Here is a 54,641-nt window from a genome sequence, read left to right as displayed (position 1 = left end):
GCCGTGGGTTCGGAGCCGGGGCCGTTGCTGCCGCGCCGCGCGCGTGCGCGGGCCAATGCCGCCTCCACCACGCTGCGCTTGCGCGCCAGCTCGGCTTCGTCGCTGATCTTGGTCAGCTCGGCCAGGTGCTCCAGCTTGTGGCGGGCCTTGGCGGCCAGGCGTTCGTCGTTGTCGTCGCGGGCACGTTCCACGCGGGCCTGTCGCAGCGCATAGCGGTGGCGGGCGGCATCGGCCTCGGCCTGTGGCCAGGCCGCCCAACCCGTGGGACGGGGCTCCTGCGCGTGCACGGGCACCAGGCTGATGCAATCCACCGGGCAGGCCGGGATGCAAAGCTCGCAGCCGGTGCATTGCGATTCGATCACCGTGTGCATGTGCTTGGGCGAGCCCACGATGCAGTCGACCGGGCAGGCCTTGATGCACAGCGTGCAGCCGATGCACCAGCTTTCGTCGATCACGGCCAGGTAACGCGGGCCTTCCACGCCATAGTGCGGGTTCAGCGGGATCACCGGGCGGCCCGTGAGGCGGGCCAGGCGCTCGATGCCCTCGGCACCGCCGGGCGCGCACTGGTTGATCTCGGCGCTGCCTTCGGCGATGGCCTGCGCATAGTGCGCGCAGTCGTCATAGCCGCAGCTGGTGCACTGCGTCTGGGGCAGCAGGTCGTTGATCTGGCGGGCGTCCGGCATGGTGGAGCGGGAGTCTAAGGCAAGTGCGGCATCAGCCCGTGCGCACAAAGCACGAAGGCCCGCCTGTTGGCGGGCCTTGCTTGGCTGGCGAATCCCTTGCTCGGAGACTCAGGCGGCGGCCTTGGCCTTGGCGGGCTTGCTGCTGGCCTGCTTGTTGTTGGCCAGGATGAAATCCCTGATCACCGGGTAGGCCATCTCGCGCCAGCGGCGGCCCGAGAAGATGCCGTAGTGGCCCGCGCCGATCACGTCGTAGTGCTTCTGGCGGGCATCGGGGATGCCCGTGCACAGTTCATGCGCGGCCTTGGTCTGCCCGGCGCCCGAGATGTCGTCCAGCTCGCCCTCGACCGTCAGCAGGGCCGTGGTCTTGATGTCCTGGGGGCGCACCAGTTCGGGCTGGCCTTGTGGGTTGCGAACCTCCCAGGTGCCATTGACCAGCGAGAAATCCTGGAACACCGTCTTGATCGTGTCGAGGTAGTACTCGGCTGGCATGTCCAGCACGGCGTTGTACTCGTCGTAGAACTTGCGGTGGGCCTCGGCGTTGTCGTCGTCGCCGCGGATCAGGTCCAGGAAGTAGTCGTAGTGCGAGGCGCGGTGGCGGTCCGGGTTCATGGCCACGAAGCCGGTGTGCTGCAGGAAGCCGGGGTACACGGGGCGCGAGGCACCCGGGTAGTTGGGTGGCACCCGGTAGATCACATTGTTCTCGAACCACTCGAAGCTCTTGTTCATGGCCAGGTTGTTCACGGCCGTGGGCGAGCGGCGCGCATCGATGGGGCCACCCATCATGGTCATGCTCAGGGGCGTGGTTTCGCCACGGCTGGCCATCAGCGAGATGGCGGCCAGCACCGGCACCGTGGGCTGGCACACGGAGATCACGTGCACATCGGGGCCGAGCAGGCGGATGAAGTCCTGCACGTAGTTGATGTAGTCATCGAGGTGGAAGGGGCCTTCCTCCATCGAGACCATGCGCGCGTCCACCCAATCGGTGATGTAGACCTTGTGGTCCTGCAGCAGGGTGCGCACGGTGTCGCGCAGCAGCGTGGAGTGGTGGCCCGACAGCGGGGCCACGACCAGCACCGAGGGCTGGTCACGCATGGTGTCCAGCAGCTTGCTGTCGTCCGTGAAGCGCTTGAAGCGCAGCAGGCGGCAGAAGGGCTTGGCTTCGACCACCTGTTCCTGGATCACGACCTCGGTCCCGCCCACGTCCACAGACTTGATGTCGAACTCGGGCTTCTCGTATTCCTTGGTCAGGCGGTGCACCAGCTCGAACCCGGCAGCCACGCGCTGGGCCTGCGGGATGTGCGCGAACATCGACAGCGGATTGCTGTAGAGCTTGGAGGCGGCACTGGCGAACTCCGAGAACGGGCTCAGCCAGGCGCGGTTGGTTTCGTAGATTTGATAGAGCATGTGAATGAACCTCTTCGATGACCCGTACCGAGCACACTGCACATCACAGGCTTGTTGCGGTGCAGCATAAATCGTTTTGGTGATCTTTGCATTTCACCGGGGCAAGCGAGAAGGGCATTAACACCGTCTGCAGGCGTCTTTTCAAATTCGACAGGCGAAAAAAAGCCCGCCTGCCGCCGGTCGGGCGGAGCGGGCTTTTTCCAAGCTGATTTTTGTTCAGCTTCTATTCATTTATTGCGACACCTTGGCGATGGCTTGCGACACGGCCTTGATGTTGCCGTCGTTCAGCGCGGCCACGCAGATGCGGCCCGAATCCACACCGTAGATGCCGAACTCGGAACGCAGACGCTGCATCTGGGCGGCGTTCAGGCCGGAGTAGCTGAACATGCCCTTCTGGCGGGTGATGAAACCCAGGTCCTGCGTGATGCCGGCGGCCTTGAGGTTGTCGACCAGCGCGGTGCGCATCAGCTTGATGCGGTCACGCATCTGGGCCAGTTCTTCTTCCCACAGCTGGCGCAGGGCGGGCGTGGTCAGCACCGTGGCCACCACCTGCGCGCCGTGCGTGGGCGGGTTGGAGTAGTTGGTGCGGATCACGCGCTTGAGCTGGCTCAGCACGCGGGCCGATTCGTCGGCGGTTTCGCTGACGATGCTCAGGGCGCCCACGCGCTCGCCGTAGAGCGAGAAGCTCTTGGAGAAGCTGGTGGACACGAAGAAGCTCAGGCCGGCGTCCAGGAACTTGATGACCACGGCGCCGTCTTCAGCGATGCCGTTGCCGAAGCCCTGGTAGGCCATGTCCAGGAAGGGCACCAGGCCACGTTCCTTGGTGATGGCGATCACCTCGTTCCACTGGGCTTCGGTCAGGTCGTAGCCGGTGGGGTTGTGGCAGCAGGCGTGCAGCAGCACGATGGTGCCGGCCGGGGCGGCCTTCAAGGTGGACAGCATGCCGTCCACGTTGATGCCCTTGGCGGCGGCGTCGTAGTAGGGGTAGGTGCCCACGGTGAAGCCGGCCGATTCGAACAGGGCGCGGTGGTTTTCCCAGCTGGGATCGGAGATCAGCACCTGGGCGTCGGGGTTCAGGCGCTTGAGGAAATCAGCGCCCAGCTTCAGCCCGCCGGTGCCGCCGATGGCCTGGGCCGTGGCGATGCGGCCGCCCTTGACGGCAGCGTGGTCGGCGCCGAACACGAGGCTCTGCACAGCCTTGTCGTAGGCGGCGATGCCGTCGATGGGCAGGTAGCCGCGGGCCTTGGGGGCCTCCAGCAATTGCTTTTCGGCGGCGGCCACGCACTTGAGCAGGGGCAGCTTGCCTTGTTCGTCGGTGTACACACCCACGCCCAGGTTGACCTTGTTGGGGTTGGTGTCGGCGTTGAACTGTTCGTTCAGACCCAGGATGGGGTCGCGGGGAGCCATTTCAACTTGTGCAAACAGCGAGGCCATGGTGCAAGCAATCTCCGGTCGGTAGGGGTGGCGGTCGGCTAAAAAAGGATGTCCCGGCTGGGGCCGCGCACGCTCGTGGCGCGCGGGTGTCCGGATCGGGCAAACCCTTTATTTTATCGGCCAACCGGGTGCCCGGTCACGCCAAGGCGTGCCGGAACCCCAAAAAATACACCCGCCAGGGTGGCGGGTGCAATGAAAGGGCTTTGCCGCCCCGCGGAGATCCCCGGAAGGATCAGAGCTTGTTCAGCTTGATGCTGGTGGACGTGGCGGTGAGATAGCCCACGGCGGCGGCGAACTTGTCGTTGTAGTTGGTCCTGATGGCGGTATCCAAAGCTGCCTGGGCCGAGGCCTTCACATACGCGCTGTCGCCTGCATGTTGGAAGTTGCTCATGATGTACGTCCAGCCGTTGATCTCGTCCACGGCGTGCAGGCCGGTGGATTCGCCGCCAGCGGGAATGGACATGATTCGGGCCAGCTTCTTTTCTTCATCCGTTTCGTCAAGGTGATAGGCCCACAAGAAGTTGTTGGTGTGCTGGCCGCTGTCTTCCCCAATGAACAGAACACGCAGCTTCTCTGAAAACTTCAGGTTGTCTGGATTTGCGATCTTTTTGGGATTCGCGGTGTTGCCCATGCCGGTGGGGTCTGTGGTGATGTCTTCACCGACAAGCAAGGCCTTGAGATCCACAGGCACCCAAGCACTGTCGATGGCTGCACTGGTTGTATCGGTTTGCGCTCCTCGCAGATTCAGTGCCATCACGGCACCGGCGAGCAATTGCGCGTCAAGCCGCACTTCGGGGCGGAGGTTGGTCGGTTGATTTTTCACCATGGACGCCTGCACGTTCTGCAGGGCTGAGTAGGCGACCTTGTCCTTAATGTTGACGGTAGTGCCTTCCATCTTGGTGAAGCAGGTGCTCGCGCCCACCAGGGCCGCGTAGCGGTGCGTCTCCAGGAAGGCGGCGGCCTTTTCCATGCCTGGTTGCAGCTTGATCCACTCCACCTTGCCGTTGGCTGCCACTTGGGTGTAGCCAGTGGCCGTAGGATCGGCGATGGTCGGGTCCACCGAACTGACCAGCATGATGTCGGTTGGCTGGATGGGCGTGTGCGTCAGATCGCCATCCACCAGGGTCTTGATCTCCTGGCTGCTGGCATGTCCCAGCTTGATCCACTTCATCGGGGTGGCGTGGGCCGCCGGATCCAGCGAGAAAGGGTAGGGGGTGCTCGGATCCGCCGCGGTGCCGACCTGGGCCACGTACAAGGTGCCTGCCGACAGATCACGTGCGGTGTCGGCCACGAACATGAAGTAGGCCGAGTTGGTGGCGTCATCGCCCATCAGCACCGTGCGCTCGTCGGGCATCACCTGCACCAGCTCGTGCGAGATACGGCCCAGGCAATAGTGCTTCTTGATCGAGCCGGTGCCATTGGTGTTGACGGTCACCTCGGGCAGGTGGCCGTAGTCGTAGGGCTTGGCCGTCGTGGCGCTGCCAAAGAGGTTGGTGCTGAAGGCCTCGAACTGGGTCCGTGTGGTGTTCGTGGTGGCGCTTTTGACCAGGAATGCGTCCGGTTCGTACTCTTCGCTGGACAGGTGGGTACCCCAGGGCGACAGGCTCGCGCCGCAGGTGATCCACAGGCCCTTGGCGGGCGAGGTGTCGACGTTGTGGTACTTTGCCAGGGTGAGCTTGCCCGTGGTGGGGTTCTGGTCCAGGGTCAGGATGGCGATGGGTGACGGCAGCTTGCCGTACATGTCGGTGGTGCCGTCGTGCGCCCAGGTGGTGTACTCGAACTGCACCACGGCAAACACGGGGTTGGCCACACCGGCAACGGCGGCGTTGGGCACCTTCAGCAAAGAGGTACCGTCCGGCGAGTCGCTGAAGAACTGGCGGGGCGAGGCCGGCAGGGTTCGGTCGATGATCTCGGTGCCGTAGAAATCGAAGTAGCTGCCCGCCAGGATCTTGCCGCCACCGAGCTTGTCCACTTCCTGTCCCGTCAGAAAGAAGGGCTCGTAGGCCAGATTGAATGTTTGCTCGGTGTTGTCGCTGAGCTTGACGGTCAGCGTGGAGGCCACATGGGTGGTGGCGCGGTTCGCCGTCGTAGTGGGCGCGGCCATGGCGCCGAAGCTGGCCGACACGAAGGTGGCCGTGGGCGTTGGCGTCACGGTCGTGGGGCTGTCTCCGTCGCCGCCGCCGCCGCAGGCAGTCAGCATGGACGAGGCGGCCAGCCCGCTCAGGGGCAGCATGGGCACACCGGACAGGAACTTCAGGGCTTGGCGACGGGAAGGGTTGGATGCTTGTGTCATGGGTACTACAGCAGGGGACGGTGAGGTCGTTTTGAGCGTCTGGGTGGACCCGGTCGGTCGTGAGCCGATCGGCCTACGGCGGGGTCTGGGCGGGACGATAGGCATGGCGCATGACAGCTGCGTGACGTATTGCGGCCTGCCTGCAACTTGACCTAATCACCCTGAACCGAAGTCCTATTCCCGTAGGTCTGCGCGGGCGGCAGGGCGAACGCCTTACAGTTGGAGGTTTGGTCTCTTGACCTTTCACCGCCTGCCCCCAGCTTGCCCTCCATGCCCGCATCGACCGAACTGAACCCTGCCGCATCCGCCCCCGTGCCTGGCCAGGACGCGCCCGAGGGGCAGTTCGTGCAGTACCCGGGTTCGCCCTTCGAGCTCTACCAGCCTTATCCACCGGCCGGTGACCAGCCCACCGCCATCGCCGGCTTGGTCGAAGGCATCCAGGACGGCCTGAGCTACCAGACCCTGCTGGGCGTGACCGGTTCGGGCAAGACCTTCACCATGGCCAACGTGATCGCCCAGATGGGGCGGCCGGCCATCGTGTTCGCGCCCAACAAGACCCTGGCCGCGCAGCTGTACGCCGAGTTCCGCGAGTTCTTCCCCAACAACGCGGTCGAGTACTTCGTCAGCTACTACGATTACTACCAGCCTGAGGCCTACGTGCCCCAGCGCGACCTGTTCATCGAGAAGGACAGCGCCATCAACGAGGCCATCGAACAGATGCGCCTGAGCGCCACCAAGAGCCTGCTCGAACGCCGCGATGTGGTCATCGTGGCCACCGTGTCGGCCATCTACGGCATTGGCAAGCCCGAGGACTACACGCAGATGCGNCCGGTTGAGTATTTCCACGACATGTTCTCCCCTGAGTCTCAAGCCTGCATCGACAGCCAGCGCTTGCCGGGTAAAGACGTCCACGACCGTCAAGATTCTGAATTTGCCACCATTGCAAAACTGGTCGGCCACGAAATCCATTGACAAGACCTCACCCGGTCGCGTGGCCACATGTCGCTGCCGCCGTTGAACCACCATCTTGCGACGCTTGGGCAACTTTGAGCGCAGTTGCAACCCTTCCTCACGGTAGATTCGATAGCACTGCTTGCGCCCCAATCGCCAACCTTCGCGTTTGAGTAGGACGTGAAGGCGCCTGTATCCGTATCGAATTCTGGTCTGCGCCAGCTCCTTCATGCGGCGACGTAACTCCGGTCTGGGGTCACGCGAAGGCACGTGATACAGCGTGCTGCGCGACAACTTGATGAGCGAACAGGCCNGCTTCATCGTGCGCAAGGGCGAGAAGATGAGCCAGCGCGACATCATTGCGCAGCTGATCCGCATGCAGTACAAGCGCAACGATGCGGATTTCAGCCGCGGCACCTTCCGTGTGCGCGGAGACACCATCGACATCTTCCCGGCCGAACATTCCGAGCTGGCGCTGCGCCTTGAGCTGTTCGACGACGAGGTCGAATCGCTGTCGCTGCTCGACCCGCTCACGGGCCGCATCCAGCAGAAGATCCCGCGTTTCGTGGTCTACCCCTCCAGCCACTACGTGACCCCGCGCGAGCAGGTGCTGCGCGCCATCGACGGCATCAAGCACGAGCTCAACGAGCGTGTGAAGCAACTGGTGGGCGATGGCAAGCTGGTCGAGGCGCAGCGCGTCGAGCAGCGCACCCGGTTCGACCTGGAGATGCTGCAGGAGATCGGCCACTGCAAGGGCATCGAGAACTACACCCGTCACCTCTCTGGCGCCAACCCAGGTGATCCCCCGCCCACGCTGGTGGACTACATGCCGCCCGATTCGCTGATGTTCCTGGACGAGAGCCACGTGATGATCGGCCAGCTGGGCGCGATGTACAACGGTGACCGCTCGCGCAAGACCACGCTGGTGGAGTATGGCTTTCGCCTGCCTTCGGCCCTGGACAACCGCCCGCTGAAGTTCGAGGAGTTCGAAGGCAAGATGCGGCAGGTGGTGTTCGTGTCGGCTACGCCGGCGGCCTATGAGCAGCAGCATGCCGGTCAGGTGGTCGAACAGGTGGTGCGCCCCACCGGCCTGATCGACCCGGTCGTGGAGGTGCGCCCGGCCACCCACCAGGTCGACGACGTGCTGCAGGAGATCCGCATCCGCGTCGAGAAGAACGAGCGCGTGCTGATCACCACGCTGACCAAGCGCATGGCCGAGCAGCTCACCGACTACCTCACCGACAACGGCGTGAAGGTGCGCTACCTGCACTCGGACATCGACACCGTCGAGCGCGTCGAGATCCTGCGTGATCTGCGCCTGGGCACCTTCGACGTGCTGGTGGGCATCAACCTGCTGCGCGAGGGTCTGGACATCCCCGAGGTGTCCTTGGTGGCCATCCTCGATGCCGACAAGGAAGGATTCCTGCGTTCAGAGCGCAGCCTGATCCAGACCATCGGCCGTGCGGCGCGCAACCAGAATGGCCACGCCATCCTCTATGCCGACAAGATCACCGAGTCCATGCGCAAGGCCATGGGCGAGACCGAGCGCCGGCGCAACAAGCAGATCACCCACAACGAGGCGCACGGCATCACGCCGCGCACCATCAACAAGAAGGTGAAGGAGCTGATCGACGGCGTGATGTCCAACGCCGCCAAGGACGATCTGCGCAATGCCGAGCAGCTGGCCGCTTCGGTGGCCGATGCGGGCGCCCTCAGCGAGAAGGACCTGGGCAAGCGCATCAAGCAGCTCGAGAAGGACATGCTCGAAGCCGCGCGCAACCTGGAGTTCGAGAAGGCCGCCCGCCTGCGCGACCAGTTGGGGCTGCTCAAGGAACAGGTCTTCGGGGCGGCGGGCGGCGACCACATCGTGCCCGTCGGAAAGAGCCGGCCCGCGCGCTGACCGGTGTCGTGCCAGTTCAGTCGGGGCTGTGCGAGCAAGTGCCGAGATTCAAGGCACTGTCATCGTCGCAAGGCAGCTTGTCCTTGAGCTGAGCCATTCGGCTTTGCAGCGCACCCGTGCAGCGCAGGCGCTGCTTTGAGGCCACGTCCAAGCCCGCTTCGCGTTGCCCGTTCTCCGTGTGGTCAAACAGGATGTAGTCAACGCCCCGGTTGTTGAAGCTCACTTGCATTCGATCTGCCTGGAACCGGGCATGGTGCGCCCATCGAAATGCCGTGTAGCCCGTGCTTGCCGTGGCGGGGTACATCAGTTCCAGGTGTTGAGGCGTGCCAAATCGGTATTGAAGCGTCTCGCGGGTGCCGCACAGGCTCACGGTCTTCGCCGGGCCCACCCGGCATGAGAACCAGACCGTCTCACCGGTCTGGCAGAGGCTGGGCTGCGAACCCTGGGCGCTGGCACACAGCATCAACGAAGCCAGCGCTGCGCTGGTGAGGGTGCGCCTTGCGCAGTCGAATGTCCGTGCCATGGGTGACGTTATCTTGCAATGCCAGAGAATCTAAACGATGAACTCTTCCCTTGATCGCAGCGCCTCCAGCCGACCTTTCCGGATCCTGATGGTCTGCATGGGCAACATTTGCCGTTCACCGACGGCCGAGGCGGTGCTGCGCCATCAGCTGCAGCGCGCGGGTCTGGACAAGCAGGTCAAGGTCGATTCGGCCGGCACCCATGGTTACCACGTCGGCAGCCCGCCCGATCCGCGCAGCCAGGAGCATGCAGCCTTGCGTGGCTACGACCTGGCCCCATTGCGCGCCCGCCAGGTCAGCACGCTGGATTTCCGGGATTTCGACCTGCTGCTGGCCATGGATGGCGACAACCTGGCCATGCTGGAGCACAACTGCCCCAGCCCAGAGTTGCGCGGCAGGCTGAGGCGTCTGCTCGATTTCCTGCCGCAGGGCTCCAGCCACGCCGGCACGGTGGCCGTGCCAGATCCCTACTACGGGGGGGAGCAGGGCTTCGGCCACGTGCTCGATCTGGTCGAGTCGGCTTGTGAGGGCCTGGTCAACGACCTGCGCCAGCGCCTTGCCTCGCCCGGCCACCGGGCGCAATCACACTTTGCTGAACGATAGCTGGCTGCTATCAAATACCTGGGGCATGGCTAAGGGAACTCCCGCACCTGAAGTTGACCAAAAAGGAGGGTTTCCCTATAATTGAGTTATTCAGTCGGGATTAGAGAGCCCCGCCGATCTGGTGATCCCGGATCGGTCACATTCAGGTAAACCCTTAAGCTGTACAGGGCTTCTCTCAGACCAGACAAGGAGATCACCATGCGTCTGACCACCAAAGGCCGCTTCGCGGTTACCGCCATGATCGACCTCGCCCTGCGCGAGCACACCGGTCCGGTTGCCCTGGCTGCCATCAGCCAACGACAGCAGATTTCGCTGTCCTACCTGGAACAGCTGTTTGGCAAGCTGCGCCGCCATGAACTCGTCGAGAGCACCCGTGGCCCTGGCGGCGGTTACTCGCTGGGCCGCAAGGCCGAAGACATCACCGTGGCCGACATCATCGTCGCGGTGGATGAGCCCATCGATGCCACCGGTTGTGGTGGCAAAGAGAACTGCATGGGCGATGACGGTGGCCGTTGCATGACCCACGATCTGTGGGCCAGCCTCAACAATAAGATGATCGAATACCTCGATTCGATCAGCCTGCGTAAGTTGGTGGAAGACCAGCTCGCCAAGGGCATCTCCATCGAGGCCCAGCCCATCAAGCGGGCCATTTCCACCCAGCCGGTGGTCAAGCCCATCAAGGTCACGGCCCCCAACTCGGTGTTCGCCCTGGGTTCCGCCCTCACCAAGTGAGGGGTTGTCCCTTCTTTGGGATGACGAGAGCCCTGATAATTGAAGGTTTTGTGAATCGCCGGTGTCTTTTGTAACCAGAACGGGTGAAAAAGGCACCGAGCCCGCAGTTTGAAGCAGTCCCCCCGCATCATGGACATGACCCCGCATTTCCCGATCTACATGGATTACGGCGCCACCACCCCGGTGGACCCTCGCGTCGTCGATGCCATGATCCCCTGGCTGCGTGAGCACTTCGGCAACCCCGCCTCTCGCACGCACGCCTACGGATGGGAAGCAGAAGAGGCTGTCGAGAAGGCGCGTGCCCAGGTGGCCGCGCTCATCAATGCCGATCCGCGCGAGATCGTCTGGACATCGGGCGCGACCGAGTCGAACAACCTGGCCATCAAGGGCGCGGCGCAGTTCTACAAGACACGCGGCAAGCACCTGATCACGGTCAAGACCGAGCACAAGGCCGTGCTGGACACCATGCGCGAGCTGGAGCGCCAGGGCTTCGAGGTCACCTACCTTGATGTGAAGGAAGACGGCCTGCTGGACCTGGAGGCCTTCAAGGCCGCCATCCGCCCGGACACCATCCTGGCCTCGGTGATGTTCGTCAACAACGAGATCGGCGTGGTGCAGGACATCACAGCCCTGGGCAATCTGTGCCGTGAAAAGGGTGTGATCTTCCACGTCGACGCGGCCCAGGCCACGGGCAAGGTGGCCATCGACATGGCCACGCTGCCGGTCGATCTGCTGAGCCTGGCTTCGCACAAGACCTACGGCCCCAAGGGCATCGGCGCGCTGTATGTGCGTCGCAAGCCGCGCGTGCGCCTCGAAGCGCAGATGCACGGTGGCGGCCATGAGCGCGGCATGCGCTCGGGCACCCTGCCCACGCACCAGATCGTCGGCATGGGCGAGGCCTTCCGCATCGCCAGGGAAGAAATGGCCGATGAGCTGCCCCGTATCCAGGCGCTGCAGCAGCGCCTGTACAAGGGCCTGCAAGACATCGAGCAGATCTTCGTCAATGGCGATCTGACGCAGCGCGTGCCGCACAACCTGAACATCTCCTTCAACTTCGTCGAAGGCGAATCGCTGATCATGGGCATCAAGGGCATCGCGGTGTCCTCGGGCTCGGCCTGTACCTCGGCCAGCCTCGAGCCCAGCTACGTGCTGCGCGCCCTGGGCCGCAGCGACGAACTGGCGCACAGTTCGCTGCGCATGACCATTGGCCGCTTCACCACCGAAGAAGAGGTGGATTACGTGATCACCACGCTGAAGGACCGCGTTGCCAAGCTGCGCGAGCTCTCACCCCTGTGGGACATGTACAAAGACGGCATCGACATCAGCACTATTCAATGGGCTGCGCACTGACATCCCGTCAACGCGTTACGCTCATCTCGTTCTTGGAGTTTCATCATGGCATACAGCGACAAGGTCATTGACCACTACGAAAACCCCCGCAACGTCGGTTCGTTCGAGAAGGGTGACGAGTCCGTGGGCACCGGCATGGTCGGCGCTCCCGCCTGCGGCGACGTGATGAAACTGCAGATCAAGGTCAACCCCAGCACCGGCGTCATCGAAGACGCCCGCTTCAAGACCTACGGCTGCGGCTCGGCCATCGCATCCAGCTCGCTGGTCACCGAGTGGGTGCGCGGCAAGACGCTGGACGAAGCGCTGGACATCAAGAACACGCAGATCGCTGAAGAGCTGGCCCTGCCGCCCGTCAAGATCCACTGTTCCATCCTGGCCGAAGACGCGATCAAGGCCGCCGTCAACGACTACAAGGCCAAGAATGTCGCCTGAGCAAGCTCAAGTTGGCGGGCAAGTTGGTGGATCCTGCACCAGCGGGCCCGGCACGGTACCGCTGCCTGAGTTGCCCGAGGGGCACCAGGGTCGCCCCGTCACGCTGACCGATTCGGCCGCGCGTCACGTCACCCGCTTCCTGGCCCGCCGCGGCAAGGGCGTGGGTGTGCGTCTGGGGGTCAAGACCACCGGCTGCTCCGGCCTGGCCTACAAGATCGAGTTCGCCGACGAGATCGCGCCTGAAGACGTGATCTTCGAAGACCAGGGTGTGAAGGTGCTGGTCGATCCCAAGAGCCTGCCCTACATCGACGGCACCGAGCTCGACTTCGTGCGTGAAGGGCTGAACGAGGGCTTCCGCTTCAACAACCCCAACGAGCGTGATCGTTGCGGCTGCGGAGAATCCTTCCGCGTCTGAGCGCGCACCGCCCGGTGGCCTGGCCTGCAGGCACCGGCTTTCGCACGAAGCCCCGCCCCTGGTGGGGTTTCGCATTTCTTGAGCCGACATGAACCTCGACGCCGACGACTTCACCCTGCTGGGCCTGCCCCGGGCTTTTGCGCTGGACCGCGCCAAGCTGGACGCAGCCTGGAAGGCGTTGCAGGCCCGCGTGCACCCCGATCGCTTCGCCGCCGAAGGCGCGGCCGCACAGCGGGTGGCCATGCAATGGGCCGTGCGCGTGAACGAGGCGCACCAGCGCCTGAAGGACCCGCTCAAGCGCGCCGCCTACCTCTGCCAACTGGCCGGTGTGGCCGTGAACGCCGAGAGCAACACCGCCATGCCGGGCGATTTTCTGATGCAGCAGATGACCTGGCGCGAGGCGCTCGACGAGGTCGGCAATGCCGCCGAGGCCCAGTCCCTGCTGGATGAAGTCAGTGCCGAGCGCCGCGAGCGCCTGGCGCGTGTCACCCGCCTGCTGGATGTCGACGGCAATGCCGCCGAAGCCTCGCAAGAGGTGCGCGCGCTGATGTTCATCGACCGCCTGAGCGACGAGATCGACACGCGGCTCGAGCGCTACGAAGACCAAGCCTGATCCAACCCGACCACAAGACGCCACCACCCCATGGCCCTGCTGCAGATCTCAGAACCCGGACAGACCCCCGACCCGCACCAGCGGCGCATCGCGGTGGGCATCGACCTGGGCACCACCCACTCGCTGGTGGCGTCCGTGCGCAACGGCATCGCCGAATGCCTGCCCGATGAGCAGGGCAGGGTGATCCTGCCCTCGGCCGTGCGCTACCTGCTGGACGATCGTGGCAACACCCGCCGCCAGATCGGCTTCGAGGCCCTGTCGGCTCAGGCCGAGGACCCGGTCAACACCGTGGTGTCCGTCAAGCGCTTCATGGGCCGCCGCCTGGCCGACCTGCCCGATGCCGGCAAGCTGCCCTACGATTTCGAAGACCAGCCGGGCATGGTGGCCGTGCGCACCGTGGCCGGCGCGAAGTCGCCCGTCGAGGTATCGGCCGAGATCCTGGCCAGCCTACGCCAGCGCGCCGAAGACACCTTCAACGACGACCTGTTCGGCGCCGTGATCACGGTGCCCGCCTATTTTGACGATGCCCAGCGCCAGGCCACCAAGGACGCGGCCCAGATGGCCGGCCTGAACGTGCTGCGCCTGCTCAACGAGCCCACGGCCGCTGCCATCGCCTACGGCCTGGACAACAGCGCCGAGGGCCTGTACGCCATCTACGACCTGGGGGGCGGCACCTTCGACATCTCGCTGCTGCGCCTGAGCCAGGGTGTGTTCGAAGTGGTGGCCACCGGCGGTGATTCCGCCCTGGGTGGTGACGACATCGACCACGCGCTGGCCGATGCCGCGTTGAGCGATGCCCGCATGCAGGCCGTCACGCCGCAGGACAAGCGCGCCGTGCTGGTGGCTGCCCGCCGCGTGAAAGAGAAACTCTCCACCGATGGCAGCGCGCACCTGTCTTGCGCCCTGTCGGGCGGCATGCTGTCCGTCAGCATCACTCGCGAGCGCCTGAACGAACTGGCCAAACCGCTGATCGACAAATCGCTGGCCTCGGTGCGCCGCGTGCTGCGCGACGCCAAGATCAAGCCCGATGAAGTGCAGGGCGTGGTGATGGTGGGCGGCTCCACGCGCATGCCCGCCGTGCGCGATGCCGTGGGCGTGTTCTTCGGCAAGACACCGCTGACCGACCTGAACCCCGACGAGGTGGTGGCCCTGGGCGCTGCCATCCAGGCCAACCAGCTGGCCGGCAACAACGCGCAGGGCGAGCTGCTGCTACTCGACGTGCTGCCGCTGTCGCTGGGCCTGGAGACCATGGGCGGCCTGGCCGAGCGCATCATCCCGCGCAACACGCCCATCCCGTGCGCGCTGGCGCAGGATTTCACCACCTTCAAGGACGGGCAGACCGCGCTGGCCGTGCACGTGGTGCAGGGCGAGCGCGAGCAGGTCGAGCATTGCCGCTCGCTGGCGCGTTTCGAGCTGCGCGGCATCCCGCCGATGGTGGCCGGTGCTGCGCGCATCCGAGTCACCTTCCAGGTCGACGCCGATGGCCTGCTGAGCGTGTCCGCGCGCGAGCAGATGTCAGGCGTCGAGGCATCGGTGGTGATCAAGCCCAGCTATGGGCTCAGCGATGACCAGGTGGCCGGCATGCTGCGCGAGGGTTTCACCACCGCCGCCGCCGACATGAAGGACCGCGCGCTGCGCGAAGCCCGTGTCGATGCCGAGCGCCTGCTGGAGGCCACGCGCACCGCCCTGGCTGCCGATGGCGACCTGCTCACGCCCGAGCAGCGCACAGAGATCGACCGCCTGATGGCCGAGATCGGCCAGCGCTGCGACCGGGGCGAACTGGAGGTGCTGGAGGCCGCCACCAAGGCTCTGGCCAATGGCACCGAGGCCTTCGCAGCCGAGCGCATGAACCGCGGCATCCGCCAGGCGCTGGCCGGCCGCCAGATCGACCAGATCTAAGAACATCGAGTCCCCATGCCCATCATCAAGATCCTGCCGCACAGCCAGCTCTGCCCTCAGGGCGCCGAGATCACGGCTGCGCCTGGCACCTCCATCTGCGAAGCCCTGCTCGAGAACAACATTGAGATCGAGCATGCCTGCGACATGAGCGCGGCCTGCACCACCTGCCATGTGATCGTGCGCCAGGGTTTCAACAGCCTCAACGAACTCGAGGACACGGAAGAAGACCTGCTCGACCGCGCATGGGGCCTGGAGCCCAACTCGCGCCTGAGCTGCCAGGCCTTCGTGGCGGGGCAGGACCTGACCGTGGAAATCCCGAAGTACACGATCAACCACGCCAGAGAGAATCATTGACCCCCTGGCTCACTGCGTTCGCGTCCCCCCGAGGGGAAGTGGCAGGCTTGGGACGGCCCGGCGCCTGCCACTGACCCGCATCGAATCATGTCCAGACAAATCTTCCTCGACACCGAAACCACCGGCCTGAGCCCGGAGTCGGGCGATCGCATCATCGAAATCGGTTGCGTGGAAATGGTGAACCGCCGCCTGACCGGCAAGCACCTGCACTTCTACATCAACCCCGAGCGCAAGAGCCACGAAGACGCCGTCAAGATCCACGGCCTGACGGACGAGTTCCTGGCCGACAAGCCCTTGTTCTCCGCCGTGGTCGATGAGATCCTGGATTACTGCCGCGGCGCCGAGATCATCATCCACAACGCCAGCTTCGACATCGGCTTCCTCAATGCCGAGCTCAGGCGGCTGGACAAGGGGCTGTTCACCGACCATGTGGCCGGCGTGATCGATTCGCTGGTGATGGCGCGGGAGATGTTCCCGGGCAAATCCAACTCGCTGGATGCGCTGTGCCGGCGTCTGGAGGTGGACAACTCGCACCGCACGCTGCACGGCGCCTTGATGGATGCCGAGCTGCTGTCCATCGTCTACATCAACATGACACGCGGTCAGGACGCGCTGCTGATCGATGCGGGCGACGAGGGCGGTGAGACGCAACTGACCGAGGTGGCGGCCATCGATTTCGGCGCGTTTGATCTGCCCGTGGTGCTGCCGTCTGACGAAGAGGTGGCTGCCTTTGAGGCGGTGTTGGCTGATCTCGACAAGGCCAGTGGTGGCAAAACTTTGTGGAAATCGCTGGAAACCGTGGTATAGTCTTGGTCTTCGCTGATCGCGACAGTTGATCAGCGAAGCCCGAACAAGTTTCGGGCGGTTAGCTCAGCGGTAGAGCACTGCCTTCACACGGCAGGGGTCGCAGGTTCGAACCCTGCACCGCCCACCAAGCACAAGCCCTGCGAGTCACGCACTTGCAGGGCTTTTTGCTTTGTGTCCTGCCCGCCAGCGCAACAAAGCTCAGCGCACCCTCGGCCCGTACTTGATGGATGTGAGGACGCCGTCTTCGAACCGCAGCGTGGTCATGAACTGCCCGACGCCCGGGTTGTAGGTCCAGTCGTCCACGTTGTCGCAGCCGGTATTGACGATGACCGTGGTACCGCGTGGCGATGCTGAAGAAGCCGCCACGGGTTGGTGGGGCTTCCTGCAGAAGGAATCCTTCATCACCGGCTCACCGCATCGGCTCAAGGCCGTGGCTTTGCTGTCGCCCAGCTGAACAAGATCCTGTTTGCAGCGGAACGAGCGGGTCTCGGCAAGGCTGCTGGCCGATGCCAGCAAGGCGGTGATGGCGACGAGGCAAAGGCGTGCATGCTCCATGTGGACGGCCCTCTATTTTTGGTAGATGAGGCCTCAGTCTAAATCGCCTCGCTTGAACGGTGCCCGGTCGTTCAGTTCATCCACATAGGCGTCGATGCCGGCACTTTCACGCGCCAGGTAGCGCTCGACCGCATCGGCAAAGCGCGCATCGCGCAGCCAGTGCGCCGACCAGGTCGTCACGGGCATCAGGCCGCGGGCCATCTTGTGCTCGCCCTGGGCGCCCCCTTCGAAGCGCTGCAGGCCTTGCTCGATGCACCAGGCCAGCGGCGCGTAGTAGCACAGCTCGAAGTGCAGGCAGGGAATGTGCAGCACGGCACCCCAGTAGCGCCCGTAGGCCACGCCCTGCGGCCGGTCCAGCCCGATCAGCGAGGCGGCCACCGGCTCACCGCCTTGCTCGGCGATGAACATCAGCCAGTGCTCGCCCATGGTCTGCCCCACCTGCCGGAAAAACTCGCGGCTCAGGTAGGGTGGGTTGCCGTGGGCGCGGTAGGTGCCCTCATAGCAGCGGTAGAAGAAGTCCCAATCCGCTGCGCCAATCTGCGGGCCTTCGAGCACCCGCACGGTGACCCCGGCCTCGCGCACGCGGCGGCGCTCCTGCTGGATCTTCTTGCGCTTGTCGCGGTGCAGGCTGGCGGTGAAATCCTCGAAGCTGGCGTAGGGCAGGGCGCTCGCCTGGTCTGCGTGCCGGTTGGTCCAGTGGAACTGAACCCCCTGGCGCATCAGCCAGCCGGCGGCGCGCAATGCCGCCTCGTCGGGTTCATTGGGGAACAGCAGGTGCGCAGACGAGCAGTTCGTTTCCATGCCCCACTGCACGATGGCCGACAGCAGCGCCTGGCGTGCTTCGTCGTTCAAGGCCAGCAGGCGCGCGCCCGGCACGGGGGTGAAGGGCGAGGCGCACAGCAGTTTGGGGTAATAGCGCAGGCCGGCGCGTTCATGCGCATCGGCCCAGGCCCAATCGAAGACGTACTCGCCGTACGAGTGCGATTTCAGGTACAGCGCGCACACACCTTCGATGCCTTGCCCTTTGTCGACCGCCAGGAACAGGGGCGCCCAGCCGGTGTCGGCGGTGGCGCAGCCTTGCTCGTGCAGGGCGCTCAGCCATTCGTGCCGCATGAACGGCGTCGGTTGGGGGCTGGCGGCCAGCAGGGCGTTCCAGGTGGCGGCGTCGATCTCGCGCGGATCGGTGTGCGCGCGTGCCTGCCAGGCCATGGGGTCGGGGCTTTCGAGGGTCAACAGATCAGAAGTACCAGCGCGATAGCATCTCGGCCACGCAGGCGGGCTTGTCGCCGCCTTCGATCTCGATGGTGGCGCCCCAGGTCATCTGCACGGCCTGGTCGGGCAGGGGCTCCACGGTCTTGAGCTGCACATGGCAGCGGATGCGGTCACCCGATCGCACCGGCGCCGGGAAGCGCACCTTGTTCAGGCCGTAGTTCACGCCCATGCGCGTGCCCTTGCAGTCGATGCTGGACTGCAGGAACTCGGCCAGCAGCGACAGCGTCAGGAAACCATGGGCCACGGTGGTACCGAAGGGGGATTCCGCCTTGGCACGGGCTGGGTCCGTGTGGATCCATTGCTGATCGCCCGTGGCATCTGCGAACTGCTGGATGCGGGTCTGGTCGACCTGCAGCCAATCGGTGGTGGTGATGTCCTGGCCCGCGTGGGCTTTCAGGTCGTCCAGGGATTGGAAGGTGACTTTGCGGCTCATGTGGCCACTCTAGCCCAGATCCAAATCCCGTCAGGCTTGATCGTGTTCGGCGTCCGGATTCAGGGGCTGGTCCTGCGGGGCGGGTGTCCGGGCGGCCACCCACACCGACACTTCGCGCGCGCCAGCCTCCCACAGGGTGTTGGCGATCTCGTTGAGCGTGGCGCCGGTGGTCAGCACGTCGTCCACCACGGCCACGTGCCGTCCCTGCAGCCAAGGCAGGTGCCTGGGCGATATGGCGAAGGCGTGGCGGATGTGCCTCAGGCGTTCGTCGGCATCCAGCGTCATCAGGCGAGGTGTGTCCTTGCGGCGCACCAGGGCGTCGTGGCAGGCGGGCAGTCCCAACTGGCCGGCCAGCCCACGCGCCAGCAGCCAGGCCTGGTTGTAGCCGCGCTCACGCAGGCGCGCGGCCGACAGGGGGACGGGCATGATCACGGAGGGGGCGCCTCGTTTCCATGGCGTGCGCTGCGGCCTGCGGCTGGCCGGCTTGTGGCCAGTGGTATGCCAGCGCCGGGCCAGGGCTGGCGCCATCAGGCGGGCCAGCACATCGGCCATGGCCGTGTCCTCCTGGAACTTCAGCGATGCGATCAGGCTGGACCATGGCTCGGCGTAGTCCACCACCGCATTGGCGTGGTCGAAGCCGGGCGGTGCATCACGGCAGGCTTGGCAGAGGCCGTCGTCGTTGGCCAGCATGTCGGCGTGCCTGGGCGAGGCCGGCAGGCGCAGGGCACAACGGATGCATCGTGGGGCATCAAGGTCCGCGCCTTCAAGGCAGCGAGTGCACAGCACGCTGGCCTGCCAGCGGTGGCAGACCCGGCAGGAGGTCGGCCACCACGCTTTCCCCATGGGCCCTGTTGAATTCATCGCCTCACTATACTCAGGCGCCCCGGCCCCCACCATCGCCCCGATGGGGGCGTGCCGAGCGCCTGAACGTCCCCTTTCCCATGCCCTCCGAAGCCCCCCGTCCCGAGCCCGTGGCACCCCAGCCTGCCGCGCTGAACCGCCAGATATCCCGCCTGGCTGCGCTGCCGCAACCGGCCTGGTTGCACGAGGAAGTGGGCCGCCGCCTGGCCGACAAGCTCGATGCCATCCGCCTGACGCCCAAGGATTGGGTGGATTGGGGTGCCTTCCTGGGCACCGGGGCCGATCTGGTCGCCCAGCGCTACCCCCAGGCGCGGCGGTGGGTGCTGGAGCCCACCGAGGCTTTGGCCGAACGGTCGCGGCAGATCTGGGTGGCAGGCCATGCGCGCCCCTGGTGGCAGGCCTGGAAAAAATCCACCCCGCCCGTGGTGAGCCAGGGGCAGCCCTGGCCCGATGCCTGGCCGGCCGATGGGGCAGGCTTGCTGTGGGCCAACATGGCCCTGCATGCGCAGGCCGATCTGGATGGCGCGCTCAAGGCCTGGCATGGCGCGCTGACCATCAACGGTTTCCTGATGTGCTCCGGACTGGGCCCTGACACCGCGCGCGAGCTGCGTGCCGTTTACCGTGAGCTGGGCTGGCCGCTGCCCACCATCAACTTCATCGACATGCACGACCTGGGCGACGCGATGGTCAAGGCGGGCTTCCTGGACCCGGTCATGGACATGGAACGGTTGACCCTGACCTGGGCCGACGCCACCTCGATGCTGGCCGAACTTCGCACCTGGGGCGGCAATGTGGCCTGGGGCCGGTTCGCCGGCCTGCGCACGCCCCGGTGGCGCGGACGGCTGATCGAGGTGCTGAACCAGCACCTGCGAGGGCCTGACGGCCGCCTGCGCCTCACGGTGGAGGTGGTGTACGGCCACGCCATCAAACCCCTGCCCAAGGTGCCGCTGGCCGAAGAGACGCGCGTGTCACTGGGGGACATGAAACGCCTGATCAAGGCGGGGGGCAAGCCGGGCTGAACCCGATCGAATTGATCGTCTATTCGGTCGCATGCCGGTTTTCCGGTCATTTTCCGCTGTGGGCATGGCTGATGGGAATACACGTCATCCGAGGGTAAGCCTTAGGCGTGCCTACAATATTGGGACTTGAGGCATCACAAGCCCATGCCTAGAATGATTTGAGGAAGTGGTCGAGCGTGGCTATTTCGCCGCGCGGATCTCGAGTTTGATTTCAACGTCCCGGTGTTCCGTGGGCCGCGCCGGCAGGCGTGCCAGGACAGTCCCCCCGGGAGACGGAGTTTCGGCTTCATGCCTGCCGCCTTGTCACAAGGATCTCTCTTGCCCTCTCAAGCCCTGCGGTTGGGGGTCTGGAAATCACCGCGCGATTCTTTCCCCCAGGCGTCTGCCCCGGGAGAGGGCTCCGGCGACGCCGCTCCCGGCGGTGGATGGCAGGCCGAATGGCTGCTCAAGCGCAACTGCGCCCTGACACCGCGCCAACTGCTCAACGCCTACCTGGCCATCTGCCTGCTGTCGCTCACGGTGGCCGGCAGCTTCTGGCTGATCGGCGCGGTCTACGTGCTGCCGTTCGCCTTCATCGAACTCACGGCCCTGGGCGCCGCGATGCTGGTCTACGCCCGCCATGCGGCCGACCGCGAGTTCATCGGCCTGAGCGCCGACCTGGTCCGGGTGGAGTGTCACAATGGCGGCCGCCTGCAGTCCGTGGACTTCAATCCCCGATGGCTGAGGGTCGAGCCCCAGCGCCATGATGGCTCCCTCATTCGCTTGTCCGGCCATGGACGGACGGTCGACATCGGCCGTCACGTGCAGCCCGGGTTGCGACGTCAACTGGCCGAAGAGTTCCGCTGGGCGCTGCGCCAGCTCGAATCCCGCGAGCCTCAACCGTCCTGACGCGCATCCGATCCGCCCCGCCCGCATAAACAGAGCAAAGACACGAAACCATGAACCACTTCCGTTCGCTGCTTCTTGCCCGACGTCCACGGCAACTGGTGGCCCTGCTGTCGATGGCTGCCTTGTCGCTGGGTGTGCGGGCCGAACAGGTGGTTCGTGACCTGCCGGGCGGCCCGGCGGTGCTTCAGTACGATCTGCACCCGCCGGTCACCAAGATCGCGTCGGAGCAGCAGGACCTGCACGTGATGATGCTGTGGATCTGCGGCGTCATCTTCGTCGGCGTGTTCGGCGTGATGTTCTATTCGATCTTCGCGCACCGCAAATCCAAGGGCGCCAAGTCGGCCAGCTTCCATGAATCAACCACGGTCGAGATCGTCTGGACGATCATCCCCTTCCTGATCGTGATCGGAATGGCGTTGCCCGCCACCAAGGCCGTGGTGGCCATGAAGGACACCACCAACGCCGACCTCACCATCAAGGCCACGGGCTACCAGTGGAAGTGGGGCTACGACTACCTCAAGGGCGAAGGCGAGGGCATTCAGCTGATCTCCACGCTCGACGCATCGCAGCGCGCCCTGTCCGATGCCGGCACGCCCCAGGGCGACAACTACCTGCTCAAGGTCGACGAGCCGCTGGTGGTGCCCGTGCAGAAGAAGGTGCGCATCATCACCACGGCCAACGACGTGATCCACTCCTTCATGGTGCCGGCCTTCGGCATCAAGCAAGATGCCATCCCCGGCTTCGTGCGCGACACCTGGTTCCGCGCCGAGAAGACCGGTGATTTCTACGGGCAGTGCGCCGAGCTGTGCGGCAAGGAGCACGCCTACATGCCCATCCACGTGAAGGTGCTGTCCGAAGACGACTACGCCAAGTGGGCCGAGGGCAAGCTCAAGGCCCAGGCCGCCAAGGCAGATGACCCGAGCAAGGTCTGGACGCTCGAAGACCTGGTGGCCCGTGGCCAGAAGGTCTATGCCGCGAACTGCGCGGTCTGCCACCACGAGAACGGCAAGGGGGGCGGCGCCATCAAGCCGCTGGACGCCGCTGCCGTGGTGCTCGATGCCGACAAGGCCAAGCAGGTCCACATCGTGCTCAATGGCCAGAACAACGCCATGCCGGCCTGGCGCCAGCTCTCCGACACCGAGATCGCCGCGGTGGTCACCTTCACCAAGAACCACTGGTCCAACAAGACAGGCCAGATCGTGCAGCCGGCCGAAGTGCTGGCGCAGCGCGGCAAATGATCCAGCACCGTGCGCTGCCCAGGCGGCCACGGCTACCAAGATTCTGAAAGGATTCCAAGATGAGTGCGGTGATGGATCACGGCGGTCACGCCCACGGACACGACGACCATTCGCATGACCACCCCCATGGGTGGCGGCGCTGGATGTTCGCGACCAACCACAAGGACATCGGTACCCTGTACCTGCTGTTCTCGTTCACGATGCTGATGATCGGCGGAGCGCTGGCCCTGGGCATCCGTGCCGAGCTGTTCAAGCCTGGCCTGCAGTTGGTCAACCCCGAGCTGTTCAACCAGCTCACCACCATGCACGGCATCATCATGGTGTTCGGCGCGATCATGCCGGCCTTCGTGGGCCTGGCCAACTGGATGATCCCGCTGCAGATCGGCGCGTCGGACATGGCCTTTGCGCGCATGAACAACTTCAGTTTCTGGCTGATGATCCCGGCGGCCATCCTGCTGGTGGCCTCGTTCTTCATGCCCGGTGGCGCGCCCGCCGCCGGCTGGACGCTCTACGCCCCGCTGACCCTGCAGATGGGCCCCTCGATGGACGCCGGCATCTTCGCGATGCACATCCTGGGCGCCAGCTCCATCATGGGTTCGATCAACATCATCGTGACTATCCTCAACATGCGCGCCCCCGGCATGACGCTGATGAAGATGCCGATGTTCGCCTGGACCTGGCTGATCACCGCCTACCTGCTGATCGCAGTGATGCCCGTGCTGGCCGGCGCCATCACGATGACGCTGACCGACCGCCACTTCGGCACCAGCTTCTTCAACCCCGCCGGCGGCGGCGACCCGGTGATGTACCAGCACATCTTCTGGTTCTTCGGCCACCCCGAGGTCTACATCATGATCCTGCCGGCCTTCGGCATCGTGAGCCAGATCGTGCCGGCCTTCGCGCGCAAGCGCCTGTTCGGCTACACCTCGATGGTGTACGCCACGGCCTCCATCGCCATCCTGAGCTTCATCGTGTGGGCGCACCACATGTTCGCCACCGGCATGCCGGTCACGGGCCAGCTGTTCTTCATGTACGCGACCATGCTCATCTCGGTGCCCACGGGCGTGAAGGTCTTCAACTGGATCGCGACCATGTGGCGCGGCTCCATGACCTTCGAGACCCCCATGCTGTGGGCCGTGGGCTTCATCTTCGTGTTCACGATGGGCGGCTTCACGGGCCTGATCCTGTCGGTGGCACCGATCGACATCCAGCTGCAGGACACCTACTACGTGGTGGCTCACTTCCACTACGTGCTGGTGGCCGGTTCGCTGTTCGCGCTGTATGGCGCCGTGTACTACTGGGGCCCCAAGTGGACGGGCGTGATGATCCCCGAGTGGAAGGGCAAGCTGCATTTCTGGCTGTCGATCATCAGCTTCAACGTCACCTTCTTCCCGATGCACTTCCTGGGGCTGGCGGGCATGCCGCGCCGCTATGCCGACTACCCGATGCAGTTCGCCGATTTCAACGAAATTGCCTCCATCGGCGCCTTCGTGTTCGGCATCACGCAGTTCCTGTTCTTCTTCGTGGTGATGCTGCCGGCCATGCTGGGCAAGGGCGAGAAAGCGCCGCAGCGCCCCTGGGAAGGCGCCGAAGGCCTGGAGTGGGAAGTGCCGTCGCCGGCCCCGTTCCACACCTTCGAGAACCCGCCCAAGCTGGATGCCACCGCCACCCGCATCGTGGCCGAATGACGAAAGCCCCCCGATGAGCCAGCCCGCCATCCCCGCAGCCCAGCGCGCAGAAGCATTGCGCCGCAAGAACCTGCGGCTGGCGCTGGTGCTGGTGTCCATCGTGGCCACCTTCCTGGTGGGCTTCGTGGCCAAGATCGTTCTGCTGTCGCACCCATGAGCGCCGCCGTCCAAACGGATCCCCGCCACGGCCATCTGCAGATGGTCTTCAAGCTGGTGGTGATCGTGGCGGTGATGTTTGGCTTCGGCTACGCCATGGTGCCCATGTACCGTGCCATCTGCGCGGCCCTGGGGATCAACGTGCTGTCCCTGGCCGAGCGCGAAGTGCCGGGCACGGCCTCTCGCGCCCGGCCCAACACGCAGGTGGACACCTCGCGCACCATCACGGTCGAGTTCGATGCCAATGCCCGTGGGCCCTGGAGCTTCAAGCCCGAAGTACGGTCGCTGCAGGTGCACCCGGGCCAGCTCAACACCGTGGTCTACGAGTTCCGCAACGATCAGAACCGGGTCATGTCGGCCCAGGCCATTCCCAGCTATGCGCCCAAGCAGTCCACGGCGCATTTCAACAAGCTCGAGTGCTTCTGCTTCAATGAGTACACCTTGCAGCCTGGTGAATCCAAGCGCTGGCCGGTGGTGTTCGTGATCGATCCGAAATTGCCCCGTGATGTGAAGACCATCACCTTGTCCTACACCTTCTTCGAGGTGGGCGGCAAGGTGCCGCCAGCGCCTGTCGGGCAGCTTGGGGGGCGCTCATGAGCCGCAGCAAGCCTGGCACCGATGGCAGCCTGCGCGACGCCGTGGCCCGCAAGGGCTCGTTTGTCGGCACGCTCAAGGCCGTGGCCTGGTCGTTCTTCGGTGTGCGCAAGTCGAAGGACCACGCCGATGACCTGGCCCGGCTCAACCCCGTCCACCTGATCGTGGCCGGGCTGCTGGCGGGTGTGGGGTTTGTGGTGGCGCTGGTGTTCCTGGTGCGCTGGGTGGTCCGCAGCGGGGTGGCGGCATGAGGCCGGGTGTGATGAAGGTCAGCGCCACGTCAACGTGGCTGCAATAACAAGGAGAGCGTATGTCCGCAGCGATTCCCAAGGGGCAGACCCCTTACTACTTCGTGCCGGGGCCGTCCAGGCACCCGTTGATGGCGGCCTTCGCGCTGTTCTTCGTGGTGCTGGGGGCAGGGCAATGGGTCAACGGCGCGAGCTGGGCCCCGTATTCAGTGGCGGCCGGCCTGCTGGGCTGGCTGTTCGTGCTCAAGCAGTGGTTCTCCGATGCGATCCACGAGAGCGAATCCGGCCTGTATGGCGAGCGGATCGACGTGTCTTTCCGCTGGAGCATGGCCTGGTTCATCTTTTCGGAGGTGATGTTCTTCGGCGCGTTCTTCGGGGCCTTGTTCTGGTCTCGCCTGTACACCATCCCTGAGTTGGGCAGCATCGACAACGCCTTGCTGTGGCCTGACTTCAAGGCGGTGTGGCCCTCGGTGGTGGCCGGTGCCACGGCGTCGCCGGCCGGGGTGGTCGAGCCCTTCCGCACGATGGGCCCCTGGCCCCTGCCCACGATCAACACGGCGCTGCTGCTGACCTCGGGTGTGACCCTCACCATCGCCCACCATGCGCTGCGCGAGAACCACCGTGGCAAGACCATCGCCTTCATGTGGGCCACCGTGCTGCTGGGCCTGGCCTTCGTGATCTGCCAGGGCTATGAGTACTACGAGGCCTATCACCACCTCAACCTCAAGCTCACGTCCGGCATCTACGGCTCGACCTTCTTCATGCTGACCGGCTTTCACGGCTTCCACGTGTTCGTGGGCATGCTGATGCTGCTGTTCATCACGCTGCGCCTGCACAAGGGGCACTTCACGCCCGAGAAGCACTTCGGCTTCGAAGGTGCCGCCTGGTACTGGCACTTCGTGGACGTGGTGTGGCTGGGCCTGTACGTGATCGTCTACTGGACCTGAGCCCGCGGGCCCTTGCCTTCAAGGCCCCGGTGACCTGTGCAGGTGCCGGGGCTTTTTGCTGGTGGCCCGGTCGGCCTCGTGCTCAGCGGCCCACGGCGATGCCGGTGGGCTGGATCCAGCCCAGGTGATGGGCCAGCAGGATGAACAGGAACAGCGCCACCGACAGGCCCACGCGCCAAGCCAGGGCGCGCACCATGCGGTTGCTCTTGGGCGCGCCGTTGCGGCCATCCTGCAGCATGGCCCGGCCTGCCAGGCCCAGGGCACCCACGATGGCGATCAGCGCGACAATGAGGACGATTTTCATGTTGATGGATTATCCGGCCGTGTGGCGCCGGCCTTGCTGCGTTCTTTCCCACCCATGCGCGCTTCCCGGCCTTTGATCGTTCTGTTGGCCACCCTGGTGGGGGTGGGCGTGACCGCGTCCCTGGGGCAGTGGCAGTTGCGCCGTGCCGCGGCCAAGCAGGCCCTGCACGACACCATCGAGGCGCATGGCCAACTGGCCGCGCTGGACAACGCGACGCTGCCGTGTGCTGAATCAGTGTGGACTGGGCAGCTGCAGCGGCGTGTGGAACTGCGCGGGCATTGGCTCAACGAACGCACTGTGTGGCTGGACAACCGGCCCATGGCGGGCCGTGTCGGGCTGTTCGTGCTGACGCCGTTGCGCCTGAGCGTACCCGTGGACCAGGGCGGCGCCTGCGCCGCCACGGTGCTGGTGCAGCGGGGTTGGGTGCCGCGTGATCCACGTGACCGCACCCGCGTGCCTCCCTTGCCACCGGTGGGCGGCGAGGTGCTGGTCCACGGCCGGCTGGTGGCCGCCCCATCAAAGCTGATGGAGCTGGGAGACCCGGGCGCAGCGCAGCCCGGTGCCGTGCGTCAGAATGTCGGTTTGGCCGCGCTGTCCCAGGAATGGGGCGAAGCTCTGCGCCCGGGCAGCATCCAGCAGGAGGGCGACGAGGTTCCGTCGCCGCCGGGCGGTACCGGGCTGCTGCGCGAGTGGTGGCGGCCGACCCTGGATGTGGGACGCCACCAGGCCTATGCCGCCCAATGGTTCGCCATGGCTGGGGCCATGGTGGTGTTGTATGTGTGGTTCCAGTGGATCAGGCCTCGGCGGCGGCGCCAGCCTGGATCCGCATGAAAAGCCCGAGATGAGCTCAACCCTGTCGTCCCGACCGCCCGAGCCCGAAGCCGCCCCGACGGCCCCGCCGGACAGCCCGCTGGTGCAACTGAGTGTGCACAGCCTGCCCGACCCCGCGCAGGCGCAGCGCACCTTGCAGGGCAGGCTCAAGATGCTGCTGGTGCTGGCGGTGTGTGCGGCTCCCGTGATCGCGTCGTACATCACCTACTACGTGATCCGTCCGGAAAGCCGCACCAACCACGGCGTGCTCATCATCCCGCCGCGTCCCCTGCCGGCGTCGGATGCGCTGCCTTTGACCGATCTGAACGGTCTGGCCGTGTCCACGACCGCGCTCAAAGGGCAGTGGCTCCTGCTGACCGTGGGCGGCGGCGACTGCGACGCGCGCTGCGAGAAGCACCTCTACTGGCAGCGCCAGGTGCGCGAGGTGCTGGGCAAGGAAAAGGACAAGGTCGACCGCGTGTGGCTGATCGACGATGCCCGGCCGATGCGGCCCGCGCTGGCGTCTGCGATGCACGGTGCCACGGTGCTGCGGGCCAAGCGCGATGACCTGGTGCGCTGGCTGCAGGCCGACACGGGCCATGCGCTGGAAGACCACTGGTACCTGGTCGACCCGCGGGGCGACTGGATGATGCGCTTTCCCGTCAATGCCGAGCCGCGCAAGGTGCAGAAGGATCTGGAGCGCCTGCTGCGCGCAGCCAGCTCCTGGGACGAGGGAGGGCGGCCATGAGCCTGGACGCCGCAACGGCCCTGGTCGACTGGGCTCCGGCCATCGAGGTGGGCCTGGTAGGCGCGGCCGTGGCCGTGCTGCCGGTGCTGTGGGTGGCCTTGCGCCTGCGCCGCCAGGGGCAGGTGGGCGCGGGGGCCTGGCAGCGTGCGCTCACCCTGGCCACCTTGTTCCTCACGATCGACCTGGTGGTGTTCGGCGCCTTCACCCGGCTCACGGATTCCGGCCTGGGCTGCCCTGACTGGCCTGGCTGCTATGGCAGTGCCAGCCCGGTGGGCGCGCACACCGACATCGCCGAGGCCCAGGCCGCCGCGCCGACCGGGCCGGTGACCCATGGCAAGGCCTGGATCGAGATGATCCACCGCTATCTGGCCTCCGGGGTGGGCGCGCTGATCGTGGTGCTGATGGGCCTGGCCTGGTGGCGCCATGCGCGCGAACGAGGCCGCGGGCTGGTGTCGGGCGGGCAGGGCGCAGCCTTGTCGCCGTGGTGGCCCACCTGGACCTTCATCTGGGTGTGCGCGCAGGGCGCCTTCGGGGCCTTCACGGTCACCCTCAAGCTCTACCCGCTGGTCGTGACGGGGCACCTGCTGGGCGGCCTGATCGGCGTGGTGTTGCTGACGGCGCAGTGCCGGGCCATGGCGCCCGCCTCAACGGGCACGGCTGGTTCGTTGCCTGCAGTCCTGCGCCGCGCGGCGCTGTGGGTGCTGGGCGCGTGGTTTGTCCAGGCGGCCCTGGGCGCCTGGGTCAGTACCAATGGCGCTGTGCTGGTGTGCTCCAGTTTTCCGCTTTGTCAGGGACAATGGTGGCCCGCGATGGACTGGCCCCAAGGTTTCACATTGTGGCGTGGCCTGGGCCATGACGGGCAGGGCGGCTTCATCACCTTGCCCGCCTTGACTGCCATCCACATGGGCCACCGTCTCGGTGCCGTGGTGGCCACAGTGGCCGTGCTGTGGCTGGCTGCCCGGGCCTGGCCGGTGGCGCGACGCGAGGCCTGGGGCCTGCTGGCGCTGCTGCTGCTGCAGGTGCTGTCGGGCCTGAGCAATGTCGTGCTGGGTTGGCCCCTGCTGGCGGCGCTGGGCCACACCCTGGGTGCCGCCCTGATGGCGGGCTGGCTCACGCGCATGGCGGTGGCCGCGCCGGTCGTTCTTTCTGTGTCTTCTGGTTCTGTTGTTCAGCCCCCATGTCCTCCTCCATGGTCTCCTCTTCCGCGGACGTGAGCCTGCCCTCACGGGCCCGCCAGTTCTACGCGCTGACCAAGCCGCGCGTGGTGCAGCTCATCGTCTTCTGCGCCGTGATCGGCATGCTGCTGGCCGTGCCCGGTGTGCCCACGGCCGAAGAGGGCGTCAGGGCCGTGGCCGCCTCCATCGGCATCTGGCTGGTGGCCGGGGCCGCCGCTGCCTTCAACTGCCTGATCGAGCAGGAGATCGATTCGCGCATGAAGCGCACGGCCTGGCGTCCCACGGCCAATGGCGAGCTGACACGCACGCAGGCACTGATCTTCAGCGCGGTGCTCTGCACGCTGGGCGGCGTGGTGCTGGTGGTGTTCGTGAACGCCCTGACGCTGTGGCTCACCCTGGGCACCTTCGTGGGCTACGCCATCATCTACACGGTGATCCTGAAGCCGGCCACGCCGCAGAACATCGTGATCGGCGGGGCCTCGGGTGCGATGCCCCCGGTGCTGGGCTGGGCCGCGATGCGAGGTGCCGTCGAGCCCGAGGCGTTGATGCTGTGCCTGATCATTTTCCTGTGGACGCCGCCGCACTTCTGGGCGCTGGCCCTGTACCGGGTCGAGGACTACGCCCGTGCGGGCCTGCCGATGCTGCCCGTCACGCACGGCAACAAGTTCACGCGCCTGCACGTGTTCCTCTACACGTGGGTGCTGCTGGCTGCCACCTTGCTGCCCTACATCTATGGCATGAGCCGCCACATCTACCTGGTCAGCGCGGTGGTGCTGGGGCTGTGGTTCATGGTCTATGCCTTCCGGCTGTGGCGCCACTACAGCGATGAGCTGGCGCGCAAGACCTTCCGCTTCTCGATCCTCCACCTGATGCTGCTGTTCGCGGCCCTGCTGGTGGACCACTACGTCTGGTACTGAGCCATGCCACAGCTTCGCGATGATCCTTTGTCCAATGACCGCCGCCAGGGCCTGAAGACGGCTGCGGCCGCGCTGATGGGCCTGCCCCTGCTGGGCCTGGGCGTGGGCCTGGGCCTGAGCGGCTGCGACGGCAAGGGCCTGAACCCGCTGACGCCCGAGGCGCCCAAGTTCAACGGCGTGGACATCACCGGGGCCGAATACGCCAAGGCCTTGTCATTGACCGATCCCGAAGGCAAGCGCCGCAGCCTGGCGGAGTTCAAGGGCAAGGTGGTGGTGGTGTTCTTCGGTTTCACGCAGTGCCCGGATGTCTGCCCCACCACCATGGCCGAACTGGCCGAGGTGCGCCGCCGTCTGGGGGCCGATGGCCAGCGGGTGCAGGGCGTGTTCGTGACGGTCGACCCTGAGCGCGACACCGCCCAGGTGCTGGGCGAGTACGTCAAGGCGCTGGACCCGAGCTTCATCGGGCTGCGCGGCTCGGTGGAAGAGGTGACCCAGGCCGCACGCGACTTCAAGGTCTTCTTCCAGAAGGTGCCCAGCAAGGACGGCAAGAGCTACACGATGGACCATACCGCCGGCTCCTATGTGTTCGACCCGCAGGGCAAGGTGCGGCTGTTCGTGCGCTATGGCATCGGCGTGGATGCCTGGGTGGCCGATGTGCAGCAGCTGCTCAAGGAGCCGGCCGCCAAGGCCTGAGCGCCCCCAGTTGCTTCAGTCTGGCAGCACCAGGCTCTGGCGCGCAGTCCAGCTGTCACCGGGCTGCAGCGTGGGCGGGTTCAGCACCTGGGCGGCTTCCACGCACAGCATCTGGCGCCAGTCGTCGTCGGGCATGTCGCTCAGGGCGATGCATTTCTCGGGCCCCGGATTCCATAGCACGGCGTCTTCGAAAGTCTCTGATTCGATGGTGAGGCGCCGCGGACCATCACGCAGCAGCAGCGAGCGAGGCACCAGTTCGTAGATCCGGTCGATCTCGCCGGCGAAGCGCTTTTCGGGATGATCCTCGATGTACTCGCCCTGGGTCACGGCATCGAGGAAGCGGCAGCCCTCCAGGCCCTGCAGGCGCACCTGGCCGATGTCGCTGGCCGCCAGGTAAGTGTGCAAGGCGGCGGAGAAGGGCCAGGCCGTATCGCCCGGGTTGGTGACATGGAGCTCCAGATCCAAGCGGTTCGGGCCCAGGCTGACTGTGAACTCCAGCTGGAAGGCGTGCGGCCACAGGGCGCGGGTTTCAGGGGTGTCGCTCAGCGTGAAGCTGGCCAGCGCGTGGTCGGGGCCGGCGCGGTGGGTGTCCAGTGTCCAAGCACGCGTGCGTGCCAGGCCATGGCGGGGCAGGCTGTAGTCAGGGCCGCGCTGTTCGAACTGCGGAAAGATCACGGGGATGCCGCCACGCACGGCCTTGCCTTCAGCGGCCACCGCCGTGGGCGACAGGTAAAGCTGTTCGCCCCAGGCGCCGGCTTGCCACGACACCACGTGCGCGCCATGGTGCAGGATCACGGCGGCGGAGCCGTTGGGCAGGGTCAGTTCGATGGCGGGCAGGCCCTGGTAGGTGGCTTCTCGGGTGGCGGCAGGCTTGTTCATGCCGAGAGTATCCACCCTTCGACCGGGTCCATGTCCAGTGGCTGGCCGGCGCGTGCATCGCCTTCTGCGCGGCGGGCATCGGCCCAGCCAGCCTGCAGCAGGCACAGTACGGCGTCGACGCGGTCGCCCTGGGGATCGCTGGCCAGGTGGTCGCGCTGGCCGGGTGTCAGCTTCAGGCGCAGGCCCAGCCGTGTGCGGCCTTGCTCCAGCGCATCGATCAGGCTCAGGCGCTGTACCAGGCGGCGTGCGGCGTCGATCTGCTCGCGGGCGTCGCTCTTGTAGCTCTGGCGGCCCAGGATCTCGTGGGCCAGCAGGCCGGGATAGGCCTCGAAGGCGGCGCGCATCGGGGGCGGCTCAGCTCCTTTTGGGCCTTCATCGGCCAGCAAGCCAGGCAGTTCGATGCCTGCCTGCACCAGCCGCCACAGCCCTTCGAAGTACATCTTGCCCACGGGCACGTAGCGTGTCTGCAGCGGGCTGGTGCTGGACACGCCCGCCATGGCCGTGTCGCAGCGACGGTGTGGCAGGGTGGCCGGCCGCGTGCCCAGGCCCCAACCCTGGCCCCAGGCATCCACCAGAAGCTGGAAGGCCTGCCGATCGGGGCAGCGTGCTCGCACATGGCCGATCAAGGCGCGGGTGTCCGGCAGCGGCAGGCCGGCATCCGCGCTTAGCGCATCCACGAAGACGCGCGGCAGGCCGAACGGGAAATCGAAGCCGCCCACCCAGCCTTGGGCAGACCGAGGATGCTCAAGCGACAGCAAGGCCTCGAAGCCGTGCAGGGTGGTGATGGATTCCAGCGCCTCCAGCTTGACCACCGCGCCATGGCGGCGGCCCCAGGCGGCCACGATGGGCTTGCGGGCGGAAGGCGCGCAACTGAAGTCGACGCCGAGCAGCCAGGCCGGGGCCGGTTGGCCCGCCGCGCCCTCAGGCGCCACGGGTGACGATGCTGGCGGTGGCGATCAGCTCCTGCAGCAGGGCCATCGCGGCCTGGCCGGATGCCGCGTAGGGATCGAGCACGGGCTTTTCGGAGTACTTCAGCAGGATGGACGGGTTCACGCGTTGCAGGTTGACCTGGCCCATGGTCCAGCCGGCAAAGCGCCGCTCGGCGATCTCTTCGTAGTGCAGCAGGATCACATCGCTGTGGCGCAGGTCCTGGCAGATGCGGGTGTAGAGCTGGTTGACGGCCTCCCGGCCGCCTTCGATCACCTGCATGAAGGTGTCGCCGCTGTGGCAGAGCAGGCCGGTGACGCCCAGTGCCGGGTTGCGCCGGCGCGAAGAAGCCAGGATGGCCTCGATCGTGTCGGGCACCAGCGGCTCGGCGGCGCGGCTGGCGTACAGCAGTCGAACGAGCATGGCTTACCCCTTCTTGTGGTTGACCAGGGCCAGGAACTCGCGGCGCAGGTTGGCGTCCTTCAGGAAGGAGCCGCGCATGACGCTGTTGATCATCTTGGAGTCCATGTCCTTGACCCCGCGCCAGTGCATGCAGAAGTGATCGGCTTCCATCACCACGGCCAGGCCATCGGGCTGCATGCGCGACTGCAGCAGCTCGGCCACCTGGGTGACGGCTTCCTCCTGGATCTGCGGGCGGCTCATGATCCAGTCGATCAGGCGGGCGTACTTGGACAGGCCGATCAGGTTGGAGTGCTCGTTGGGCATCACGCCCACCCACACGCGGCCAATGATGGGGCACAGGTGGTGCGAGCAGGCGCTGCGCACGGTGATGGGCCCGACGATCATCAGCTCGTTGAGGCGCTCGGCATTAGGGAACTCGGTGACCGGCGGGGCGGCGTGGTAGCGGCCCTTGAAGATCTCGTTCAGGTACATCTTGGCCACGCGCCGGGCAGTGTCCTGCGTGTTGTGGTCGCTGTCGGTGTCGATCACCAGGCTGGACAGCACATCGCTCATCTTGCCCTGCACCTCGTCAAGCAGCTTTTCCAGTTCGCCGGGCTCGATGAACTCGGCGATGTTGTCGTTGGCATGGAAGCGCCGCTGGGCCTGCTTGAGGCGCTCGCGGATCTTCACCGAGACAGGCACGCCTTCATCGCCCCCCACTTGCAGGGGGGGGGTGGCGGTGGCATCGGCCGGCGCGGTGGTCGGGTCGATGGCGCGAAGGTTGTGACTGCTCATGGTGGATCCGTTCTTCTAGGCGCCTGCAGACGAACGCTGGCACCGGTCAGATAACCCGTGATGCTACCTTGACTGGCATCAAGACGCCGGGCACCAAAGGCCTTGTCCGCGATAATAGGATTGATTCTCAGTTACCAAAGGGCTACACTAGAAGGCTATGCAAGCGACAGCCCCCTGGCCTTCAGACCTTCCGAAGGCGACTTTCCTGACAGCCAGTCCCACCGATCTGACGGTGTCGCAGCGCTGGGCCCTGGGCGGCGCCGCCGTGGCTGCCCACGTGGCGGTGGGCGCGCTGATCCTGTTCAGCACGCCCACGGTCGAGATGCAGGCCGAGTCATCACCGATCACGGTCGACCTGATCGCCCCGATGCAGGCCCCCCCGGCGCCACCCAAGCCTGAGCCGGAGCCGCCCAAGCCCAAGCAGATCCAGCCCCCCGAGCCGGTCAAGCCCAAGCCGCGGATGCTCAGCAGCCACGCACCCAGCGAGAACCAGATCCAGGCCGAGCCTGAGCCGGTCAAGCAGCCGATCGTGGAGGCGCCGCCGCCTGCGCCGGTGGAGGCGCCGCCCGCTCCGGTCGCCGCTGCGCCTGCGCCGGCCACGCCGCCCCAGCCCAAGCAACTGGCCGCCTCGGCTGTGGCTTACCTGATCCAGCCTGCACCGAAGTTCCCGGAGGCTTCTCGCCGCCTGGGGGAATCCGGTGTCGTGCGCTTGAAGGTGCTGGTCGACGAGAGTGGCCGCCCCGTCGAGGTCCAGGTCACCCAATCCTCGGGCTATGACCGGCTGGACAAGGCCGCCGTGGCCGCCATGAAGCTGGCCCGCATGAAACCGTACATGGAGGGAGGTGTGCCGCGCGCGGTATGGGCTCCCGCCTCCCTCACTTTCGACCTCCAAGATTGATCGATCACCATGACTGACACCGTGACATCCACCCCTGACGCCGCCGCATTGGCCGTGGCGCATACCACCGTGCCTTCAGCGCCCACGCCCGGCTTCGGCCACTTCATCGCACAGAGCGACGCCGTCGGCCAGACGCTGTTCGCGATCCTGGTGATCATGTCCCTGATCTCCTGGGCCCTGATCGTGATCAAGGGCGTGGCCCTGGTCCTGCGCCAGCGCCGCAGCAAGAGCTTCCTCGACTTCTTCTGGAACGCCACCTCGCTCGAGGCCGTGCAGCATGAGATCGCCACCCATGGCGTACAGGAGCCCTTCGCGCACCTGACCTCGCATGCCATGCACGCACAGACCCACCACGCACGCTATGGCGCCGCCAAGCTGGAAGAAGCAGGCTCTGGCCAGGACTTCCTGACCCGCACCATCAAGAAGGTGCTGGACGAAGAAACCATGCGCCTGGAAAGCGGCCTGACCGTGCTGGCCACCATCGGTGCCACCGCCCCCTTCGTCGGCCTGTTCGGCACGGTGTGGGGCGTCTATCATGCCTTGCTGGCCATCGGTGCCACGGGCGCCGGCACGCTGGACAAGGTGGCCGGCCCGGTGGGCGAGGCGCTGATCATGACCGGCCTGGGCCTGGCGGTCGCCATCCCGGCCGTGATGGCCTACAACTGGCTCACGCGCAGCAACCGCGTGTGGTCGGCCCGCCTGGACGCCTTCGCGTTCGAGCTGTTCACCTTCCTGAGCACCGGCCAGACCCTCAAGACCACCACGACCGAAGCGCCGCGCAGCGCCGCGTCGGTGCGCCCCATCAACCCCCAGGCTTCGGCCTGAGCCTCGCCGAGGTGACCCATGGCTTTCGCAAGCTTTGACAACAAGGGCAGCGGCGCGCCGCTGGCCGAGATCAACATGGTGCCGCTCATCGACGTGATGCTGGTGCTGCTGGTGATCTTCATCGTGGCGGCACCGTTGCTGAGCCACTCGATCAAGCTGGACCTGCCCAAGGCAAGTGCCCAGGTGATCTCGGCCAAGTCGGAGAAGATCGACCTGTCGATCGACGCCGACGGCGTGCGCTACTGGAACCAGGAAGCGCTCACCCGCGACGAGTTGGCCATGCGCCTGATGGAGCAGGGCAAGCTGCCTCAGCAACCCGAGATCCACCTGCGCGCCGACCAGGCCACGGCCTACAAGGCGGTGGCCGAGACGCTGGCCGACGCCTCCAAGGCCGGGCTGACCAAGATCGGTTTCGTGACGGATCCGGAGCCCGCCAAGCCCTGACGGTTTCCGGAGAGCGGTTGCTGCAGCCGCTCTCCACCCACTCCCCCAAAGCGGCCTCAGCCGCTTTTTTCGCGCCCGTTGTGTCCTTTATCCCCATATTTGTGCATTTTTGATTGGGTCAAGTCATGCAGCAGTCTTCATTTCTCTCTCGCCTCAACCCCGTTGCCATGGCTGTTCTGGCGTGTGCGGCGGCCTTGCCTTCCTGGGCGCAGGAGGCCGCGGCGCTGGCAGCGTCGGCTGGTGGCAGCAGCGAAAGCCTTCCGGAGGTGCGTGTGCTTGCCAGCCGGGAAAAGCCGGAGGGTGATGCCGGGCGGGGATACCGCAGCAGCACGGCATCGCAAGTGGGGGCGCTGGGCGCCAAGTCACTACAGGACACGCCGTTTTCCATCAACGTCATTTCGCGCGAACTGATTGAGAACGTGCAGGCGACCAAGCCGGACGATGTCATCAAGATCAATCCGGTGATCCAGTTGAACAACCCGCAATCGCGTTTCTTTTCGGGAGTGACGATGCGCGGCTTCAGCGTCGGCTCGAACAAGCGCATCGATGGCCAGCCCAATGCCAACATGATCAGTGTCGACATGGAGGACAAGGAGCGTGTCGAGGTGCTGACGGGCCTGTCGGGCTTTCTGTACGGGCCTGGCAATGTGGGCGGAACCCTCAACTATGTCCTCAAGCGTCCGTCGGCTGACCGCTTCAATCGTGTCACGGTGGGCATCGCGGAAGGCAGCAGTGCCTATGTGCACGGCGATTTCAATGTGCCCATCGACGAGCAAGGCCGCGTGGCTGCGCGACTCAATGTGGTGGCCCAGGATGGGGGCACCGCCACCGATCACCAGTCCATCAGCCGTCAACTGGTGTCTGGCGCCGTGGACTGGAACATCAGCCAGCGCCTGAAGGTGCAGTTCGATGCCTCGTACAGCCATTACCGCATGGACGGCACGAACCCCTACTGGTCGGTGGCCAGCAGCGCCGTGAAGTATCCCGGTGCGCCTGATGTCGGCAGCTACTGGGGACAGCCTTTCACTTACACAGAGACCAACCAGGCGCATGCCGCAGCGCGCCTGCAGTGGGACGTGAGCGAGGTGCTCGGCATCCGTGCCGGCGTGGCACGCCGCAAGAGCGACTCAGCCCTGGGCGCGGTCAACAACACATTCTCTTCTTCACGCGGCGCCTACACCGTCCAGATCAGCAACTGGGAGTACCCGGACATCACGAACCAGGCGATGTACGCGCTGGCCGATGTGCGCTTCAACACGGGCAGCGTGCGTCACAAGGTCACCGCAGGATTCTTCGGTGACATCGACGAGCGGACCAACTACCGCAGTTCATCCGGAACCGGAGGTTGGGGCACCGCCATCTCCGGAGCATTCAATCTGTCGTCGCCCATCTACCTGACGACGCGTCCCTTGCCCGTCGCAGGTGCCAAGTATGTGGCGGCCCGCACGCACAACAGCAACCTCGTGGTGGGCAACGACATCGAGTTCGGTGACCGATGGAGCGCATTGCTGGGCCTGACCCAGTCGACCATCTATGACAAGGCGTTCGGTGCGACCACCTCGGTCTATGACGAAACACGGGTCACGCCGAGCGCTTCCCTGCTGTTCAAGCCGGTGCCCAACGTGACGGTGTATGGCAGCTACATCGAGAGCATGGAAAAGGGCGGCACGGCAGCAAAAACCTACAGCGGCCAACCCGTCACCAACCCGGACGAGATCAAGCCGCCGCTTGAAAGCCAGCAGATCGAACTGGGCGTGAAAGCCACCGTCGGTGGGGCGCTGCTCACGGCAGCGGTCTTCCAGATCGACAAGGGCCTGCAATACTACGAACGAGCGGGCAACACAGGCCCCTACACCTTCGTGCAGGATGGCCGCCAGGTGCACACAGGCGTGGAGTTGACCAGCACCGGCCGCGTGCTGCCTGGCCTGACGGTCGTTGGTGGTGTGACCATCATGAACGCCGAAGTCACCCGCAACCGGCAGACGCCTGCACTGGAAGGCAAGACTCCGGCCAACGTGGCCGAGAAATTTGCCAAGGTGTATGCCGAATACGATTTGCCCGCGGTGGCCGGCCTGACCCTCACGGGCGGCCTCTACTACACCGGCAAGCAGTCGGTCGATCCGCTCAACACCGACGGGATCCCTGACTTCACCACGGCGGACATCGGCGCGCGCTACAAGACCAAGCTGATCAACCTGCCGCTGACGCTGCGGCTCAACATCAACAACGTCACGAACAAGAGCTACTGGCTGACGGCGAACTCGACGGGCGCGCCTCGCTCCTTGGCCATTTCCGGGCAGATCGAGTTCTGACGCCTGTCCGCTGTCGGCGGGCGGAGCACCGTGGCGGATGGCGCGACAATGCCACCCGTCCACGCTCTGTCTGCTGATTGCCATGTCGAACACTGCTGTCACGCCGGCCGGCGGCCCTCTGGCCGGCCTCAAAGTTCTCGAACTCGGCCAACTGATCGCCGGCCCCTTCGCCGGCAAGACCCTGGCCGATTTCGGGGCCGAGGTCATCAAGATCGAACCTCCGGCCGATGAAGCCGGGCAGGGCGGTGGCGACCCGCTGCGCCAATGGCGCATGCTGCACAACGGCCTGAGCGTGTGGTGGCAGGTTCAGAGCCGCAACAAGAAAAGCGTGGTGCTGGATCTGCGCTCACCTGAAGGCCGAGACACCGTGCGCCAGCTCATCGACGAAGCCGATGCGCTGATCGAGAACTTCAAGCCCGGCACCATGGAAAAGTGGGGCCTGGGCTATGACGAGCTCAGCCGCACCAACCCCGGCCTGATCATGCTGCGCATCAGCGGCTACGGACAGACAGGTCCCTACCGTGAGCGCCCTGGCTTTGCCGTCGTGGCCGAGGCCATGGGCGGCATGCGCTACCTCAACGCCGAACCGGGCCGCACGCCCGTGCGCGCCGGTGTCAGCCTGGGCGACACGCTGGCGGGCCTGCATGGGGTGATCGGCATCCTGATGGCCTTGCAGGCCCGGCACGCCAGCATCACCCCTGATGCGCCGCGGGGGCGCGGCCAGGTGGTGGATGTGGCCCTGTACGAGGCCGTCTTCAACTGCATGGAAAGCCTGTTGCCCGAGTTCAGTGCCTTCGGTGCCGTGCGTCAGCCAGCCGGATCGGCCTTGCCAGGCATCGCGCCCAGCAACGCCTACCCCTGTGCCGATGGCATGGTGGTGATCGGTGGCAATGGGGATTCGATCTTCAAGCGCCTGATGCAGGCCATCGGCCGCGCCGACATGGCGCAAGACCCAGACCTGGCCGCCAACCCGGGGCGGGTGGCCCGTGTGGCCGAGATCGACGAGGCCATCGGGGCATGGACCTCGGCGCGCCCCGTGGCCGAGGTGGTGGACACGCTCAACGCCGTCAGCGTGCCGGTGGGCCGCATCTACTCGGCCAAGGACATCGCCGAAGACCCGCACTACCGCGCCCGCGAGATGGTGCTGCCCGTGACCACGCACGATGGCCTCACGGTGGAGGTGCCTGGCATCATCCCCAAGCTGTCGCGCACACCGGGCGGCATCACGCGGCGCGGCCCCTTGTTGGGCGAGGACACCGACGAGGTGCTGGGCCGGCTCAAGAAGCCTTGAGGCTGTCTTTGGCGCGGGCCCCTGCATGGCCGTCCGGCCCGTCCCACTCGCGCCACAAGTCCACGAAGGCCTGGAACCACCAGGATCGCAGCCCCACCACCAGGGTATAGGGCTTGCGCTGCTTCATCGGCAGGCGCTGGTCCGACAGGTGCTGCAGCGAGAAATCTTCCGCCACGCGCTGCAGCCGTTCGGCAAAGGCCTTGCTGAGGCCGGGCCCCAGCGAGCCGTGCACCAACAGCAGCAGTTCGTCTTCCCCGTCGAAGCCCCCGGCAAAGTACTCGTCAACCACCTGCTCGCGGAAGAACTGCATCACCGGACCATGAGGCCGCCAGCGGAAGGTCTTGCTGACATTGAGGCGGTAGCGGTTCAGGGGCCGCAGCTCGATGATGCCCAGTTTGTCCAGCCGGGTGAAGTAGCGGATGCATTCGGGTTCGCTGATCTCGTAGGTGGCCACGATCTGCTCGAAGGTCCATTGGCTCAGGCAGCAGATGGCCATCAGCAGCAACTTTCGGTCGGCCACCACGGCCTTTTCCTGCGCGAGGGTGAGCTCACGCCGCAACGGCTGCGCATCGGCCACGCGGCGCGCCAGCTCTGCGAAATCCAGCTTGAGTACGCGGCAGATCTCGTCGATGCGTGACAGGGGCATGTCGCCCTTGGCAAAGATGCGCTTGATGCTCGATTCGGCCATGCCCAGCCGTGTGGCCAGGTCGGCGTAGGTGAGGCCGCTGTGCTTCAGCTCGGCCTTGAGTGCGGTGACGAGGTCCAGGCTGGTGCCCATGGAGGTGCCTTGAAGTATCGAAAAATGATACTTCAAAGCGCAAGTTGATCAACTTCGTATTGTCTCGTTGACCCTGATGGGGCGTCTTCACACAATGCGCCCATGTTCAACAGCCGAGGCACCACATGACGCCCAGCCCAGTTCTCCGTGACACCTCCGCCTGGAAAGCCCAGGTGTGGATCTCTTTCTCCATCGCCGCCTGCCTGTGCGGCACAGGCCTGGCCTGGCTGCCGGTCACGCCGCTGGAGCAGGCGTTCATGGTGATGGGCTATGTGTTCTGCCTGTCGGCGGTATTCGTGCTGTCCAAGTTCGTGCGCGACAAGGCGGCGCGCCTGGATGAAACGCCGATGTGGTCGCTGGTGGTGTGGAGCGGCTTCGGCATGGCCGTGGCCCTGACGGGGTGGGGCCTGTGGCAGATGTCGGTGGCGCCGGCCTACAAGGCCTACCTGATGGTGTGCTGGCTGTTCCTGATCTCGTCGGCCTTCACGCTCGCCAAGATGCTGCGCGACGCCCACGATGTCCGCCGTGCCGAGCGCATGCCGGTGCCAGAGCGTTTGTCGGCCCAACAATGAAGGAGAAACCCATGAGCGAGCGAGTGATGAATCGCGGCTTTTGGGGCCTGCAGCGTGCCAGTGGTGCGTTCTGTCTGGCCTTGGCCGTGGCACTGGCGCCGATCCGGGCCCAGGCCGATGCGCCGTCTGAAGCGAGTGCGCTCTCGGCCGTGCCGGTGGCCGTGTCCGTGGTTGCGCCTTCCATGGTGCTGTCGGCCGGCGTGGTGCTCACCGTGGTGGCGGTGGAAACCTTGGCCGAAGGCACGGTGTGGGTGCTGCAACGCGCCAGTGACGGCGCCCGCGTGGTGATCAAGGTGCTAGGCAAGGCGGCTGGCGCGGCATCCGTGGCTGCAGGCACGGTGGTGACCGTCAGCGCGGTGGGCGCAGGGGTGGTGCTCTCGGCCGCCGGCCAGGTGCTGGCCTTCGTGCCCAACACCCTGGGCAAGGCGCTGCTGCACCATGAACGCGTGATCGACTGAAGGCGGCGCATCATGATCCATTCGACATGGCTGCGCCGCTCGTTGGCCGCGGGCTTGCTGGCCTCCGCCCTTGGGATGCCCGCCTGGGCCGGGCGCCCCTGTGAGACCACCCCGCCCACGGTCGCGTCCATCACGCTGGGCCTGGGCCTGGCCGAGCGCACCCTGCAGGCCCTCGATGCCACGGGCGCCACCGTGGTGGCCCTGGCCAGGGCGGGGCAGGACCTGGGCCAGTACCGCATCCGCTACTCGCACATGGGCTGGGCCTACAAGGACGGCGGCACCTGGCGCGTGCTGCACAAGCTCAACCAGTGCGGCACCGACCGCTCAGCCATCTACCGAGAGGGCCTGGGCGATTTCTTCCTGGATGCGCCGCACGAGTACGTGGCCGCCATGGTGGTGCCTCGGCCCGAGGTGCAGGCGCGCCTGCTGCCGCGGCTGAAGGGAGCGGTGCTCACCGTGCCCCTTCACACCCGGCGATACAGCATGCTGGCCTACCCGTGGGCCCAGCGTTACCAGCAGAGCAACCTGTGGACCATCGAAGTGCTGGCTGCCAGCATGGATGCGAGCGTGGTCGACCGGGGTGGGGCGCAGCGCTGGTTGCAGCAAGCCGGCTATCAGCCCGCCGAGATCCACCTGTCGGCGTTGAAGCGGCTGGGCGGGCGCATGACCCGGGCCAATGTCAGCTTCGACGACCACCCGCCCGAGCTCCGTTTCACGGGGCGTATCCGCACCGTCACCGTCGACTCGGTGTTCGCGTGGTTGCAACGATCGGCACTGGGTGGAGAAACCTTGGTGATTCGATGAAGGGAAGGGCGGGGTTTTGGTGTTCAATGCAGGTCCATGGCCCACAGGAGAGGAACCATTCCGTGAGTGAAGCAGCAAGCACGCCTTATCCGGCCCCTGATGCCGCAGCCAACCCGCCGCCCGGCAACCAGTTCGCCCTGCTGGGCCAGCGGCGCTTCGGCCCCTTCTTCTGGACCCAGTTCCTGGGCGCGGGCAACGACAACCTGTTCAAGTTCGCCTTCACGGTGCTGGTGACCTACCAGTTGCACGTGTCGTGGCTGGAGCCCAAGATGGCCGGCCTGGTGATCGGAGCGCTGTTCATCCTGCCGTTTCTGCTGTTCTCGGCCACGGCGGGCCAATGGGCCGACAAGTACGACAAGGCCCGCATCATGCGGTCCATCAAGCTGCTGGAGGTGGCCATCATGGGGCTGGCCGCCTGGGGCTTCCTGACGCAGAACGTGGTCACGTTGCTGTGCTGTGTGGCCCTGATGGGTCTGCACTCCACCTTCTTCGGCCCCGTCAAGTACGCCTACCTGCCGCAGCACCTCAGCCCGCGCGAGCTGACCGGGGGCAACGGCATGGTCGAGATGGGCACCTTCGTGTCCATCCTGCTGGGCAACGTGGGTGGGGGCCTGATCATGGGCCTGGGTGCACCCGGCGCCAAGTGGGCGGCCCTGGCCTGCGTGAGCGTGGCGGTGCTGGGCTGGCTGGTGTCGCTGCGCATCCCTGATTCGCCCTCGTCCGAGCCCGGCCTGCGCCTGAACTGGAACCCCGTCACTGAAACCTGGCGCAACCTCAAGCTGGCCAGCGAGTACCCCAGCGTGTTCCGTTCGCTGCTGGGCATCTCGTGGATGTGGTTCTTCGGCGCGGTGTTCCTGTCGCAGTTCCCATCCTTCGCGCGCGATGTGCTGGGGGGCGATGCGCATGTGGCCTCGCTGCTGTTGGTGGTGTTCTCCATCGGCATCGCGATCGGGTCGCTGCTGTGCGAGACCTTGTCGCACCGCAGCGTGGAGATCGGCCTGGTGCCCATCGGCGCCGTGGGCATGAGCGTGTTCGCGCTGGATCTGTACTTCGCCAGCCGCGGGCTGTCGCATGCTGGCGTGGCAACGCTGTACACCGTGTCCGAGTTCATCCATCAGCCGGCGCACTGGCGCGTGATGGCCGATCTGGCCCTGCTGGCCTTCAGTGCCGGACTGTACAGCGTGCCCATGTACGCGCTGATCCAGTTGCGTGCCCGGCCCAGCCACCGTGCCCGCATCATCGCAGCCAACAACATCCTCAACGCGCTGTTCATGATCGTGAGTGCCCTGGCCGCGGGTGCCATGCTGGGCGCGGGTTTCACGATCCCGCAGGTGTTCGGTGCCACGGCCTTGCTCAACGTGGTCGTGGTGGGTTATGTGTTCTGGCTGATGCCCGAGTACATCATCCGCCTGGTGATGCTGGTGGTGACGCGTTTCGTGTACCGCCTGCGCGTGCGTGGCGATGAGCACCTGCCCACCGATGGCGCTGCCATCTTGGTGTGCAACCACGTCAGCTTCGTCGATGCCGTGATCCTGGGAGTCATCAGCCCGCGGCCCATGGTGTTCCTGATGGACCACCGCATCTTCAAGAACCCGGCCCTGGGCTGGTTCTTCCGGCTGTGCAAGGCCATTCCCATCGCGCCGCAGAAGGAAGACCCCGAGGCCTACGAGCAGGCCTTCGTGCGGGCGCGCGAGGTGCTGGCCAACGGTGATCTGCTGTGCCTGTTCCCGGAAGGCGCCATCACCAGGGATGGCCAGCTGCAACCCTTCAAGGGCGGCATCATGAAGATCATCGAAGGCCACGATCAGGTGCCGGTGATCCCATCGGCGCTGCACAACCTGTGGGGCTCGTACTTCTCACGCATCGACGGTGCGGCCATGTCGCGTCCTTTCCGGCGCGGCATCCTCAACCATGTCGGCCTGGTGGTGGGAGCGCCCATCGCCGCGTCGGATGTGACGCCTGAACGTTTGCAGGACGAAGTGCGCAAGCTGCTGGCCGAGCCGGCGCCATGAGCGTGCCTGGCCACTCCCAAGCGCGAAGGCGCCTCCAGTGAATGAGCAGGCGCCGCACCAGTTCCATCTGCTGGGTGAGCGCCGCTACGCGCCTTTTTTCTGGGCGGTGTTTCTCGGGTCGGTCAACGACAACCTGCTGAAGTTCGCGGTCACGCTGCTGCTGGTCTACCAGGCGGGCAGCACCGCACAACCCGCCTGGCTCACGGCCGGTGTGGTGGGACCACTCACCGGCGCCTTGTTCATCATCCCGTCGCTGCTGATGTCGGCCATGGTCGGGCGTCTGGCCGATCGCCTGCCCCTGGACCGGCTGATCCGCTGGGGCAAGGCGCTGGAGGTGCTGATGATGGTGCTGGCCGCGGGCGCATGGCTGGCCGGGCATGCCTGGGGCCTGCTGGGCTGCCTGGTGCTGTCGGGCATGCACGTGACCTGGTTCTCCACCTTGAAGTACGCCTATGTGCCGCAGCACCTGGGCCCGCAAGAGCTGCTGGGCGGCAACGGGCTGCTGGAGATGGGGCTGTTCATGGCCATCCTGCTGGGCACCTTGGCCGGCGGTGCGCTGATGTCGTCCGGCGATGCGCTGCCCTGGCTGCCGGCCGGGCTGTTGGTCCTGGCGCTGGCGGGTTGGGCCTTGTCGCTTCAGGTACCGCCGACGCCGGTGGCACAGGCGTCCATGGCCGCAGTGAATGAGACGGGGTTGTGGCGCTCGCTGGCCCCGCACGGCTCAGGCCCCGGGCCGTGGATGCCGGTGCTGGGCATCTCGTGGATGTGGTTCTTCGGGGCCACCTGCCTGACGCTGTTCCCGGTGGTGACCCATGGGGTGCTGCAGGCCGACCCCTCGGTGGCCTCGCTGCTGCTGGTGCTCACCTCGGTGGGCATCGGCCTGGGGGCGCTGAGTTGCGAGCGCCTGGCGCGCCTCTTGCGCACGCCTGGGGCGCTGGTGGCGCTGGGCGCCATCGGCATGGCGGTGTTCGGTGCCGATCTGGCCTGGAGCCTGGATCAGATCGCTTCTCGGGGCGCCGGTCCCCATCGCCTGAGCGTTCTCGCCTTTCTGGCCGATACCGGCCATGCCCGATTGATGATCGATCTGGTCGCCATGGCCTGCAGCCTGGGCTGGTTCAGCGTGCCGCTGTACGCCCAGATGCAGGGCCGGGCCGCGCCCACGCACCGGGCGAGGGTGGTGGCGGCCAACAACATCCTCAATGCCGGCTTCATCCTGGCGTCGTCGGCCCTGGTCTGGGGGCTGGATGCGGTGGGCCTGGGGGCGGCTGCCACCTTGGCGACGGTGGTGGGGCTGCACACCACGGTGATGCTGCTGGTCTGGCTGTCCGGGGCAGGGCAGCGTTCCGCTTGACGCCGGCCTGATCCCTGAAGCTGGGGGGCACCCCGCACATGGCCGTCGCCGGCCGCATGGTAGAAAGCCGCTCATGGAACGCTTCATGACCCCGGCCACGCTGGCCCGCTGCCTGCCCTTCTTCCTGTTCATGGCCCTGCTGATGCTGCGTGGCGCTTTGCCCACGGACGGCAGCTCACCCATTGATCCGCGCTGGGTCTACGGCATCACCGTGCTGGTGGTGGGCGCCTCGCTGGCCTTCTTCTGGCGTCAGTACGCCGAGCTGCACAAGGGCACGGGGCTGACGCTGTCGGAGCTGGCCCTGTCGATCGTGGTGGGCGTGGTGGTGTTCGCCCTGTGGATCAACCTGGACCACCCCTGGCTGATGATGAGCACCGATGACAAGGTGAACTTCAAGCCGGTCGATGGCAACGGCGATTTGATGTGGCCGCTGATCGTGGTGCGCTGGATCGGCGCCGCCTTGCTGGTGCCGGTGATGGAAGAGTTGTTCTGGCGCTCGTTCCTGATGCGCTGGATCGACAAGCCCGAGTTCGAGACGGTCGATCCGAAGACGGTCACGCTCAAGGCCATCGTGCTGTCCACGGGCGTGTTCATGCTGGTGCACACGCTGTGGTTCGCCGCCATCCTGGCGGGCCTGGCCTACGCCTGGCTGTACCGCCGCACGGGCAAGCTGTGGGCGCCCATCGTGGCGCACGCCGTCACCAATGGCGTGCTGGGCATCTGGGTGGTGCTGCTGGGCAACTGGGATTTCTGGTGACCATGCAGGGGTTGGGCCGGCTTTGACGCCAGGCCCGGGCCTCACACCCCGCGTGCGCGGTCTGCGGCGAACTGCTGGCGGAACTCGCCGAAGCGGCCTTCGTCCAGCGACTGGCGCACCTCGGTCATCAGGTTCAGGTAGTAGTGCAGGTTGTGCACGGTGGTCAGCATCGGGCCCAGCATCTCGCCGCAGCGGTCCAGGTGGTGCAGGTAGGCACGGCTGAAGTGGGAACAGGTGTAGCAGCTGCAGGTCTCGTCGATGGGGCGCTCGTCCGTCTTGTTGCGGGCGTTGCGCAGGCGCAGGTCACCGAAGCGGGTGAACAAGTGGCCGTTGCGCGCATTGCGGGTGGGCATCACGCAGTCGAACATGTCCACGCCTGCGGCCACGCCAGCCACCAGGTCTTCGGGCGTGCCCACGCCCATCAGGTAGCGCGGCTTGTGGGCCGGCAGCTTGGGGCTGATGAAGTCCATCACGCGCATCATCTCGTCCTTGGGCTCGCCCACGCTCACGCCGCCGATGGCGTAGCCGGGCAGGTCCAGCTCGACCAGGCCGGCCAATGACTCTTCACGCAGGTGCTCGAACATGCCGCCCTGCACGATGCCGAACAGCGCGTTCGGGTTCTGCAGCTTGGTGAACTCGGTGATGCAGCGCCTGGCCCAGCGCAGGCTGAGCTCCATCGACTGGCGCGCTTCCTTTTCGGTGGTGATGTGGCCGAGCGACTTGTCGCCCTTCCAGTAGGGTGTGCATTCGTCGAACTGCATGACGATGTCCGAGTTCAGAATGGTCTGGATCTGCATGCTGATCTCGGGTGTGAGGAACAGCTTGTCGCCATTGACGGGCGAGGCGAAGCGCACGCCTTCCTCGCTGATCTTGCGCATGTCACCCAGCGACCACACCTGGAAGCCGCCCGAGTCCGTCAGGATCGGCTTGTTCCAGGCCTCGAACTTGTGCAGGCCGCCGAACTGCTGCATCACGTCCAGCCCCGGGCGCATCCACAAGTGGAAGGTGTTGCCCAGGATGATCTGCGCGCCCATTTCTTCCAGCGACCGCGGCATCACGCCCTTGACGGTGCCGTACGTGCCCACGGGCATGAAGATGGGGGTCTCGACCACGCCGTGGTTCAGCGTGAGGCGGCCGCGGCGGGCGTGGCCTTCGGTCTTGAGCAGGTCGAATGTGAGCATGGCGGGTGTTTCTCTCGGGAGTCGTCAGGTGCTGCGTGGGGCAGGGCGCTCAGCGTGCGGTGCGCTGGATCAGCATGGCATCGCCATAGCTGAAGAAGCGGTAGCGCTGCTCGATGGCATGGCGGTAAAGCGCCTGGATGTGCTCGTAGCCGGCCAGCGCGCTGACCAGCATCAGCAAGGTGCTCTTGGGCAGGTGGAAGTTGGTGATCAGCACATCCACCACCTTGAGGTCGAACCCAGGGGTGATGAAGATGTCGGTGTCGCGGCTGCCGGCCCGCAGGATGTGGCCAGGCGAGGCGTTGAGCGCGGCTGATTCCAGTGCGCGCAGCGTGGTCGTGCCGACCGAGACGATGCGCCCGCCGGCAGCGCGGGTGCGCTCGATGGCCTGGGCGGTGGCCTCGGGCACCTCGAACCACTCGCTGTGCATCTTGTGCTCGGCCAGGTTGTCGGTGCGCACGGGCTGGAAGGTGCCGGCGCCCACGTGCAAGGTCACCTCGGCGCGCTGGATGCCGCGCTCGGCCAGCGCCTGCAGCAAGGCCTCGTCGAAGTGCAGGGCGGCGGTGGGGGCCGCCACGGCACCGGGCTTGCGGGCGAACACGGTCTGGTAGCGTCGCTCGTCCTCGGCCGTGTCTTCATGCGTGATGTAGGGCGGCAGGGGCACATGCCCGTGCGCGTCCAGCAGTGGCAGGGGATCAGAAGGAAAGCGCAGGTGGAACAGGCCGTCATCAGGGCCGCCGCGCCCCAGCACCTCGGCATCGAAAGCATCGGCGAAGCGCACGGTGGCACCGGGCTTGGGCGACTTGCTGGCGCGCAGGTGGGCCAGTACTTCGTGGCCAGGCAGCACGCGCTCCACCAGCGCCTCGACCGCGCCACCGGTGGCCTTGGCGCCGAACAGGCGGGCCTTGATGACACGGGTGTTGTTGAAGACGAGCAGATCCCCGGCGCGCAGCAGCGAGGGCAGATCCTTGAAGATGCGGTCGGTGGGGGTGGGCCCCAGGCCATCGAGCAGGCGGGAGGCGGTGCGCTCGGTGGCGGGAGCCTGGGCGATCAACTCCTCGGGCAGGTGGAAATCGAAATCGCCGAGGGTGAAGGTGCGCGGGGCAGGAGAGGTCATGCGGATTGAGGGGCGGACGGGCCCCGTGCCAATGCCGAGAAAACGGCTGAAGAGCAATGCACAGGGCGCAGGAGGCGCACTGGCGCGAAACGCGTATTGTCGCTCATTGGGCACGCCCTGAGGGGTGGGCAGTCACCGCATCGCGGAAAGCCTCGGGCGCGGCGGGGCACAATGCCCGCATCGCCCTGATTTCGTTCCCGCCCGCGTGCCCGACAAGAGCCCTTCCACGCTGTCCATCCCTGCCAAGGCCATGCTCAAGCTGGGCCTGGAGCGCGACATCGACCTGGCCCTGCACCTGCCGCTGCGCTACGAGGACGAGACCCGCCTGACCCGGGTGATGGACCTGCGCGATGGCGACACCGCCCAGGTCGAGGGCATCGTGCGCGAATGCCGGGTGGACCTGCGCCAGCGCCGCCAGCTCATCGTCAAGTTGGATGACCATGGCGCGGTGCTCTTGCTGCGCTTCATCAACTTTTACGCCTCGCAGCAGAAGGCCTGGGCGCCTGGCGTGCGCCTGCGGGTGCGGGGCGAGGCGCGCCATGGCTTCTTCGGCCGGGAAATGGTGCACCCCACCGTGAAGGTGGTGCAAGAGGACACCCCTCTGGCGGCATCGCTCACGCCGGTCTACCCCACCACGGCCGGCCTGCCCCAGGCCTACCTGCGCAAGGCCGTGGCCGCCGGCCTGGCCCGCGCACCGCTGTTCGAGGTGCTGCCTCCTGAGGTCGTGCCGCCTGGGTGGCCCAGCCTGCGCGAATCGCTGCGCTTTCTGCACCACCCCAGCCCGGAGGTGTCCACGTTCACGCTGGAAGACCACAGCCACCCCGCCTGGATGCGCCTGAAGTTCGAAGAGCTGGTGGCCCAGCAGGTATCGCAGCGGCAGGCCCGCATGGAGCGGGCGCACTTGAAGGCGCCGGCCCTGGTCGGCCAGCCGGGCGGCTTGCACGAGCGCCTGCTGGCCGTGCTGCCCTTCCAGCTGACAACGGCGCAGCGCCGTGTCACCGAAGAGATCGCGGCCGACATCGCCCGCCCCATGCCCATGCACCGCCTGCTGCAGGGCGACGTGGGCTCGGGCAAGACCGTGGTGGCCGCGCTCGCCGCCGCCGTGGCCATTGATGCAGGCTGGCAGTGCGCCCTGATGGCCCCCACCGAGATCCTGGCCGAGCAGCACCTGCGCAAGCTGGTGAGCTGGCTGGAGCCCCTGGGCATCACCGTGGCCTGGCTGACGGGCAGCCTCAAGAGCAAGGCCAAGCGCGAGCAACTGGCCCTGGTGGCCAGTGGTCAGGCCCAGCTGGTGGTGGGTACCCACGCCGTCATCCAGGATCAGGTGGAATTTGCGCGCCTCGGGCTGGCCTTGATCGACGAGCAGCACCGTTTCGGCGTGGCGCAGCGCCTGCAACTGCGCCGCAAGCTGGAAGACCAGGCCCTGGAGCCCCACCTCCTGATGATGAGCGCCACGCCCATCCCGCGCACCCTGGCCATGACCTACCTGGCCGACCTGGACGTGAGCACCATCGACGAGTTGCCGCCCGGCCGCACGCCCATCGTCACCAAGGTCTTCAGCGACAACCGCCGCGAAGAAGTCATCGAGCGCATCCGCGAGGAGGCCGAGCGGGGCCGGCAGGTCTACTGGGTCTGCCCCCTGATCGACGAGACACAGGAATCCGATGAAGCCGCCGACACGCGCGCGGGCCGCGAGACACAGCGCCGCCCGCCACTGGACCTGAGCAATGTCACCCAGACGCACGAAGAGCTCAGCGGTGCGCTGGCGGGCCAGGGCGTGGGCCTGCTGCATGGCCGCCTGCCCGCGGCCGAGAAGGCCGAGGTGATGGCCAGGTTCTCGGCGGGCGAGCTGAAGGTGCTGGTGGCCACCACGGTGATCGAGGTGGGCGTGGACGTGCCCAACGCCAGCCTGATGGTGATCGAGCACGCCGAGCGTTTCGGCCTGAGCCAGTTGCACCAGTTGCGCGGCCGGGTGGGGCGTGGCTCGGTGGCCAGCGTGTGCGTGCTGCTGTACAGCGCACCGCTGTCCGACCAGGGCAAGGCGCGCCTGAAGGCCATGGCCGAGACCACCGACGGTTTCGAGATCGCTCGCCGTGATCTGGACATCCGCGGCCCGGGCGAGTTCATGGGCTCGCGCCAGTCGGGTGCCGCCTTGCTGCGCTTCGCTGATTTCGGGCAGGACGAAGATTTGGTGCACCAGGCGGGCGAGGCCGCCCAGGTGATGCTGGAGCGCCACCCGCATGCCGCACAAGAGCACGTGCGCCGCTGGCTGGGCGGCAAGGCCGAATACCTCAAGGCCTGAAGCACGCTCGCCGGCGGCGTCGTAAGATCACGCCATGACCTTGACCGAACTCCGATACATCGTGGCCGTCGCGCGTGAAAAGCACTTCGGCCGCGCCGCCGAGGCGTGCTTCGTCTCGCAGCCCACACTCTCGGTGGCCGTCAAGAAGCTGGAAGACGAGCTCGATGTGAAGCTCTTCGAGCGGGGCAGCAGCGAGATCACCGTGACGCCCCTGGGCGAGGAGATCGTGCGCCAGGCGCAGGCCGTGCTGGAGCAGGCCCATTCGATCAAGGAAATCGCCAAGCGCGGCAAGGACCCGTTGGCCGGCCCCTTGCGCCTGGGTGTGATCTACACCATCGGTCCCTATCTGCTGCCGGAGTTGGTGCGCAATGCCATCGACCAGGTGCCGCAGATGCCGCTGATGCTGCAGGAGAATTTCACTGCGCGCCTGCTGGAAATGCTGCGCGCTGGCGAGCTCGATTGCGCCATCCTGGCCGAGCCTTTCACCGATGCCGGCCTGGCCATGGCGCCGCTGTACGAAGAGCCCTTCATGGTGGCGCTGCCGCGCAGCCACCCGCTGGCCCAGCGTGAACGCATCAGCGCCGAAGAGCTCAAGCAGGAGACCATGCTGCTGCTGGGCACTGGCCACTGCTTCCGTGACCATGTGCTCGAGGTGTGCCCCGAGTATGCGCGGTTCTCCAGCAACGCCGAGGGCATCCGCAAGAGCTTCGAGGGATCGTCACTGGAGACCATCAAGCACATGGTGGCCTCGGGCATGGGGGTCACCGTGGTGCCGCGCCTGAGTGTGCCGGCCGACATCAACCCGCATCTCGCCTATGTGCCCTTCGAAGAGCCGGTGCCCTCACGCAGGGTGGTGCTGGCCTGGCGTCGCAGCTTCACGCGCTACGAGGCCATTGCGGCCTTGCGCAACGCCATCTATGCCTGCAAGCTGGACGGCGTGACGCGCTTGTCCGACTGACCCTGGTCGGTCACTCCGGCAGGTCGTCCTGTCGGTCCCTGCCCTGGTCCCTGGCTTCGGGCGGCAGCGGGGGGCCTGGCTCTTCGTCGTCGACCGATGCCGTGCCGCGGCCTTCGAAGCAATCCACCACCGAAAAATACAGCGAGGCGTAGAAGGCCGCCAGCACCCACAGGCTGGCCATCACGGCCGTCACCGTCATCAGGGTGGGCGAGGGGATCACCAGGCTGAGCACCTGCACGGCCGCGCCCACAGCCACCTGCAGTGCCACCCAGCAGGCGCCATACACGGCGAAGGCCAGCAGGTTGCGCCAGCTGGCCACCGCGCTGAAGAACAAGGCCTTGCGCACCGGCACGCGTCCCCAGAACACCAAGGCCGGGGTGTGCCAGAACGCCAGCGACACCGGCAGGGCCAAGGCCACCCACCACAGCATGCTGTTGAGCACCACCGGGTTGTCCAGCGGGCTGTCTGGTGGTTTGATGTCGCCCAGCGCATCGCTGAGCGCCGAGGGGCCCGGGCCCAGCATCAGGCCCAGCGACACCACCACGAACAGGGACAGGGCATACAAGCCGCCCAGCCTGAGCCAGCGCTTGCGTGATTCGGCATCCTTGAGCAGTTCACCGAACAGCAGCGGGCTGATGCGGCGATCGGACAGCACGCGGCGCGAGGCGAGCATGAAGGCCATCCAGACCATGGGCATCGCGCCCACGACGACCACGGCCCCGATCAGCGGCACGGCCGACAGCAGCACTGTGGCGGTGACCACCAGGCCCAGCAGGCTCAGGAAGCCCCATGGCTGGCGCGCGCACACGGCGATGCCGCTCTTGACCCATTGGAAGCCCTGGGAGGCGGGCACGACACGCAGCTTCATGCGCCTGTTACCTCGCTGCGCTGGTAATGCCAGGGCCGTTCACGGCGCTGCACCAGCACGCGTTCGAAATGGGTCGGGTCATGGGGTTGCAGCATGGCGGCATCACGGGGCAGGTGGAAATCCCAGAGGCGGGAGGTCCAGAAACGCAGGGCGGCGCCCCGCAGCACATCGGGCAGCAGGGCGATCTCGTCGGGGCTCAGCGCACGCTGGTGGTCGTAGGCGGCGACGAAGGCCTGGGCGCGGGCTTCATCCAGCGTGCCGGTGGCCAGGTCGATGCACCAATCGTTCAGGCACACAGCGATGTCGAACACGAAAGTGTCGCAGCCCGCGAAGTAGAAGTCGAAGAAGCCCGCGAGCCGTGGGCCATCGAACATCACGTTGTCGCGGAACAGATCGGCGTGGATCGGGCCTTGCGGCAGGGCCTGAAACGCGGGACGCTTTGCCAGGGCCTGCTGGAAAGCCAGCTCATCGGCGATCAAGGCCTGTTGGTCTGAGTCCATGTAGGGCTGCACCACGGGCACCGTGTCGGTCCACCACGGCAGACCGCGCAGGTTGGGCTGCTGACCGGGGTAGCTCTGGCCGGCCAGGTGCATGCGGGCCAGCATGGCGCCCACCTGTTCGCAATCCCCCACACCGGGGGCCAGTTGGTTGCGTCCAGGCAACCGTGTCACCACCGAGGCCGGTTTGCCGTTGAGCTGGTGAAGGATCTCGCCTTGCGCATCAGGTTGCGGGGCCGGCACGGGAATGCCGCGCTCGGCCAGGTGCCGCATGAGGTGCAGGTAGAAGGGCAGTTGCTCGAAGCTGAGGCGTTCGAACAGAGTGAGCACGAAGTCGCCTTGCCCTGTGGAGACAAAGTAATTGGTGTTCTCGATGCCCGAGGTAGCGCCCTGCAGCGAGTGCAGCGTGCCCAGGTTCAGGCGGGTCAAAAGCCCTTGGGCTTGATCGTGGGTGACTTCAGTGAAAACGGCCATGATTGAGCGTAAACCCTCAACAGATGCGGGTGTCCGAGGATGTGATTGTAGGTTTCGCTGTGGCAGACTTCTCGGCTTGATGGCCCATGTTCAATGGTGCCAGCGTGTTCTGAGTTCCGGCAGCCTTCCAACACCATGAAATTCCAAACCTCTCGAATCGCTCTTTCTGCCAAACGCGTGGTTTATACCGCCACTGCCCTGGCAGGTCTGATGGCTGCTGCCGGCGCACAGGCACAGTGGCTCAAGCCTGGTACGGTGTACGGCGCTGCCAACCTGGCGGTCCTGGAATCCGGCTATGAGTGTGATGGCGCCGTGGTCTGCGAGCATCCTCGTGCTGGCGGCAAGATCTTTGGCGGCTATCGCTTCACTCCCAATCTCGCGGCAGAAGTTTCCTATTTCTACCTGGGCAACTTCAAGGCTTCCGAGGGCCCGGGTACTTATGCACCCACAGACCCTGTCAGCACGAAGCTGCGCAATTCGGCCGTGTCGCTGGCCATCGATTGGTCCAACGAGGTCTTCCAGGTCATGACCACGCACGTGCGTTTCGGTCTGGCTGTCACGCGGACCAACGGGACCGTGGTCCTGGCGAACAACACCGTCGAACAGGTTAATCAGTACGCCACGAAGCCCTACCTGGGTCTGGGGCTGTCCTACCAATTCAACCCGTTCATCCGGTTCTATTCGGGCTACGACGTGCTGCGCAACAAGGACAACAACCACTTCCACGTGCTCTCGATGGGCGTGGGCATCGAAAACTGATTCTAAAAAAGTATTTTCAGACGTTAGGGAAACTCTGCAAAACCGG

Annotated in this window: 55 protein-coding genes, 1 tRNA gene and 3 pseudogenes (1 of these 59 running past the window's edge); 39 read left to right on the top strand and 20 right to left on the bottom strand. The window is 65.9% G+C overall.

The genetic code is table 11. The annotated features are described in order from the left end of the window. The 4 genes from rsxB to EIP75_RS15590 form a co-directional block, all read right to left on the bottom strand. Positions 1-683 carry the 5' portion of an electron transport complex subunit RsxB gene (rsxB, locus tag EIP75_RS15605; protein ID WP_125244201.1) on the bottom strand. Its footprint begins 4 nt before the window's first position, so the window shows 683 of its 687 coding nt (coding positions 1-683); its start codon is at positions 681-683; the stop codon falls past the left edge of the window. A 108-nt stretch (positions 684-791) separates the two neighbouring features. Beyond that, positions 792-2,087: a polyhydroxyalkanoate depolymerase gene (locus tag EIP75_RS15600; protein WP_125244200.1), complete on the bottom strand. Its 1,296-nt coding sequence runs from the start codon at positions 2,085-2,087 to the stop codon at positions 792-794. Positions 2,088-2,318: 231 nt separating this feature from the next. Beyond that, entirely contained in the window at positions 2,319-3,521 is a 1,203-nt protein-coding gene (locus EIP75_RS15595) for an amino acid aminotransferase (protein ID WP_125244199.1), read from the bottom strand. Positions 3,522-3,753: 232 nt separating this feature from the next. Beyond that, positions 3,754-5,814 carry a PhoX family protein gene (locus tag EIP75_RS15590; RefSeq protein ID WP_125244198.1) on the bottom strand — a complete coding sequence of 687 codons (2,061 nt, stop codon included), beginning with the start codon at positions 5,812-5,814 and terminating at the stop codon, positions 3,754-3,756. A gap of 270 nt (positions 5,815-6,084) precedes the next feature. On the opposite strand from EIP75_RS15590, the pseudogene EIP75_RS15585 reads away from it, so the two are divergent. Beyond that, positions 6,085-6,639 (top strand): annotated as a pseudogene (locus tag EIP75_RS15585) (DEAD/DEAH box helicase family protein); the annotation flags it as partial. A gap of 3 nt (positions 6,640-6,642) precedes the next feature. Here the strand turns inward: EIP75_RS15585 and EIP75_RS24605 are convergent. Next, positions 6,643-7,077, bottom strand: a pseudogene (locus tag EIP75_RS24605) (IS3 family transposase); the annotation flags it as partial. A 10-nt stretch (positions 7,078-7,087) separates the two neighbouring features. Here EIP75_RS24605 and uvrB point away from each other — a divergent pair. Continuing rightward, positions 7,088-8,665: pseudogene (gene uvrB, locus EIP75_RS15575) on the top strand (excinuclease ABC subunit UvrB); the annotation flags it as partial. 16 nt (positions 8,666-8,681) lie between these two features. Here the strand turns inward: uvrB and EIP75_RS15570 are convergent. Continuing rightward, positions 8,682-9,188, bottom strand: coding sequence for a hypothetical protein (locus tag EIP75_RS15570; RefSeq protein WP_125244197.1), 507 nt, complete (start codon positions 9,186-9,188; stop codon positions 8,682-8,684). A 37-nt stretch (positions 9,189-9,225) separates the two neighbouring features. Between EIP75_RS15570 and EIP75_RS15565 the strand changes: the two genes are divergently transcribed. The 10 genes from EIP75_RS15565 to EIP75_RS15520 all read left to right on the top strand — a co-directional run bounded on the left by EIP75_RS15565 (position 9,226) and on the right by EIP75_RS15520 (position 16,518). After that, on the top strand, positions 9,226-9,789 hold the full coding sequence (locus EIP75_RS15565; protein WP_125244196.1) for a low molecular weight protein-tyrosine-phosphatase: 564 nt from the start codon (positions 9,226-9,228) through the stop codon (positions 9,787-9,789). Positions 9,790-9,987: 198 nt separating this feature from the next. Continuing rightward, positions 9,988-10,521 (top strand): Fe-S cluster assembly transcriptional regulator IscR, encoded by a 534-nt coding sequence (gene iscR / locus EIP75_RS15560; RefSeq protein ID WP_125244195.1) that lies wholly within the window; start codon positions 9,988-9,990, stop codon positions 10,519-10,521. Positions 10,522-10,650: 129 nt separating this feature from the next. Then, complete coding sequence (locus EIP75_RS15555; protein WP_125244194.1) at positions 10,651-11,871, top strand: IscS subfamily cysteine desulfurase; 1,221 nt, start codon at positions 10,651-10,653, stop codon at positions 11,869-11,871. Positions 11,872-11,916: 45 nt separating this feature from the next. Continuing rightward, positions 11,917-12,303, top strand: coding sequence for a Fe-S cluster assembly scaffold IscU (gene iscU, locus EIP75_RS15550; RefSeq protein ID WP_125244193.1), 387 nt, complete (start codon positions 11,917-11,919; stop codon positions 12,301-12,303). 70 nt (positions 12,304-12,373) lie between these two features. Next, positions 12,374-12,718 carry an iron-sulfur cluster assembly protein IscA gene (iscA, locus tag EIP75_RS15545; RefSeq protein WP_233584907.1) on the top strand — a complete coding sequence of 115 codons (345 nt, stop codon included), beginning with the start codon at positions 12,374-12,376 and terminating at the stop codon, positions 12,716-12,718. A gap of 88 nt (positions 12,719-12,806) precedes the next feature. Then, positions 12,807-13,331, top strand: coding sequence for a Fe-S protein assembly co-chaperone HscB (gene hscB / locus EIP75_RS15540; protein ID WP_125244191.1), 525 nt, complete (start codon positions 12,807-12,809; stop codon positions 13,329-13,331). A 30-nt stretch (positions 13,332-13,361) separates the two neighbouring features. Next, entirely contained in the window at positions 13,362-15,230 is a 1,869-nt protein-coding gene (gene hscA, locus EIP75_RS15535; RefSeq protein WP_125244190.1) for a Fe-S protein assembly chaperone HscA, read from the top strand. A gap of 15 nt (positions 15,231-15,245) precedes the next feature. Beyond that, positions 15,246-15,584, top strand: coding sequence for an ISC system 2Fe-2S type ferredoxin (gene fdx, locus EIP75_RS15530; RefSeq protein ID WP_125244189.1), 339 nt, complete (start codon positions 15,246-15,248; stop codon positions 15,582-15,584). Between the two features lie 87 nt (positions 15,585-15,671). After that, positions 15,672-16,391 carry a DNA polymerase III subunit epsilon gene (dnaQ, locus tag EIP75_RS15525; RefSeq protein WP_125244188.1) on the top strand — a complete coding sequence of 240 codons (720 nt, stop codon included), beginning with the start codon at positions 15,672-15,674 and terminating at the stop codon, positions 16,389-16,391. 52 nt (positions 16,392-16,443) lie between these two features. Beyond that, positions 16,444-16,518: transfer RNA gene (locus EIP75_RS15520), tRNA-Val, on the top strand. 71 nt (positions 16,519-16,589) lie between these two features. Here the strand turns inward: EIP75_RS15520 and EIP75_RS15515 are convergent. From EIP75_RS15515 to EIP75_RS15500, 4 genes are read right to left on the bottom strand one after another with little or no spacing between them, the layout of a single operon-like run. Next, positions 16,590-16,946 (bottom strand): DUF2845 domain-containing protein, encoded by a 357-nt coding sequence (locus tag EIP75_RS15515; protein ID WP_125244187.1) that lies wholly within the window; start codon positions 16,944-16,946, stop codon positions 16,590-16,592. 33 nt (positions 16,947-16,979) lie between these two features. Further along, the gene (locus EIP75_RS15510) at positions 16,980-18,155 is read right to left on the bottom strand and encodes a GNAT family N-acetyltransferase (RefSeq protein WP_125244186.1); all 1,176 of its coding nucleotides are present in this window, start codon (positions 18,153-18,155) and stop codon (positions 16,980-16,982) included. Positions 18,156-18,183: 28 nt separating this feature from the next. After that, the gene (locus EIP75_RS15505) at positions 18,184-18,651 is read right to left on the bottom strand and encodes a MaoC family dehydratase (RefSeq protein WP_125244185.1); all 468 of its coding nucleotides are present in this window, start codon (positions 18,649-18,651) and stop codon (positions 18,184-18,186) included. A 30-nt stretch (positions 18,652-18,681) separates the two neighbouring features. Further along, on the bottom strand, positions 18,682-19,341 hold the full coding sequence (locus EIP75_RS15500) for a ComF family protein (protein ID WP_158622867.1): 660 nt from the start codon (positions 19,339-19,341) through the stop codon (positions 18,682-18,684). Positions 19,342-19,592: 251 nt separating this feature from the next. Between EIP75_RS15500 and EIP75_RS15495 the strand changes: the two genes are divergently transcribed. The 8 genes from EIP75_RS15495 (at position 19,593) to EIP75_RS15465 (ending at position 26,290) form a co-directional block, all read left to right on the top strand. Beyond that, positions 19,593-20,531, top strand: a complete 939-nt coding sequence (locus EIP75_RS15495) for a methyltransferase domain-containing protein (RefSeq protein ID WP_233584899.1) — start codon at positions 19,593-19,595, stop codon at positions 20,529-20,531. Positions 20,532-20,849: 318 nt separating this feature from the next. After that, complete coding sequence (locus EIP75_RS15490) at positions 20,850-21,419, top strand: DUF2244 domain-containing protein (RefSeq protein ID WP_233584898.1); 570 nt, start codon at positions 20,850-20,852, stop codon at positions 21,417-21,419. Between the two features lie 50 nt (positions 21,420-21,469). Continuing rightward, positions 21,470-22,657 carry a cytochrome c oxidase subunit II gene (coxB, locus tag EIP75_RS15485; protein WP_125244182.1) on the top strand — a complete coding sequence of 396 codons (1,188 nt, stop codon included), beginning with the start codon at positions 21,470-21,472 and terminating at the stop codon, positions 22,655-22,657. A gap of 59 nt (positions 22,658-22,716) precedes the next feature. Further along, positions 22,717-24,345 (top strand): cytochrome c oxidase subunit I, encoded by a 1,629-nt coding sequence (ctaD, locus tag EIP75_RS15480; RefSeq protein ID WP_125244181.1) that lies wholly within the window; start codon positions 22,717-22,719, stop codon positions 24,343-24,345. A 13-nt stretch (positions 24,346-24,358) separates the two neighbouring features. Continuing rightward, positions 24,359-24,502, top strand: coding sequence for a cytochrome oxidase small assembly protein (locus tag EIP75_RS24345; RefSeq protein ID WP_199758607.1), 144 nt, complete (start codon positions 24,359-24,361; stop codon positions 24,500-24,502). After that, positions 24,499-25,098, top strand: a complete 600-nt coding sequence (locus EIP75_RS15475) for a cytochrome c oxidase assembly protein (RefSeq protein WP_125244180.1) — start codon at positions 24,499-24,501, stop codon at positions 25,096-25,098. Before EIP75_RS24345 ends, EIP75_RS15475 begins: the two co-directional genes overlap by 4 nt. Next, positions 25,095-25,346, top strand: a complete 252-nt coding sequence (locus EIP75_RS15470) for a DUF2970 domain-containing protein (RefSeq protein ID WP_125244179.1) — start codon at positions 25,095-25,097, stop codon at positions 25,344-25,346. Before EIP75_RS15475 ends, EIP75_RS15470 begins: the two co-directional genes overlap by 4 nt. 59 nt (positions 25,347-25,405) lie before the next feature. Further along, complete coding sequence (locus EIP75_RS15465) at positions 25,406-26,290, top strand: cytochrome c oxidase subunit 3 (protein ID WP_125244178.1); 885 nt, start codon at positions 25,406-25,408, stop codon at positions 26,288-26,290. 82 nt (positions 26,291-26,372) lie between these two features. Here the strand turns inward: EIP75_RS15465 and EIP75_RS15460 are convergent, their stop codons facing one another. Then, positions 26,373-26,594 carry a twin transmembrane helix small protein gene (locus tag EIP75_RS15460; RefSeq protein WP_125244177.1) on the bottom strand — a complete coding sequence of 74 codons (222 nt, stop codon included), beginning with the start codon at positions 26,592-26,594 and terminating at the stop codon, positions 26,373-26,375. A gap of 33 nt (positions 26,595-26,627) precedes the next feature. On the opposite strand from EIP75_RS15460, the gene EIP75_RS15455 reads away from it, so the two are divergent. From EIP75_RS15455 to EIP75_RS15435, 5 genes are read left to right on the top strand one after another with little or no spacing between them, the layout of a single operon-like run. Continuing rightward, positions 26,628-27,425, top strand: coding sequence for an SURF1 family protein (locus EIP75_RS15455; protein ID WP_233584897.1), 798 nt, complete (start codon positions 26,628-26,630; stop codon positions 27,423-27,425). 10 nt (positions 27,426-27,435) lie between these two features. Then, on the top strand, positions 27,436-28,152 hold the full coding sequence (locus EIP75_RS15450; RefSeq protein ID WP_125244176.1) for an SCO family protein: 717 nt from the start codon (positions 27,436-27,438) through the stop codon (positions 28,150-28,152). Beyond that, positions 28,149-29,366 (top strand): COX15/CtaA family protein, encoded by a 1,218-nt coding sequence (locus EIP75_RS15445; RefSeq protein WP_125244175.1) that lies wholly within the window; start codon positions 28,149-28,151, stop codon positions 29,364-29,366. Before EIP75_RS15450 ends, EIP75_RS15445 begins: the two co-directional genes overlap by 4 nt. Then, positions 29,342-30,244 (top strand): heme o synthase, encoded by a 903-nt coding sequence (gene cyoE, locus EIP75_RS15440; RefSeq protein ID WP_420797171.1) that lies wholly within the window; start codon positions 29,342-29,344, stop codon positions 30,242-30,244. Before EIP75_RS15445 ends, cyoE begins: the two co-directional genes overlap by 25 nt. Positions 30,245-30,247: 3 nt before the next feature. Next, positions 30,248-30,937, top strand: a complete 690-nt coding sequence (locus EIP75_RS15435) for an SCO family protein (RefSeq protein ID WP_233584896.1) — start codon at positions 30,248-30,250, stop codon at positions 30,935-30,937. 15 nt (positions 30,938-30,952) lie between these two features. On the opposite strand, the gene EIP75_RS15430 is transcribed toward EIP75_RS15435, so the two are convergent. From EIP75_RS15430 to folE, 4 genes are read right to left on the bottom strand one after another with little or no spacing between them, the layout of a single operon-like run. Beyond that, positions 30,953-31,816, bottom strand: coding sequence for a D-hexose-6-phosphate mutarotase (locus EIP75_RS15430; protein ID WP_125244173.1), 864 nt, complete (start codon positions 31,814-31,816; stop codon positions 30,953-30,955). Next, positions 31,813-32,748: a DUF429 domain-containing protein gene (locus EIP75_RS15425; protein ID WP_125244172.1), complete on the bottom strand. Its 936-nt coding sequence runs from the start codon at positions 32,746-32,748 to the stop codon at positions 31,813-31,815. Before EIP75_RS15425 ends, EIP75_RS15430 begins: the two co-directional genes overlap by 4 nt. After that, complete coding sequence (locus EIP75_RS15420; protein ID WP_125244171.1) at positions 32,738-33,166, bottom strand: BLUF domain-containing protein; 429 nt, start codon at positions 33,164-33,166, stop codon at positions 32,738-32,740. The genes EIP75_RS15425 and EIP75_RS15420 overlap by 11 nt, the downstream gene beginning before the upstream one ends. Before the next feature lie 3 nt (positions 33,167-33,169). Next, positions 33,170-33,940, bottom strand: coding sequence for a GTP cyclohydrolase I (folE, locus tag EIP75_RS15415; protein ID WP_125244170.1), 771 nt, complete (start codon positions 33,938-33,940; stop codon positions 33,170-33,172). Between the two features lie 157 nt (positions 33,941-34,097). Between folE and EIP75_RS15410 the strand changes: the two genes are divergently transcribed. From EIP75_RS15410 to EIP75_RS15390, 5 genes are all read left to right on the top strand, one after another. Beyond that, entirely contained in the window at positions 34,098-34,838 is a 741-nt protein-coding gene (locus EIP75_RS15410; protein WP_125244169.1) for an energy transducer TonB, read from the top strand. A gap of 9 nt (positions 34,839-34,847) precedes the next feature. Then, entirely contained in the window at positions 34,848-35,663 is an 816-nt protein-coding gene (locus EIP75_RS15405; RefSeq protein WP_125244168.1) for a MotA/TolQ/ExbB proton channel family protein, read from the top strand. A gap of 18 nt (positions 35,664-35,681) precedes the next feature. Then, positions 35,682-36,107, top strand: a complete 426-nt coding sequence (locus EIP75_RS15400; RefSeq protein ID WP_125244167.1) for an ExbD/TolR family protein — start codon at positions 35,682-35,684, stop codon at positions 36,105-36,107. A 125-nt stretch (positions 36,108-36,232) separates the two neighbouring features. After that, positions 36,233-38,419, top strand: a complete 2,187-nt coding sequence (locus EIP75_RS15395) for a TonB-dependent receptor (RefSeq protein WP_125244166.1) — start codon at positions 36,233-36,235, stop codon at positions 38,417-38,419. An 82-nt stretch (positions 38,420-38,501) separates the two neighbouring features. After that, complete coding sequence (locus EIP75_RS15390) at positions 38,502-39,710, top strand: CaiB/BaiF CoA transferase family protein (RefSeq protein WP_125244165.1); 1,209 nt, start codon at positions 38,502-38,504, stop codon at positions 39,708-39,710. On the opposite strand, the gene EIP75_RS15385 is transcribed toward EIP75_RS15390, so the two are convergent. Continuing rightward, entirely contained in the window at positions 39,697-40,488 is a 792-nt protein-coding gene (locus EIP75_RS15385) for a helix-turn-helix domain-containing protein (protein ID WP_125244164.1), read from the bottom strand. The genes EIP75_RS15390 and EIP75_RS15385 overlap by 14 nt on opposite strands. A gap of 125 nt (positions 40,489-40,613) precedes the next feature. Here EIP75_RS15385 and EIP75_RS15380 point away from each other — a divergent pair, with 125 nt between their 5' ends. The 6 genes from EIP75_RS15380 to EIP75_RS15355 all read left to right on the top strand — a co-directional run bounded on the left by EIP75_RS15380 (position 40,614) and on the right by EIP75_RS15355 (position 46,442). Beyond that, positions 40,614-41,060, top strand: a complete 447-nt coding sequence (locus EIP75_RS15380) for a YiaA/YiaB family inner membrane protein (protein ID WP_125244163.1) — start codon at positions 40,614-40,616, stop codon at positions 41,058-41,060. A gap of 11 nt (positions 41,061-41,071) precedes the next feature. Then, positions 41,072-41,518, top strand: coding sequence for a hypothetical protein (locus EIP75_RS15375; protein ID WP_233584895.1), 447 nt, complete (start codon positions 41,072-41,074; stop codon positions 41,516-41,518). Between the two features lie 12 nt (positions 41,519-41,530). Further along, the gene (locus EIP75_RS15370; protein WP_233584894.1) at positions 41,531-42,322 is read left to right on the top strand and encodes a DUF2145 domain-containing protein; all 792 of its coding nucleotides are present in this window, start codon (positions 41,531-41,533) and stop codon (positions 42,320-42,322) included. A gap of 26 nt (positions 42,323-42,348) precedes the next feature. Next, positions 42,349-44,334, top strand: coding sequence for an MFS transporter (locus EIP75_RS15365; protein ID WP_125244162.1), 1,986 nt, complete (start codon positions 42,349-42,351; stop codon positions 44,332-44,334). Between the two features lie 37 nt (positions 44,335-44,371). Next, a complete protein-coding gene (locus tag EIP75_RS15360; RefSeq protein WP_158622866.1) occupies positions 44,372-45,685 on the top strand; it encodes an MFS transporter in 1,314 nt (437 codons plus the stop codon). A 73-nt stretch (positions 45,686-45,758) separates the two neighbouring features. Next, on the top strand, positions 45,759-46,442 hold the full coding sequence (locus EIP75_RS15355; RefSeq protein WP_199758606.1) for a CAAX prenyl protease-related protein: 684 nt from the start codon (positions 45,759-45,761) through the stop codon (positions 46,440-46,442). Positions 46,443-46,483: 41 nt separating this feature from the next. Here the strand turns inward: EIP75_RS15355 and tgt are convergent, their stop codons facing one another. Both tgt and queA read right to left on the bottom strand, forming a co-directional pair. Next, the gene (tgt, locus tag EIP75_RS15350; protein ID WP_125244160.1) at positions 46,484-47,623 is read right to left on the bottom strand and encodes a tRNA guanosine(34) transglycosylase Tgt; all 1,140 of its coding nucleotides are present in this window, start codon (positions 47,621-47,623) and stop codon (positions 46,484-46,486) included. A 49-nt stretch (positions 47,624-47,672) separates the two neighbouring features. Next, positions 47,673-48,737 carry a tRNA preQ1(34) S-adenosylmethionine ribosyltransferase-isomerase QueA gene (queA, locus tag EIP75_RS15345; protein ID WP_125244159.1) on the bottom strand — a complete coding sequence of 355 codons (1,065 nt, stop codon included), beginning with the start codon at positions 48,735-48,737 and terminating at the stop codon, positions 47,673-47,675. 250 nt (positions 48,738-48,987) lie between these two features. On the opposite strand from queA, the gene recG reads away from it, so the two are divergent. Together recG and EIP75_RS15335 are read left to right on the top strand one after the other, a co-directional pair. After that, the gene (gene recG / locus EIP75_RS15340) at positions 48,988-51,039 is read left to right on the top strand and encodes an ATP-dependent DNA helicase RecG (protein ID WP_233584904.1); all 2,052 of its coding nucleotides are present in this window, start codon (positions 48,988-48,990) and stop codon (positions 51,037-51,039) included. Between the two features lie 34 nt (positions 51,040-51,073). Further along, positions 51,074-51,997, top strand: coding sequence for a hydrogen peroxide-inducible genes activator (locus tag EIP75_RS15335; protein ID WP_125244157.1), 924 nt, complete (start codon positions 51,074-51,076; stop codon positions 51,995-51,997). 10 nt (positions 51,998-52,007) lie between these two features. Here the strand turns inward: EIP75_RS15335 and EIP75_RS15330 are convergent, their stop codons facing one another. After that, positions 52,008-52,865 (bottom strand): BPSS1780 family membrane protein, encoded by an 858-nt coding sequence (locus EIP75_RS15330; protein ID WP_125244156.1) that lies wholly within the window; start codon positions 52,863-52,865, stop codon positions 52,008-52,010. After that, entirely contained in the window at positions 52,862-53,836 is a 975-nt protein-coding gene (locus tag EIP75_RS15325) for a homoserine kinase (protein ID WP_125244155.1), read from the bottom strand. Before EIP75_RS15325 ends, EIP75_RS15330 begins: the two co-directional genes overlap by 4 nt. Positions 53,837-53,971: 135 nt before the next feature. On the opposite strand from EIP75_RS15325, the gene EIP75_RS15320 reads away from it, so the two are divergent. Next, a complete protein-coding gene (locus EIP75_RS15320; protein ID WP_158622865.1) occupies positions 53,972-54,595 on the top strand; it encodes an outer membrane beta-barrel protein in 624 nt (207 codons plus the stop codon). Positions 54,596-54,641 lie beyond the last annotated feature (46 nt).

The sequence above is a fragment of the Aquabacterium soli genome (genome assembly GCF_003933735.1).
GTDB classification, from domain to species: domain Bacteria; phylum Pseudomonadota; class Gammaproteobacteria; order Burkholderiales; family Burkholderiaceae_C; genus Aquabacterium; species Aquabacterium soli.
The sequence above is the reverse complement of the archived record's forward strand: the minus strand, read 5'-3'. Positions and strand labels throughout refer to the sequence as shown.

Excerpts from the sequence above, each read along its gene's own strand:
- EIP75_RS15600 (WP_125244200.1), bottom strand. The coding sequence starts at position 2,087 with ATGCTCTATCAAATCTACGAAACCAACCGCGCCTGGCTGAGCCCGTTC.
- EIP75_RS15595 (WP_125244199.1), bottom strand. The coding sequence starts at position 3,521 with ATGGCCTCGCTGTTTGCACAAGTTGAAATGGCTCCCCGCGACCCCATC.
- EIP75_RS15590 (WP_125244198.1), bottom strand. The coding sequence starts at position 5,814 with ATGACACAAGCATCCAACCCTTCCCGTCGCCAAGCCCTGAAGTTCCTG.
- EIP75_RS15570 (WP_125244197.1), bottom strand. The coding sequence starts at position 9,188 with ATGGCACGGACATTCGACTGCGCAAGGCGCACCCTCACCAGCGCAGCG.
- EIP75_RS15565 (WP_125244196.1), top strand. The coding sequence starts at position 9,226 with ATGAACTCTTCCCTTGATCGCAGCGCCTCCAGCCGACCTTTCCGGATC.
- iscR (WP_125244195.1), top strand. The coding sequence starts at position 9,988 with ATGCGTCTGACCACCAAAGGCCGCTTCGCGGTTACCGCCATGATCGAC.
- EIP75_RS15555 (WP_125244194.1), top strand. The coding sequence starts at position 10,651 with ATGGACATGACCCCGCATTTCCCGATCTACATGGATTACGGCGCCACC.
- iscU (WP_125244193.1), top strand. The coding sequence starts at position 11,917 with ATGGCATACAGCGACAAGGTCATTGACCACTACGAAAACCCCCGCAAC.
- hscB (WP_125244191.1), top strand. The coding sequence starts at position 12,807 with ATGAACCTCGACGCCGACGACTTCACCCTGCTGGGCCTGCCCCGGGCT.
- hscA (WP_125244190.1), top strand. The coding sequence starts at position 13,362 with ATGGCCCTGCTGCAGATCTCAGAACCCGGACAGACCCCCGACCCGCAC.
- fdx (WP_125244189.1), top strand. The coding sequence starts at position 15,246 with ATGCCCATCATCAAGATCCTGCCGCACAGCCAGCTCTGCCCTCAGGGC.
- dnaQ (WP_125244188.1), top strand. The coding sequence starts at position 15,672 with ATGTCCAGACAAATCTTCCTCGACACCGAAACCACCGGCCTGAGCCCG.
- EIP75_RS15515 (WP_125244187.1), bottom strand. The coding sequence starts at position 16,946 with ATGGAGCATGCACGCCTTTGCCTCGTCGCCATCACCGCCTTGCTGGCA.
- EIP75_RS15510 (WP_125244186.1), bottom strand. The coding sequence starts at position 18,155 with ATGGCCTGGCAGGCACGCGCGCACACCGATCCGCGCGAGATCGACGCC.
- EIP75_RS15505 (WP_125244185.1), bottom strand. The coding sequence starts at position 18,651 with ATGAGCCGCAAAGTCACCTTCCAATCCCTGGACGACCTGAAAGCCCAC.
- EIP75_RS15500 (WP_158622867.1), bottom strand. The coding sequence starts at position 19,341 with ATGCTGGCCAACGACGACGGCCTCTGCCAAGCCTGCCGTGATGCACCG.
- EIP75_RS15495 (WP_233584899.1), top strand. The coding sequence starts at position 19,593 with ATGCCCTCCGAAGCCCCCCGTCCCGAGCCCGTGGCACCCCAGCCTGCC.
- coxB (WP_125244182.1), top strand. The coding sequence starts at position 21,470 with ATGAACCACTTCCGTTCGCTGCTTCTTGCCCGACGTCCACGGCAACTG.
- ctaD (WP_125244181.1), top strand. The coding sequence starts at position 22,717 with ATGAGTGCGGTGATGGATCACGGCGGTCACGCCCACGGACACGACGAC.
- EIP75_RS24345 (WP_199758607.1), top strand. The coding sequence starts at position 24,359 with ATGAGCCAGCCCGCCATCCCCGCAGCCCAGCGCGCAGAAGCATTGCGC.
- EIP75_RS15475 (WP_125244180.1), top strand. The coding sequence starts at position 24,499 with ATGAGCGCCGCCGTCCAAACGGATCCCCGCCACGGCCATCTGCAGATG.
- EIP75_RS15470 (WP_125244179.1), top strand. The coding sequence starts at position 25,095 with ATGAGCCGCAGCAAGCCTGGCACCGATGGCAGCCTGCGCGACGCCGTG.
- EIP75_RS15465 (WP_125244178.1), top strand. The coding sequence starts at position 25,406 with ATGTCCGCAGCGATTCCCAAGGGGCAGACCCCTTACTACTTCGTGCCG.
- EIP75_RS15460 (WP_125244177.1), bottom strand. The coding sequence starts at position 26,594 with ATGAAAATCGTCCTCATTGTCGCGCTGATCGCCATCGTGGGTGCCCTG.
- EIP75_RS15450 (WP_125244176.1), top strand. The coding sequence starts at position 27,436 with ATGAGCTCAACCCTGTCGTCCCGACCGCCCGAGCCCGAAGCCGCCCCG.
- EIP75_RS15445 (WP_125244175.1), top strand. The coding sequence starts at position 28,149 with ATGAGCCTGGACGCCGCAACGGCCCTGGTCGACTGGGCTCCGGCCATC.
- cyoE (WP_420797171.1), top strand. The coding sequence starts at position 29,342 with ATGGTCTCCTCTTCCGCGGACGTGAGCCTGCCCTCACGGGCCCGCCAG.
- EIP75_RS15435 (WP_233584896.1), top strand. The coding sequence starts at position 30,248 with ATGCCACAGCTTCGCGATGATCCTTTGTCCAATGACCGCCGCCAGGGC.
- EIP75_RS15430 (WP_125244173.1), bottom strand. The coding sequence starts at position 31,816 with ATGAACAAGCCTGCCGCCACCCGAGAAGCCACCTACCAGGGCCTGCCC.
- EIP75_RS15420 (WP_125244171.1), bottom strand. The coding sequence starts at position 33,166 with ATGCTCGTTCGACTGCTGTACGCCAGCCGCGCCGCCGAGCCGCTGGTG.
- folE (WP_125244170.1), bottom strand. The coding sequence starts at position 33,940 with ATGAGCAGTCACAACCTTCGCGCCATCGACCCGACCACCGCGCCGGCC.
- EIP75_RS15410 (WP_125244169.1), top strand. The coding sequence starts at position 34,098 with ATGCAAGCGACAGCCCCCTGGCCTTCAGACCTTCCGAAGGCGACTTTC.
- EIP75_RS15405 (WP_125244168.1), top strand. The coding sequence starts at position 34,848 with ATGACTGACACCGTGACATCCACCCCTGACGCCGCCGCATTGGCCGTG.
- EIP75_RS15400 (WP_125244167.1), top strand. The coding sequence starts at position 35,682 with ATGGCTTTCGCAAGCTTTGACAACAAGGGCAGCGGCGCGCCGCTGGCC.
- EIP75_RS15395 (WP_125244166.1), top strand. The coding sequence starts at position 36,233 with ATGCAGCAGTCTTCATTTCTCTCTCGCCTCAACCCCGTTGCCATGGCT.
- EIP75_RS15390 (WP_125244165.1), top strand. The coding sequence starts at position 38,502 with ATGTCGAACACTGCTGTCACGCCGGCCGGCGGCCCTCTGGCCGGCCTC.
- EIP75_RS15385 (WP_125244164.1), bottom strand. The coding sequence starts at position 40,488 with ATGGGCACCAGCCTGGACCTCGTCACCGCACTCAAGGCCGAGCTGAAG.
- EIP75_RS15380 (WP_125244163.1), top strand. The coding sequence starts at position 40,614 with ATGACGCCCAGCCCAGTTCTCCGTGACACCTCCGCCTGGAAAGCCCAG.
- EIP75_RS15375 (WP_233584895.1), top strand. The coding sequence starts at position 41,072 with ATGAGCGAGCGAGTGATGAATCGCGGCTTTTGGGGCCTGCAGCGTGCC.
- EIP75_RS15370 (WP_233584894.1), top strand. The coding sequence starts at position 41,531 with ATGATCCATTCGACATGGCTGCGCCGCTCGTTGGCCGCGGGCTTGCTG.
- EIP75_RS15365 (WP_125244162.1), top strand. The coding sequence starts at position 42,349 with ATGCAGGTCCATGGCCCACAGGAGAGGAACCATTCCGTGAGTGAAGCA.
- EIP75_RS15355 (WP_199758606.1), top strand. The coding sequence starts at position 45,759 with ATGGAACGCTTCATGACCCCGGCCACGCTGGCCCGCTGCCTGCCCTTC.
- tgt (WP_125244160.1), bottom strand. The coding sequence starts at position 47,623 with ATGCTCACATTCGACCTGCTCAAGACCGAAGGCCACGCCCGCCGCGGC.
- queA (WP_125244159.1), bottom strand. The coding sequence starts at position 48,737 with ATGACCTCTCCTGCCCCGCGCACCTTCACCCTCGGCGATTTCGATTTC.
- recG (WP_233584904.1), top strand. The coding sequence starts at position 48,988 with ATGCTCAAGCTGGGCCTGGAGCGCGACATCGACCTGGCCCTGCACCTG.
- EIP75_RS15335 (WP_125244157.1), top strand. The coding sequence starts at position 51,074 with ATGACCTTGACCGAACTCCGATACATCGTGGCCGTCGCGCGTGAAAAG.
- EIP75_RS15330 (WP_125244156.1), bottom strand. The coding sequence starts at position 52,865 with ATGAAGCTGCGTGTCGTGCCCGCCTCCCAGGGCTTCCAATGGGTCAAG.
- EIP75_RS15325 (WP_125244155.1), bottom strand. The coding sequence starts at position 53,836 with ATGGCCGTTTTCACTGAAGTCACCCACGATCAAGCCCAAGGGCTTTTG.
- EIP75_RS15320 (WP_158622865.1), top strand. The coding sequence starts at position 53,972 with ATGAAATTCCAAACCTCTCGAATCGCTCTTTCTGCCAAACGCGTGGTT.